We start from the raw sequence: 57,671 nt of genomic DNA, 5'->3' as shown, positions 1-57,671 counted from the left end.
TAACGCGCTCACGAATTGCGCGACACGGGTATGCCGCGCCTGCGGAGAGTAGCCGGTCTGTGTAGCAGCAATCTATCTGACGCTGCGAATACGTTACGAAAGACACGGTAGAAAAAATCCTCTGCCGTTCCCCTGCTTCGCAGCGGTCACATGTCAGCAATCTGCGCCAGACCCTCAAGGGAAAGGGGAGATTCACAAGAGGGTGGAAACCGCAGGTGTCTCCCCTCTTGTGCGCCTGCCGCGCAGGCAAGAACCATTCGCCTCGAAGGCGAAAAACCATCGTTTATCAAAAGATTATAGAATATATAAAGGAGTCCTAACCTTGACCATCGAAGAAATCCTCAAGCTGCGGCAGGAAGCCGGCGGCTTAAACAAACTGATGCACATGCACGTTGTGACGCTCGACAAGGACGGCGGCGCAACCGTAGAGCTTGACCTGACCCCCGAGCTGCTCAATCCGCTCGGCATGGCGCACGGCGGCACGATCTTCACGCTGTGCGACATTGCGGCAGGCTCTGCGGCGGCGTCTCAGGGCACGGTGGCCGTCACGCTCGACAGCACCATCCACTACTACCGTCCGGGCCGCTGCGGCAAAAAGCTGACCGCTGTGGCGTACGAGCGCAAGCGCGGCCGCAAGGTGTCGGTCTACATGGTCGAGGTGCACGACGACGAGGGCAAGCATATTGCCGACGCGACCTTCACCATGTTCTACACCGGCGCTACGCTGGATGACATGAAATATTGAGCGGGGTAAGCAAGGCCATCGTGCAGCCGCTGCTGGACTGGTATGACGCCGGTCACCGCGACCTGCCGTGGCGGTCTGAGCCTACTCCCTACCGCGTCTGGGTGAGCGAGATCATGCTGCAGCAGACGCGCGTGGAGGCCGTGCGCGGCTACTTTTCCCGCTGGATGAACGCGCTGCCCGATATTCCCGCTCTCGCGGCGGCGGACGAGGCCGTTTACACCAAGCTCTGGGAGGGGCTCGGCTACTACAGCCGCGTGCGCAACCTGCACCGTGCAGCGGTCCTGCTGTGCGAGGAATACGGCGGCGAACTGCCTGCCGATTACGACAGGCTGCTTTCCCTGCCCGGTGTCGGCGAGTACACGGCAGGCGCGGTGGCGTCTATCGCGTTCGGACTGCCCGTTCCGGCGGTGGACGGCAATGTTCTGCGTGTGGCGGCGCGGCTGGATAACGATTTCACGCCGATCACGGACGCAAAATTCAAAAAGCAGACGCGCGAACGGTTCGCCGCACTCATGCCGTCCGACCGTTCCGGCGATCTCAACCAGTCGCTGATGGAACTCGGTGCAACGGTCTGTCTGCCGAACGGCGCACCGCGCTGTGACGACTGCCCGATTCAGCATCTCTGCGAGGGCTTTCACCGCGGAAACGCGGCTGTGCTGCCGCTCCGAGCCGCAAAAAAGGCGCGGAGAGTGGAAAACCGCACCGTGCTTGTTGTACGCTGCGGTCAGCTTGTCGGTCTGCGGCAGAGACCCAAAAAGGGTCTGCTCGCCGGTCTGTGGGAGCTGCCGTCGCTCGATGGCCATCTCTCGCCGGACGAGCTGCGCGCGGCGCTCACCGAAATGGACTGGAGCGTGCGAAAGCTGCTCTCTCTGCGGCCTGCCAAGCATATTTTCACCCATGTGGAGTGGCACATGAACGGCGTGTATGTCGAACTGGACGCACCTGCACCCGCTCTCACCTTTGTCACACCTGCCGAGCTGCGCGACGCTTATGCGCTGCCGAGCGCGTTCCGCAGCTTTGTTTCCGTACTGGAGGACTGATCCATGCAACTGCAAACTATCATTCATACCATTCCGCCGCTGTACGACAGCGAGTCGCGCGTGCTGCTGCTCGGCTCGATTCCAAGCCCGAAGTCCCGCGAGGTCGGGTTCTTTTACGGTCACCCGCAGAACCGGTTCTGGCGCGTGCTGGCGGCTGTGCTTGGCGAGGAGGTGCCGGTCTCCATCGAGGACAAGCGCGCGATGTGCCTGCGGCATCATGTGGCGCTGTGGGACACCATCGCCAAATGCGATATTGCGGGCGCATCCGACACGTCTATCCGCAACGCCGAGCCGAACGACATCGGCAAACTGCTCCGCGAGAGCAAAATTACGCGCATTTTTGCCACCGGCGGCAAGTCGGCGCAGCTGTACCGCAAACTCATCGAGCCGAAAACCGGCGTGCCCATCACGCAGCTGCCCTCCACCAGTCCGGCGAACGCCGCATGGTCGCTCGAACGGCTGATCGAGGCGTACCGCGTTATTCTTTGATTCGAGGTGTATTTTTTACGAGTAAAGAGTTATTTCCCAATGCTGCACTCAAAAAGCTGATTTTGCCGCTCGTTATCGAGCAGGTGCTCGCTATCACGGTCGGTCTGGCCGACACGATGATGGTCTCCTCGGTCGGTGAAGCGGCGGTTTCCGGCGTATCGCTGGTCGATATGCTCAACGTACTCATCATCAACATCTTTTCTGCGCTTGCGACCGGCGGCGCGGTCGTGGTCGCGCAGCTGCTCGGCGCGAGAAAGAACGACCGTGCATGCGACGCCTCCAAGCAGCTGTACTTAGTCGTCACGGTCATTGCGCTGATCATCTCGGCGCTCGTCATGCTGTTCCGCGCACCGCTGCTGCGGCTGCTGTTCGGCACGATCGAGGATGACGTCATGCAGAGTGCGCTCACCTACCTGACGGTCAGCGTGTTCTCCTACCCTGTTCTCGCGATTTACAACGCCGGTGCGGCGCTGTTCCGCGCACAGGGCAACTCGCGTATCTCCATGCTGATTGCGGGGCTGATCAACATCGTCAACCTCATCGGCAACTCGCTGTTCATTTTCGTGTTCAAGTGGGGCGTCGGAGGCGCAGCGCTTTCGTCCGTGCTGTCGCGCGGCACGGCGGCTGTCGCTATCACGATTCTGCTGCTGAACCCCGAGCGCACGGTCTCTCTGCGGCGCGGACAGCGGTTTCGACCGGATAAAGAGCTGATCCGCCGCATTCTGCAGATCGGTGTGCCGAACGGTCTGGAAAACAGCCTGTTTCAGCTTGGCCGCGTGCTCGTCGTGAGCATGATCTCGCTGTTCGGCACGACCCAGATTACCGCGAATGCGCTTGCGAATAATCTGGATGCCGTAGCCGTCATTCCGGGTCAGGCGATGAGTCTGGCGATGATTACGGTTATCGGGCAGTGCATCGGCTCGGGCGACGAGCCGCAGACGCGCCGCATGGCGAAAAAGCTGATGGTCATCACCTACGCCGTTACCGCGAGCACCTGCCTTGTCACGATCGCGTGCACGCCGCTCATTCTCAAGATTTACAGCGTGTCCGCAGAAGCGCTTGCGCTCGGCATGACGCTGATTATGATTCACAACGGCTGCGCGATCTTCCTGTGGCCGACCTCGTTCGCCATGCCGAATATCCTGCGTGCGGCGAACGACGTGCGGTATCCGATGGTGTGCTCGATTATCTCCATGCTGGGACTGCGGCTTGTCGCGGGATATATTCTCGCGGTGCACTTCGGCATGGGCGCAATCGGCATCTGGATTGCCATGATCGGTGACTGGCTGTGCCGGTCGATCTGCTTCTTCCTGCGGCTCAAAAGCGGGAAATGGCTGAGGTATGCGCCGGGATTACGGGTAGCCGCCGGACAAAAATAATGCACCGCCTTCTGTGCAAAATCCCTTTACAAGCCGTAAATATCTGTTACTATATAGATATCAGATGTAAAACTCCCCGAGGCGAAACTTACCGTTATAACTGAGGAGGAAAATACTATGACACCTAAACAGAGATGGTATTGCTTCTGGTTGATAATCGCGGTGTCTGTCCTTTTAACGGCGGACCTTGTATGGTTTGCAATTCATAACCCGCAGGCGTCGTGGAACACCTTGTTCAGCAATCTTTGGGATAGCCTTGTAAGCTTTGTCAGCGGATAACGGAATAACAGTGCCCCGGCTCTGTCGCTTGACAAAACCGGGGCACTGCGTTATAATTGTATCAACAACGATGGCTCTCTGGCAAGAGCGGTCGTTCCTAAAAAACTTGGTTAATTGAGGAAACGCCGCTCCTTTTCAGGGGCGGTTATCTTCTATGTTTCAGACATAGACTGATGATAGCAACGATCAGAAGACCGAACTGGAACAGATCGGAATAAGTGACCATGTCATCACCTCCCTTATGTTGGGAGGAACAACCTGTTTCACATCGTTGTTGACATTCTGAGTATAGCATATATTGCAATACCTTGTCAATCAACCGCCTTTTGCGGCGGTTTTTGTTTTATCTGCATACAAAAAGGCGAACCTTACGGTTCGCCTTTTGTCTTACGGTTTTTCGGTAATCAGGAGAAAATCCACTCCTGCTCCTGCTCCTCGCCGCAGTACTTCTGCAGCGTCTCGCGAACAGCGTGCGGGCCGCGGTTCATCTCGCCAAACATGCGGACAACGGTCTCGCCTACGCCGATCTCAAACAGGTTGACACCGAAGTAGTAGCGGTTTGCCAGCAGCGGATACAGCTGAGCCTCGCTTACGTCGTCACCCAGCTTCGGGTTGCCCATCAGTGCGCGGACATGCTCGATATTCGCGTCGGGGCTGAGGGTGAACTCGCTGCCGTTATCGTCCACGCCTTCCAGATAGCGCAGCCAGCCGGCCAGTACCAGCGGAATGTAAATCAGCTTGGTGGCACGGTGTGCGGGCAGCATGGAGTTATAGTAAGCGTACAGCGTAGTGCCGAAGCGCGGCGCAATCTTACGCGAGGTATCGGTTGCGGTACGCTGCGGGGAATCCTGCAGGAACGGGTTCGGATAACGTTCGCCGAGAACCTCGTGCAGGAATGCCTCCGGGTCGATAACGCCCGGGTCGGCTACCATCGGCATTGCCTCCTGCTCGCTCAGGCGCGTGATGAGGTTGACCAGCTCGGTGTCCTTCATCTCGTCGCTGATGCGGGTGTAGCCGAGCATGCAGCCAAATACGCCGAGGGCGGTATCCATCGGGTTCATGCAGGTGCTTACCTTCATCATCGCAGACTTCTCAACGATGTCGCGGCGGGTGATGATAACGCCGCACTGCTCGAGAGCCGGATGACCGTTCGGGAATGCGTTCTCGATGAGCAGGTAGTGCGGGCTTTCGGAGTTGACGTAAACAGCCGCGTGCGTGCCCTTTTCGGTTACGAACGGCTTTGCGTTCTCCAGACCGTCAGCCGCCAGCTTGTCTGCGATGCGGTTATCCGGATGCGGGGTAATCTTATCAATCATGGACAGCGGGAAGGTATTCTTCTTGAGCAGGAAGTAATACTCATCCTCGGTGATGAAGCCGCCACGCTGCCATGCGCGTGCCATGTGACGGACAGCACGCTCCAGACGGGTGCCGTTATCCGAGCAGTTATCCAGCGAAACGAGTGCCAGCGGAGACAGACCGGCGCGGCAGCGCTCGAGGCACAGTGCGGTCAGCTTGCCGAAGAAGGACTGGCAGCCTTCCGGACCGTTCTCGCGGTCGTGCTTGTAGTCCGGCAGGAACTCACGGGTGTCGTCCTGGATGATATAGCCCTTCTCGGTCAGCGTAAAGCTGATCATCTGCAGGCTCGGCGCCAGGAAAATGTCCTTCAGGCGCAGCATATCCTCGCTCAGCTTGAGGCTTTCGGTAACGGACGCAACCACTTCCTTGTTGATCGTGCCGTTGGAATACAAGGTGACAACCAGCGACAGATGATCGCAGGCGCGGTAGCAGCGGTCGATCAGCTCCTCATCGTAGCCGTCGCAGCAGATAATGCCGGTGTCGGACAGACCGGCGGTCAGCAGGCGCTGCGCCAGTACAGCCGGGAAGGCGCGGAACAGGTTGCCGGCGCCGAAATGCAGCCAAGTCGGTGCCTTGTGGGTGTTTTCGCGCACAGCGTCAATGTCGTACTGCGGCAGACGATAACCCTTCCATGCCACGTTATGTTTAATACTCTCTTTTGTAAGTTTCATAAAGAGGTCACTCCCTTTCAGCGAACGGACTGTACCGTTCTTCTCCAATCATATATAGTATAACAAAAAATCAGCCGTTTGCATAGGGAAAAACAGAATTATTCACAAAAAGCTGAAAGCATGCTGCCAATGTTTTCAAATAAAACAAAAACCGCCCAAAAAGGCGGCTGATTGACTTTATTCGGTGTTATATGCTATAATCCGTACGGACGTTGTTACATATTAGTGGTCAGGCCCGCTTTCCCCTGCGGATTTCGTATGGAGGGAGGTGGTGCTGATGTGGAAAAAGGCGTTTCAGCTTTTTGTATGTGCAGTGATTCTGCTGCTCATTTTATCCACAAAAGCGTGCTGACCACTCGGCGGCAACCAAGTGGTCAGCTAACTTTGTTTAGTTGAGAACTTGCGGGCCTGACTGCTGTGACAGCGTCCCTTGGCTTTATTATAGCATATCCCCCGGTTTTGTCAAGCGACAGAGCCGGGGGACTGTTATCAGGTGGAGACAGGTTTCTCTCCGCTCTTAATCAAGAGTTTTCCGCAGCGGTCTTTCCATTCGGCAGCGCGCCATAGATACGGTTGACCAGCTTCATGCCGAAGTAGACCAGCACGATCTCGATCGGCAGCAGAATAAGGTTTTTCGGTACGCGCGTAACGAGCAGCACGCTCATCGCCTTGCCGCCGGTGACGGTCAGCCACAGGGTGTTCAGGCAGATATTGCAGAACAGGTTGATGCAGGTCTTTGCGCCAATGGCACGCCATACGGTGATCTTGCGCGGATACAGCCACAGCCCCCAGATCAGACCGCCGACAACGGCCGTCAGCGTATAGCCCGGGAAATACGCACCCATGGACAGGTTGCCCGCAAAGTAGCCGAGCACGTCGGTGCACACGCCGGCCATCATGCCGACGACCGGGCCGAACAGCATGCCGATCGACGCATTGCACAGGAAGCCGAAGCCGATACGCAGGTTCGGCGGCAGCTTGATCGACAGACCGAGCAGATCCAGCGTGACGTTGATCGCAATGAGCAGCGCCGTGACCGCCAGACAGCGGGTGGACCTCAGCTCACGCAGCGAGCGGACAAAGATATTCGGAGTTTTAGACATAGAAAAAGACACCTCCTAATCAAATTCATCTGTTGCCACAGCGATTTAGGAAAGTGCCTAAACAGTTGCAGCAGCGGGATGCGACCACAATACCGCAAGGAAAAGGCTCCCTTTCGTCCGCCGAACAACTCCCCGTTTCAGCGGCACTTAACGCATTGTGCTCTACTCTGCTTTTTCTGTTATAATTGTACCACGGTTTGGGCGAGTGTCAATACAGAAAATCCGTGGTCTGTCGGCCTGGTTTTGGTGCATTCTGCGGAATCGGGTGAAATGGCAGACAATCTGTTAGACAAGGGTATTGGACAGCCTCCTCCCTGCTCCGACGAGCTTTCCGCAAAGTACAGAAAAAGAGCTTCAAACGTAAGTTTGAAGCTCTTTAACTTGGTGCGGATGGGGGGGCTTGAACCCCCACGTCCTTGCGAACACTAGCACCTGAAGCTAGCGCGTCTGCCATTCCGCCACATCCGCATATTTTGTTGTTGAAAGAAGGTGGTGCGAGTGACGGGACTTGAACCCGTACGTCGATCGACACACGCCCCTCAAACGTGCCTGTCTACCAGTTCCAGCACACTCGCATTGATCTCTCGCGGTGAACCGCTTGTCTCTCAGCGACAAGATATATTATAGCAGGGGTATCCCCCTTTGTCAACAAAAATTGCGAAAAAATTTGAGAAATTTTCAAACACCGTGAATTGTCGGTAAAATCGGTGAAATATCGAACTTTTTCGCGGCTTTTGCGGTGATTTACATGATAGAAAATTTGCCGCGCGGAGAAAAAATTTTGTTGATTGAGGAATTTTTTCAGGTGAGTTTGAATCCCGCCTGCCCTGCCGGCAGAGAAGGTGGGATTCCTTTTCTGCGGCAAGCAACCATTAAATATTTTAGAGGTTGTCGGCCTACGGGCACCCACGGCGGTTGAAACATGCCACTGGCATGTTTCTAAGAGCCGCCTTTCGAATCCCACCTTCGGTAAAAAATAAAGACCATCCGGATGGATGGTCTTTATTTTGGCGGAGAAGGTGGGATTCGAACCCACGTGGCGTGTTACCGCCAACTCGATTTCGAGTCGAGCTCGTTATGACCACTTCGATACTTCTCCGTATCGCGCCTGTCTTACAGGCGCTTATTTATTCTATCATGCAATGACGGAAAATACAAGTGCTTTTTCCGAAATCGTGATAATTTTTATTTCACAAGGAAGGCATCCGGCAGATAACGGCCTTCCTCATTCTGGGAAAGCGTAGTCGGACTGGTGATCTCGCGGCCGCGGTAGACCATAACGGAGGACGAACCGCCGTCCAGCATGGATGCCTGATACGCGCCATACTGCTCCATGATCTCGCCGCAGCGCTCGATCGAAATGCCGAACGAGTGCATCTGACGGCCGTCAATGACCATCATGATAACCGTGCCGTCCTTCGCCTGACCGATGGCCGTGCGCGGCTGCTGCTCGTTCAGGCCGGTGCCTGCGACCAGATTCTCGCCGTTGATGATGAGCGCCGGGTGGAACTCCACCGCGTCGCGCAGGCTGGAGGTATCGTTAAACGCACCGACCTGCAGATGATCCTCGTTGTCAAAGCCGATGATCTTCCAGCCGTCGCCTACTGCGTCCTGATACTTCTCTCCCCGGCTTTTCAGGAAGCCGTACACGGTGCCGCCTGTGCCGTTGCCGTCAAAATCGGCAAAGCCGGAGGCGTTGATACCCAGAATGGCGTCATAATCTCTCACCATATCGGATACGAACGAGCCGTAATCGCCAAGGCCCTCGCTCGTGCCGACAAAGATATTCTCGGGCTTTTTGCAGAGCGCGATCTTGCCCGCGTACTCCATGCCAAGCGTGTCCTCGCCGGTCTGCTCGACGATCAGGATGCCGTGCGCGGCGTTGATCGCCAACACCGTGTCGCCCTGCCTGGTCTTGAGGCCGGTGTCGTAATGCGTCTGGCTCGGCTCACCGATCAGATCGATGTTGATCTGGTCATAGCCGTTTTCCAGATACTCCGGATTATCCGCCAGAAAGCTCTCAAATCCGCTCTCGTTCAGCTCACTGAACATGGCATAGAATTTGTCCTTCGGCGTTTCGGCGGTGTCCTTCTCCTCCCATGCGCCGTCCCAGTTGCTGACGATGCCCTCCTGCTTCTGGTTCATCAGGTAGCGCTTGGTCATCACCTCGTTGATGATATCCTCCGGGATAAACCAGGTGGCCAGCCACTGGTGCGTCATGGTGCCCATTGCGGTTTCGATGTACCACTCACGCCAGCGAGTGACGAACGCGTTCGGTGTGTACAGCAGAAACGGATACACAACCGTGATGCCGATCAGAAAAAAGCAGGTCAGTCCCAGTGCGAAGCGGTGTTTTGCGCCGTTCATTCGTGTTGCTCCTTCTCTCTCAATCCGGGAACCGCGGGATACGGTTCAGGTTTGTCTCTATCGCTGAAGTTGCTTTCATAGCCAGAGTGCGCCGGATGAACGAGATTTTTTGTCAGCAGACAAGGCGTTTTTCCGCAGGAATCCTGACGGATTGCAAGGGAAAACAACGCAGTATGCTGGCAAAAAAGCCGTTCAGGCGGTGTGCAATGGTTATGACAGCAACTTCTTAACCCTTGCGGTTGCTGTTCGGGGTACGACGGCGTCTATGACGATGGTTCGTCGTCTTGCTCTGTGCCGTCTTGTTCTGCTGCTGTGCAGGCTTCTGCGCAGACTTGCTGCCGTGTCCTCTGCCCTTCTTCTCCTGCTGCGGAGCGGCCTTGCCGTCCGCTTTCGCGGCACGAGCGGCCAGTGCGGCCTCGACCTTCCTGCGGATGCGCGCGGCAGCCTCATCGCTGAGCGCATACGCGCGGCTCGGTGTGTGGGCATCTACGCGCGGCTCGTTCTTCTCGAAGCGGGCGTACGGGTCGTTCCGGCGGCCTCTGCGGCTCGAATCATTTCTGTCGTTTCGGTCGTTTCTGCCCTTGCGGGAGCGCGGCGCGGCTGCCTTCGCCTGCTGCTCGGTCTGCTTCTCGGCGGCCTTCTCGCGGCGGGACGGACGCTTGGCATTCGCTCTCGCCTGACGCGCCTTCTTCTTGGCTTCCTTTTCGCGGGCCACATCTGCGGCGACCTCCTCGGCGGTGGCGTTCTCGGAGACCGGCTTGCGGCGGGAGCGCTTGTTGGCGGTCTTGCGCTGACCGGACTCGCGCTTCTCCTCCTCCTTTTCCTCGTGCGGAATCTCACCGACAACCGGAATGCGCTTGCCGATCAGCTTTTCGATATCCTTGAGGTACGGACGCTCGGAGCGGTCGCAGAAGGAAATCGCGGTGCCCTCCTGACCGGCACGGCCGGTGCGGCCGATGCGGTGTACATAGGTTTCCGGAATGTTCGGCAGGTCAAAATTGATAACGAGCGGCAGGTCGTTGATGTCGATGCCGCGCGCGGCAATGTCGGTCGCAACCAGAACCGCGATCTTGCACTCCTTAAAGTCCGCGAGCGCACGCTGACGCTGATTCTGCGACTTGTCGCCGTGGATGGACTTGGTCTTGATGCCCGCACGGTTGAGGTCGCGCGCGACCCTGTCTGCGCCGTGCTTGGTGCGGGTGAACACCAGAACCTGGTGTACATTGCTTTGACGGATGATATCCGGCAGAAGTTCCCGCTTTTCCTGCTTTTCTACAAAATAAAGCTGCTGCTCGATCTTGTCCGCCGGTTTTGCGCTCGGCGTTACCGAGATATGCTCCGGCTCATGCAGCATTTTCTCTGCCAGATCAGCGATCTCCGCCGGAATGGTAGCCGAGAACAGCAGAGTCTGGCGCTTTTTCGGCAGGAACTTCACGATGCGCTTGACATCCGGGAAGAAGCCCATATCGAGCATGCGGTCGGCCTCGTCGAGCACGAAAAACTCTACCTTGTCCAGTTTTACGATCTTCTGGCCCATCAAATCCCACAGACGGCCCGGCGTGGCAATGAGAATGTCCACACCGCGTTCGATCGCCTCTACCTGCGGCACCTGCGATACGCCGCCGAAGATGACCGCCGCACTGCACGGCACGTAGCGCGCGTACTGGCACACGTTTTCGTAAATCTGCAGCGCAAGCTCGCGCGTCGGCGTGAGGATGAGCGCACGGATGGTGCCCTTTCTGCCCTCGCTCTTTGCCAGACGCTGGATGATCGGCACTGCGAACGCACAGGTCTTGCCCGTGCCGGTCTGGGCGCAACCCATCAGGTCGCGGCCCTCGAGCACCGGCGGTATCGCCTGCTGCTGAATGGGCGTCGGCTCGGAATAGCCGGCCTCCTTCAGTGCCTTGAGGATGTTTTTCTCCAACTTGAGTTCGTTAAATTTCATGGTAAATATTCGATTCCTTTTGCTATCTTTGGTATGCAGTCCGGCAAATCCCGCTTGCCTGCGGACTGGGTTCTATGCTATACTTATTGTAATTGTCTCTGAGACAATACGAATGTTATCAACCCACAGATCAACTATGAGGTGACCTATTTGTTAGAAATTATTCATCACGTTCTGCCGGAAGCATTTTTCGATGTGCTCAAGACCGTACCGCTGCTGCTGGTCGTGTACGCACTGCTGTACTACATTGAAAACCGGCTGACCAATACGCCGGAGCTGCTCTCGCGTGCGGCGCAGTTCGGTCCTGTGGTCGGCGCGCTCGCCGGCTCCATCCCCCAGTGCGGATTTTCCGCGGCAGCGTCCGCGCTGTTCTCGGCAGGCTTTCTTGCACCGGCAACGCTGGTTGCCGTGTTCCTTGCCACCTCGGATGAGGCGGTGCCCATCATGCTGGCAGGCGGCGCAAGCGTACAGCAGGTCGTGCTGCTGCTCGTGGTCAAGTTTGCGATCGCGGTGCTCGGCGGCTATATTCTGCGCTGCACCGTGTTCCGTAAGCACAAAGCCGGAACCGACGGTCCGCTTGAGATCGAGATGGGCGACTGCGGCTGTGAGACCTCGCCGGTGGCGAACATCCTGTCCCACACCATCAAGACCACCATCTTCCTGTTTGTCGTGCTGTTCGCGCTCAACATGGTCGTGCACGGCATCGGTGAGGAGCGTGTCGCTTCCCTCATGCTGACCAACAGCATCTTCCAGCCGCTGCTGTGCGCAGTGCTCGGTCTGATTCCGAGCTGTGCGATGAGCGTGCTGCTCAGCGAGCTGTTTGTCGGCGGCACGATCAGCTTCGGCGCTCTGGTTGCCGGTCTTTCCACCGGCGCAGGCTTCGGCTACATCGTTCTGCTCGAAGAGAAGGAAGGCCGTCATCGTGCCCTGCCGGTCATCGCGGCAACGTTTGCCACCGCCGTGATCGGCGGTACGCTAGTGCAGCTGCTTATCGGCTGAGAATGAAAAAATCTAAGGCAATGCCGCATAATTGAACAAGATCAATTTGTGAACAAATTGTGCGGTGTTACCCTAAGGATGTGTCAAAACGGCACATCCTTTTTTATGCCCTGCGGAGAAGGCAAGCCGTCAGCCCATCTCGTGCAGCAGCTCGAGTGCCTGATGCGCCCACATCATATCAATGCGCGAGAACTCGCCGCCCGGCGTGTACAGATAGGTTTCCACATCCGCGTGCAGGCGCTGATACGCCGCGCCCGGCATGGCGGCATACTGCTCCGCGCCGTCGGAAAGCACGGCCACGAAGCGGAAATCGCCCGTGCGCTCATCCAGCTCGTGGAAGAGCAGCTCGACAACATCGAGGTCGCGGTTAAGCTGTGCGAACAGCAGCAGCTTCATGATCTCGATGGTACGGTCGTCCAGACCGCGCTCGAGGATGTTGATCTTCTCACGGAAGGTGTTGAGGCTGTCGGTCACGCGCAGGGTGTAGCCCGCCAGCGGATCAAATTCCGCCTTGGGAACCTGACCGTCCTCGGTCCACAGCCATACCATAAACTGGTTTGCCATGTCATGGTACAGGCACGGGTGTACGGCGAGCACGGTTTCGCCGCAGTTTGGACATTTTACACGAAAGACAGACAGATCCTGTACCTTTGCCCGCAGCTCGGGATTTCGGTCGATATTGATATGGTCGATCACCTTGTGTTCGGTTTCCATATGACAGTGCGGACATTCGATCATCATAACAGTGGTTCCTCCCCTTGTGTTTGTCCAATTAAATTTTATTATAACACATTTCCCTATCTATAAGCAAGAGTTAAGCGCTGAGAGTGAAGAGCTTCTGCAAGGCTGGAGATAGGAGTGAGGCGGCAGGAGTGCGCCAAACCGAAAAAGCACCTGCGATATTGCAGGTGCTTTGCATTCAGGCTTCTTTGTAAATCGTGCCGATACTGCCGGCAACGGTAATATCCGACCCGTCTATTGTACCGAAGTATTTGTCATACCGGTTTGTGATCTCCTCGCCGGTTTTCGTGTAAAAACGGAAATTTCCCAGTATGATGCATTCATCGTCAATGTATTCGTCCGGCAGTGCATCGCCCAGCTCGGTGCAGAGCAGAAAGCACGGGTTTTCGCTGTCGCTTTGCAGCTCGCAAGCCTTTCCGTACCAGTCGAATGTCACCCTTGCGACCGGCTGGTCGAAGTTCAGGCCGTACAGCAGCAGGAAATTATGACCGCCGCAGCCGATGACTTCATAGCCGAATTTGTCATCAACGGAGTATGAACCAACCTCAATCGTCCAGTCGCCAACCCAGTTCGAAGAAGCGTGCAAGTCACCGAAAAAGCAGTCCCACTGTACGCCGTCCTTCATGCTCACATGACCTGCTTGCTGCGTGAACACATAGAACGCTCGATTGCCGATGACAATGCCGTCATATATCGTCCTGCCGTAGAACTCTGTCGGGTCCTGTTCCGCGAACGCCTGCACCTGCTGTGCAAGCTCTGTTTCATCCAGTCGGTACGGTTTTACCGCGTAACTCGATTCGCCCGCCGCCCACACACAGACTGCTGTCACAGCCGCCATCGCAAGGATTCGTTTTCCCAGTCCTTTCATAAAATGCACCTCCCTATCTTACCTCAAGTATAACAAATTTTTTCGGCGCAGAATATGGAAAAAGCGACAAAATGCAACGGCAGTTTTTATGGAAATACATGAAGAAGGTTACACGATAGCGTTAATTTTCCATTCTCCATTTCTGCAGAATCTGCAGAAGGTAAAAGAAAAGCACCGCAGAAAAATCTGCGGTGCTTTGGCATGACTGGTGCGTAAGCCGGGTTCTGTCGTGGACGGTCATCTATCTCGAATGCACGTTGCCGTGCATCTCAAGCCGCCAGTCGGGACGATCGGGCCAATCGTGGTCCCAGTCGGCGTTGCTGCGGATAGAGTTTACAGACCTCCCATGTTGCCATGGGACGTGGTGAGCTCTTACCTCGCCTTTCCACCCTTACCGTTCAAAAAACGGCGGTATATCTCTGTTGCACTATTCCTAAGGTCACCCTCGGCGGACGTTATCCGTTATCCTTGCCCTGTGCAGCCCGGACTTTCCTCATGCCCGAAGGCACGCGACCGTCTGCACCAGTCATAAATAGCATTATACCGTAAAAATCGCCTGCCGTCAAACCGGACTTGCAAAATCATGAAAAATCATGTATACTGTTCCTCGTACAAAGGCGGTGTTACGCATTTATGACAGCATTAGAACAATACCTCGGCGGCCTGTCGGATAAACGGGTCGGCGTAATCGGCGCGGGCGTGAGCAATATGCCGCTCATCCGTATGCTGCGCGCTGCAGGCGTGCGCGTTACCGTGCATGACAAAAAAGAACCCACCGAGCTTGGCGACGGCTATGCTACCCTCGCTACCCTCGGCGTAGACTTCGTTCTCGGCCCGCATTACCTTGATGCGCTCGATGAGGACGTTATCTTCCGTACTCCGGGTGTTCACCCGCGTTTTCTTGAGAAGGCACGTGCAAACGGCTCGGAGATCACCAGCGAGATGGAGCTTTTCTTCGCGGTCTGCCCGTGTCCGATCATCGGCATCACCGGCTCGGACGGCAAGACCACGACCACCACGCTCGTCAGCGAGATTTTGAAGCACGCGGGCTATACCGTGCATCTCGGCGGCAATATCGGCACGCCCCTGCTCCCCCGCGTGGACACGATGACCGAAAACGACCTTGCCGTTGTCGAGCTGTCCTCGTTCCAGCTGATGGGCATGAAGCACTCTCCGCACATTGCGGCGATCACCAATCTGACGCCCAATCATCTGGACTATCACAAGGATTTTGACGAGTATGTGCAGGCCAAGACGGCCATCTACCGCAATCAGGGCGAGAACGACAAGCTGATCCTCAATCTCGACGATGAGGTGACGCGCTCGCTCAAGGCATCCGGCAACCTGTTCTGCACCAGCAAAACGCAGGAGCTGGCCAACGGCGTGTTCCTCAAGGACGGCATGATCTACATCGCAGACGGCGGCGTGCGCCGTGAGCTGATGCCCGCATCCGATATCCGCATTCCGGGCGCGCACAACGTGTACAACATGATGATGGCGGCGGCTGTCGTGCAGGGTTATGCCTCTGACGACGATATCCGCGCTGTGGCGACCACGTTCGGCGGCGTTGAGCACCGCATCGAGTTCGTGCGCGAGAAGGACGGTGTGAAGTATTACAACGACTCCATCGCCTCCAGTCCAACGAGAACCATCGCAGGCCTGAATTCCTTCCAGCAGAAGGTCATCCTGATCGCAGGCGGCTACGACAAGCATATCCCGTATGACGTGCTCGGTCAGCCTATCTGCGACCATGTAAAGCTGCTGCTGCTCACCGGCGCTACTGCACCCAAGATTCGCGAGTGCGTGGAGAATATCGAGGGCGAGCATCCCCCGATTATCGAGGTGGAAAACCTCGAAACAGCCGTGCAGGAGGCCGCTGCCCACGCAGAAAGCGGCGATGTTGTTATCATGAGTCCAGCCAGCGCGTCGTTCGACCGCTTTAAGAATTTCATGGAACGCGGCAAGCTGTTTAAGGCGCTTGTGGAAGAGCTGTAAGGTTAAGCAGTATCATAAAAGGACTGATTCGAGAGAATCAGTCCTTTTTTCGTGCAATAATAGAGAATAATATTTGAGGGGGAGAACCAACGCAAACCACCACGCCGTTTCTCAATTCTCAACGATGTACTTCCGCGCCCAGACAAGTGCGGCGACCGCCGTGACCAGCTCCACCATCGGGAACGTCAGCCAGACGCCATCGACACCGAGCAGCCACGCGAGCGGGAACAAGATCGGCGGCACAGCAATCACGCCGCGCAGCAGCGAAATGGCAAAGCCCTGCACGGTCTTATCCGACGCGCTGAAAAACGCTGCCGTAACCATGTTCACGCCCGCGAACAAAAAGCCTGTGAAGTAGATCCGCAGGCCGCTCTCCGCATAAGCGGCAAGCTCCGGGTCATGCTCACTGTTGAACATCGCCGTCAGCGGCTCCGCGCCGAGGAAAACCGATACGCACAGCACGGCTGCAATCGCAAGCGCAGTACAGATGCCCCAGCGGAACAGCCGCCGCAGCTGTTCCCTGTCACCGAGACCCGAGCTGCGGCTGACCAGCGGCTGTATGCCGGTGCACAGTCCGGTAAAGACAGCGATTCCCACCAGAGCAAGATTTGCCACCACACCGTAAGCCGCCACGCCGGTATTGCCGCTGAGGCGCAGCAGCACCAGATTGAACAGCAGCAGCACCACGCCGGAGGCGATTTCACCGATGAGCGAGGACAGACCGGGCGCGCACAGGCTCGGCACACGGCTGACGCGCAGCGGCGTTTTGACGAGATGGAAGCCGCGGGACGGTCTCCGCAGGTGCGTCAGCAGCACCAGAATGCTGACAAACGGCGAAAAGCCGGTCGCAAGCGCCGCACCGAACATGCCCAGTCCGCACGGGAAAATGAAAATGTAATCGAACACGATGTTGAACAGACTGCCCGCGATCATGCCGCACATGGCAACGGTCGGCGCGCCGTCATTGCGCGTGAACGCCAGCAGCACGTTGTTCATCACAAAGAATGGCCCGAAGCACCACAGCATGCGCAGGTAGGTTGTCGTCATGCCGAGTGTCTGCGCGTCCGCGCCGAGCAGCCGCGCGATCGGCTGCGCAAAGCACAGTCCGCCGAGCAGGAACAGCACGCCGAGCAGCAGTCCGAACGCCGCCGCGTGCGTGAATACGCTGTCCGCCTGTCTCTGATCGTTCTGCGCCCGCGCGATCATGTACTGCGTTGCCGCGCCCACGCCGAGCATCAGGCCGATGCCGTTCATCAGGTTGTACGCCGGTATGGCGATGTTGAGCGCCGCCAATCCGAGCGATCCTGTGCCCTGTGCGACAAAAAATGTATCCGCGAGAATGTAGCACGAAATGCCGATCATCCCCAGGATGTTCATCGCGGCATAGTGCCCGAATTCGCGCAAAGCTCCCTGTTTGTGCAATTCCTTCTCCCCCTCAAAGTTTTTATATAAAAAGTGATCGACCCTTCCCGGAATACACCGAAAAGGGCCGATCTGCAATGCTATCGACGGAAAACATTGCTTATTTACGAAGCAGTTATAATATACCATTTCCCCATAGAAATGTCAAGTGGCTTATTCGGTCGGAAAAACACTTTTTTTGTCAAATGCTGCAAAGCAGTCCAGTCCGTGCCACATCAACCCCATCAAAAGCGATACGACCTGCTCGGTCGGCGTGTCCTGCGCTCTGGTCGCCCAGGTGGACAGCATGGATACCATGCCCGAAATGATATACGAAAACACAAGCAGCTTCCGCTGCTCGCTCATTTCCGGCATCATGTGCATATCCCAGCCGTCGAGGAAGGCTTCATACGTCATGGTCTGCAGCTTGCGTACAAAATACGGGTCTCCCTGCTCGCTGCACAGCACCTGAATCACCTTCATTATGCGCGGATTGTTCCGGATCTGTTCCAGAAAGTCGATAAAGAATCCCTTGATCTCCTGCAGCTCGCGGCACTCCCGTTCGTGCATCGGCGCATGCTCGCGCATGTGCTCGATGATCTCGTCCTCGGTCGTGCGAAGGATGTCGGTCACGTCCTTGAAATGCAGGTAGAAGGTCGAGCGGTTGATGTCCGCTCTCGCGCAGATATCCTTGACCGTGATAGAGACCAGCGGCTTCTCCAGAATCAGGTCAATCAGGGCTTCACGCAGCGCAGACCGCGTAAAGCGCACTCTGCGGTTGTTTTTGGCTTCGGGCATGAGCATTTTCCTCCTTGGTGCTCAGCAGGACGGTTTTCTGTGGATTGTTCTTATTTTATCAGCGTTGTGTCCGCAAGTCAACACCGTGTCGAAAATCAAATGTTACCAAAGTGTTAAAAAACCAGCAGGGAAACCTGCTGGTTTTCTTAGGCTGCAAGCGAAAGCACCTCATCCGTGCCGAAGATACGGTGCAGGTCGGAACGTCCCTGCTGCATTCGGTCATATACCGACCGGTTTACAACCGACGTATCCCCCTGCTCAAAATCCTGCATGGATTTCCGAATATCCAGCAGGCGGTAGCGTCCCTCGTTGGAGTCGCTTGCGTGCAGCATGAACATCGGCGCGTACTCCGCGCCGGAAACCGTCACCTGTCCGGTCTCGCCGCTTCTGGTGAGTGTCAGCGTGACAGCCGCCGTCAGGTTGGTGTACGGGTCAAACTGGTTGGAGATCAGGTTGCCGAGACAGTAGCACAGATAGCCTGTGCGGCCGTCCGGCAGCGTCCGCAGCTCCATCGGCTGCGGCACATGCGCGTGCCCGCCGAGCACCAATGTCGCGCCGTGCGCAAACAGGTAGTCCGCCAGCTGCTCCTGCTGCTCGGACGGCTCGGTGTGGTACTCGTTTCCCCAGTGTACATACACGGCGATCGCATCCGCACCGGACTGCCCCGCCTTGTCCAGATCCGACTGGATGAGGTCGTAATCCACCACACTGCAGTCGGTCATGTAGTCGGTCGTGTAGACGCTGACGCTGTACGGGTGCTCGCTGTCCACCGGCAGGCCGTTTGTGCTGAAGGTGTACGCCAGCATGGCCAGTTTGATGCCGCCCACGTCGATGATCTTCACCGCATCGCGCTCCTGCTGTGTGCGGTAAGTGCCGACATGCTCCAGACCGGCGGCGTCCAGCACATCCAGTGTGCGGACCAGACCGCTGTACCAGGTATCCATGCTGTGGTTGCTCGCCGTTGAGAGCAGGTTAAACCCGACCGTTTCCAGGCCGTAGGCCAGCGCATCCGGTGCGCAGAACTGCGGATAGCCCGAATACGGCGGACCGTTGAACGTGGTCTCCAGACAGGCCGTTGCGTAATCCGCAGCCTCGTAATACGGTCTTGCGTCCGCAAATAGGTGCGTAAAATCATACGCTTCGCCGTTCCACGCATCCGCGACAAGCGGCATGTGCGCCACAATATCGCCCGCCACGCACAGGGTCGCTGTGGTGTCCGGCTGCACCTCCGGCTCCTGCCGAACGGTCTCCTCCGGCTCCTGCAGGCGCGGTGCATCCTCCGGCAGATTCCGCCAGATCAGCACGCCCGCTCCCGCCAGCAGCACCACCAGCACGCCTGCCAGAATTTTGGTCCCGATGTGCTTCATGCTCATCCCTTCGGCGCCTTGCGCGAGGCCTCAAACGACTCCGCGCGCACGCGCATCACCTCGGTGACGGACAGAGCCGCGTCCGTGTACGTCCAGCCGCCCTTGCCGGTCTGGTGCTGCATGATAACGTCCAAGCCCTGCCGTTTCTCGTCATTGTCCTTTGCAAATTCCACCTTGCCGTACCCCACGATGGACGAGAACGCATAGCTGTACCGGCAGGCCAAGTCGCCCTCGCCGGTCAGACCCTCCTCGCAGTCCAGCTCAAAGCAGATACGCGGGTCCGCCCTCAGCGAATCAATCTTCTTGCCCTTCACGCCGCCGTGAAAGTAGAGCGTCAGCCCGTCCTCATCCCAGGTGTAGCCAAAGTTCATCGGAATGACGTACGGCCAGCCGTCCGTGCCGGTCATGGCGACGCGGCAGACCTTGCAGGCCTGCAGGATCGGCTCGATGTTCTCTCGGCCGGTGATTTCTCTGTCTTTTCTGCGCATATTGCTCACCTCAAGTTCATCATACCATATTCCTTCCGACAAAACAATAAGACCTGTGCATTTTTGGCACAGGTCCTATATTGTCTCGAAACTGCAGTCTTGCAGCAGTCTAAATCAGGTGTTGTGGTCGGAAACGTGGAATTTCTTCAGGTTGCCGATCTTCTGGGCGCGGATGTCCATTTCCTTGCAGACATCCTCCATGGTCACGCCGCACTCGTTCATCATTACCATCATGTGGTAGAATACGTCGTTGATCTCACCGACCAGCTCGGCCTTGTCGCCGTTCTTGGCTGCAATGATGGTCTCGGCGCACTCCTCGCCAACTTTCTTGAGAATCTTGTCAATGCCCTTCTCGAACAGATAGCAGGTGTATGAGCCTTCCTGCGGCTCGGCGCGGCGCTGCGCGATAACGGCTTCCATTTGCTCAAACGAATTCATAATGCTGCTCTCCTTTTACTTTTCTTCCGGCTTCTCCCACAGCGTGGTGAAAAAGCAGGTGCGGTGTCCGGTGTGGCAGACCGGACCCTTGGGCGTGCCGACATAGATGAGCGTGTCATCGTCGCAGTCGGACAGAATCCTGCTGACAAAGATAAAATTGCCCGAGGTCTCGCCCTTGTTCCACAGCTTCTGGCGCGAGCGCGAGAAAAACCATGCCGTTCCGGTGTCCATCGTCAGCTGCAGGGCCTCCTCGTTCGCGTAGCCGAGCATCAGGACTTCGCCGCTGCGCTCATCCTGGCAGATAATCGGCACCAGAGGAGCCTTTTTGAAAAATTTAGATAATTCCATTGTATTCACCTTTTAATTGAGAATGGAGAATGGAAAATGGAAAATGAATGTGCCGCGCAAAGCGCGGAATTTAATGCGGTGCTTCGCACCGTTCCTTAATTCTCAATTCTCCATTTTCAATTCTCAATTACTTCACCGTCTTACAGGAATGTTACGTTCCTGCAAATGTTCCTTCACCTCGCCCACGGTCAATTCCCGATAATGAAACAGACTGGCTGCCAATGCGGCATCGCAGCCGGTTTTCTCGAACACCTCGGAGAAATGCTCGAGCGAGCCGCAGCCGCCGGACGCGATGACCGGAATGCCGACCACCTCCACAACTGCCTTGGTCAGCTTTAGGTCAAAGCCGGACTTGGTGCCGTCCTTGTCCATCGAGGTCAGCAGGATCTCACCCGCGCCGCGCTCGTAAACCTCTTTCGCCCACGCGACCGCGTCCTTGCCGGTCGGGGTGCGGCCGCCCGCAACGTAAACCTCAAAGCCGGACGGCATTTCGGCGTTCGCGCGCGCGTCGATGGCAACGACCACGCACTGACTGCCGTACTTCTCCGCAGCGGCATTCACCAGATCGGGATTCTTGACCGCCGAGGAGTTGATGGAAATTTTATCTGCACCGGCGCGTAAAATCTCGCGGAAATCGTCCACGGTGCGGATGCCGCCGCCGACCGTGACCGGCACGAATACCTCACGGCAGGTGCGGCGCACAACGTCGGCAATGGTGTCGCGGTTGTCGCTCGTGGCGGTGATGTCGAGGAACACGATCTCGTCCGCGCCCTCCTGCGAGTAGAACTTCGCCAGCTCGACCGGGTCGCCTGCGTCGCGCAGCCCGACAAAGTTCACGCCCTTTACCACGCGCCCGTCCTTTACGTCCAGACAGGGGATGATGCGTTTTGCTAACACTTGTATGTTCACTCCGTTCACATTGGAATGGAGAATTGAGAATGGAAAATGAAAATGACGCTATCCTTGCGCGAGTTCCGTCCGCGCCGCCGAGATTTCTTGCAATACGGCAAGTATTGCAACAAACCGCGCCTCATCAGTACGTAAAATTTATTCACAAATCGCTCTTGTTCAATTATGCGGTATTTCCTTAATTCTGCCCTTTGGACGGCTCCGCAATTCTCCATTCTCCATTTTCAATTCTCAATTATTATTTTGCTTCGCTGATGGCTTTCTCGAGGTCGAGGGTGCCGGTATACACCGCCTTGCCTGCGATAGCACCGTCAATGCCGAGCTTTTTCAGGCCGGTGATATCCTCGAGGGTGGACACGCCGCCGGACGCGATGATCTCGCAGGAGACCGAGGCGCGCAGCGCCGCCAGCTGGTCAAAGTTCGGACCTGCGAGCATGCCGTCCTTGTCAATATCGGTGAAGATGATGTGGCGTACACCGATGGACTCCATGCGCTCTGCGAACGCGATGTAGTTCTCGCCGCTGTCACCCAGCCAGCCGTCCGTGCGGACGGTCTCGCTCTTGGCGTCGATGCCGACAACGATCTTGTCGCCGTACTTTTTTACAGCCTCGGCTACGAATTCCGGGTCGCGGACAGCCGCCGAGCCAATGATAACGCGCGAAACACCCAGTGCAAGCACGGTCTCCACATCCTGCATGGAGCGGATGCCGCCGCCAAGCTCCACGGTCGCGCCGGTCTCGCGGATGACCTGCTCCACCACGCCGTAGTTCGCGTGCGAGCCGTCCTTAGCGGCGTCAAGGTCAACCATGTGTACAAGGTCTGCACCGGCATCGAGGAACCGCTGTGCAGTCTCGACCGGGTTTTCTGCTACTTTATGTGCAGTGCCGTAGTCGCCTTTCTGCAGGCGCACGCACTGACCGTCTTTCAAATCAATCGCGGGGATAACTCTCATTTTCCCACCTCCGTCAGTTTTGCAAAGTTGCGAAGCATCGCAAGTCCCACTTCACCGCTCTTTTCCGGGTGAAACTGGCATCCGAACAGGTTCTCTCGCGCCACCATGGCAGGCACGCGCGTGCCGTAATCCGTCACGGCGGCAAGGTCGTTTTCGTCCGCCGGATGCGCCATGAAGCTGTGCACAAAATACACATAACTGCCGTTTTCCAGACCCTCGGTCATGGCATTCGGACGCAGAATGTCCAGCGCATTCCAGCCGATCTGCGGCAGCTTGAGCGCCGTTTCAATGCGCTCAATGCGTCCCGGCAGCAGACCCAGACCCTTGCACGGACGCACCTCGTCCGATTCCTCGAACAGCATCTGCATACCGAGGCAGATGCCGAGGAACGGCTTTTCCTTTGCAGCCTTCAGCACCGCCTCCGTCAAACCGGAGTGCTCCAAAGCCGCCATCGCATCCGGAAACGCGCCGACACCGGGCAGGATAACGCCCGCCGCGTTCTCGATCACGTCCGCCGAAGCCGCGATTTTATTTTCATAACCCAGGTAATCAAGCGTGTTGTGTACGCTCATCAGATTGCCTGCGCCATAATCTACGATTGCAATATAACTCATCGCTAATCCTTTCAAAAATTGAGAATTGAAAATGGAAAATTGAAAATTGCGGTATCGCGCAATGCGCGATTATTGAATTACCGCGCTTTGCGCGGACTCATTCATTCTCCATTCTCCATTCTCCATTTTCCATTCTCCATTACAGCAAACCGTTAGAGAACGCCCTTCGCGCTCAAAACGCCGCCGCCCGTCACGGTAACGGCCTGCTTGAGCGCGCGTGCAAGCGCCTTGAACAGCGCCTCTGTGATATGGTGTGCGTTCTCGCCGTACTCGCACTTGAGGTGCAGCGTCAGTCCGGCGTGTACCGCCAGCGCCCGCATGAACTCGACCGTCAGGCAGGTGTCGTACTGACCGCACATCGGCTGCGGCATGGGGGCATCGAACACGAGATACGGGCGTCCGGAAATATCCAGCGCGCAGAAGCCGAGCGCCTCATCCATCGGCACGAACGCCTGTCCGAAGCGCGCGATACCGGCCTTATCACCGACACATTCTGCCAGTGCCTGACCGAGCGCAATGCCGCAGTCCTCGACCGAATGGTGACCGTCCACCTCGAGGTCGCCCTTGCAGGTGAGCGTGAGGCCGAAGCCGGAATGCACGGCAAAGCTGTTGAGCATGTGGTCAAAAAAGCCGATGCCGGTGTCGATCTTGCGGTCGCCGCCCTCGAGCGTCAGCTTGAGCGAAATGTCGGTTTCCTTGGTCTTTCGTTTGATTTCAGCGGTTCTCATCGTTGTTTTCCTCCGCAAAGCGCACCGCGATGGAGTTTGCGTGCGCGTCCAAGTGCTCGCTCTGCGCGAGCGCGATAATATCCTGTGCATAGCTTTCGAGCGCGTCCCGCGTGTACTCGATAACGCTGGTTTTCTTCAAAAACGTGTCGGTGGACAGCGGCGAGAAGAAGCGTGCTGTGCCCGAGGTCGGCAGAACGTGACACGGGCCTGCCATGTAGTCACCGAGCGGCTCGGGCGCGTACTGACCGAGGAAGATCGCGCCTGCGTTGTGCAGGTACGGCAGCAGCTCACGCGGAGCGGCGGTTACGATCTCCAGATGCTCGGGAGCGACCACATCAGCCATCCTGCAGGCGTCCTTCAGGTCGTCAAACACGATGGCGCAGCCGTAATTTGCCACGCTCTCCTTGATGATGTCCCACCGCGGGAGCTGCTTTGCCTGCCGCTCCATCTCGCACGAAATCGCCTGCGCCTGCGCCATGGAATCGGTCAGCAGGACGGCGGAAGCCAGCTTGTCGTGCTCGGCCTGACTGAGCAGGTCGGCGGCAACGTAGGTCGGGTTGGCGGTGTGATCGGCAATAACCAGCACCTCGGACGGACCGGCGATCATGTCGATATCGACCGTGCCGAACGCCAGCTTCTTGGCTGCCGCAACAAAGGCGTTGCCCGGGCCGACGATCTTGTCCACCTGCGGGATAAAGCCCGCGCCGTAGGTCAGCGCGGCAATCGCCTGCGTGCCGCCGATGGCGATGACCGTGTCCACGCCCGCGATCTTTGCCGCCGCAAGCACTTCGTTGGACATGTTTTCGGTCGGCGGCGTGACCATGATAAGCTCACCGACACCGGCAACCTTGGCCGGAATGGCGTTCATCAGCACGCTCGACGGATACGCTGCCGTGCCGCCCGGCACATAAATGCCGACGCGCGAAAGCCCGCGCACGGTCTGACCGAGCGTTTCACCCTTGGAACGGTTCCACTCCCACGTTTTGACGAGCATCTGCTCGTGATAGTCGCGGATGTTCGCTGCCGCCTTTTCCAGCGCCGCGATCAGCTTGGGGTCGCAGGCGTTGTACGCATCGTCAAGCACCTTCGGCTCGACGATGTACGGCGCTTTGCCGTCAAACCGCTCGGCGTACTCCACGACCGCGTCCCAGCCGCGCTGCTGTACGTCCGCCATCACACCGCGGACAATCTGCTCAATATCGCCGCGCGCACCTGCCGCACGGGCCTTCATTTCGCGGATGACCTGCTGCTCTGCCTGTCCGTCCGCGAGGACTGTTTTCATAAACATTGTGGTATTCCCCTTTTGTGTCAACCGTTTTCGTCCACTGGCATTGGTATCAATATTCCGCAGGGCACCCCGCCCTATGGATATGATTTATGCTATATATGTATTGGCTTACTTCTCCAAGCCACTTTCCAGTTCTGCAATAACCTTCTGGATCGCTGCCTTCTTCATCTTCGCGCTGGCGAGGTTGACGATAACTCTTGCCGAGATGGGCGCTACATCCTCAACGACCTCGAGGCCGTTCTCCTTGAGCGTCGTGCCGGTCTCCACGATATCAACAATGCCGTCTGCCAGTTCGAGCAGCGGTGCCAGCTCGACCGAGCCTTCGATCTTGATGGTCTCAACGTCCATATTCTTCTTATTGAAAAAGGCCTTGGTGACCGCCGGATACTTGGTAGCGATAACCGGGGTCTTATAGCCGCCGTACACGTCCTTGCCCTTTTTGGTAGCGAGGGCAAAGCGGCATTTGCCGAAACCGAGGTCTACCATTTCGTAGAAGCTGCCGCCCTTTTCCATGATGGTATCCTTGCCGACCACGCCCATGTCGCACACGCCGTGCTCAACATAGGTGATTACATCCGCGGCCTTGGAAAGCACGATCTCCACGCCGCTGTCCGGCAGGGTGAAGATGAGCTTGCGTGTTCCGGCCTCCAGCTCGGAGATATCGTAGCCTGCGGCCTTGAGCAGCGCGAGCGTTTTCTTCTCCAGACGGCCCTTGGTGAGTGCGATACGCACGGTATCCCGGCGGGTTGCGACCTCGGGGCGGCTTGCGCCTGCAAGGCTGTCGGCAACGCTCTCCACGTCAATGCCGAAGCCGCCCGCGGGCATATCCTTGCCGAACTTGGCGCACAGCGCGTTGTAACGACCGCCTGCGAGAATCGCCGCGCCCGCACCGCCGATGTAGCCGCGGAACATGATGCCGGTGTAGTAATCCATCTCGTGGACAAGGCCGAGGTCGATCATGATGCGGTCGCCGTAGCCTGCCTCATCCAGTGCCTGATACAGTCGGCGCAGATAAGCGGTCGCGCCGAGCACGCGCACGTTGCCGGTGAGCGACTCGACCTCGTCGAGCACCTCAATGCCGCCGAACAGGTTCGGCATAGCGCTGAGCGCCTTTGCGGCGGGCTTGCCCTTAAACGGCTCGAGCGCGTCACCGAGCGCGGCAAACGACTTGTTTTCAATCAGGCGGCGGATGCCCTCGGCGGACTGTTCATCCGCACCAAGCTCATCCATCAGCGCCTTGTAGATCTCAGCGTGACCAAGCTCTACGCGGAAGTTGTCCGCGCCGGTCTTGCTGAGTGCGGCAAACGCAGCCGAGAGAATGTCCTTGTCGGCCTCCAGACCGTCCGCGCCGATAAATTCCGCGCCGACCTGCAGGAATTCGCCCTTGTGGCCGTGGTCGCCGGACACCGAACGGAACACCTTCTGGCTGTAATACAGGCGGACCGGCAGCGCCGCGTCATCCAGTCGGGTGGCTGCAATACGCGCGATCGGCGTGGTGTTATCCGGACGCGCCACGCAAATGCGGCCGGACTTGTCGATGATCTTCAGCATCTGATCCTGATCCAGCTCGGGGTTTGCCTGTGCAAATACATCAAAATACTCAACCGCCGGGGTGATGATCTCACTGTAGCCGCGCTCCTCCAGCGCGTCGCGCACAGCGTTTTCCGTCTGCCGCAGCGCACGGCACGAGGAAAATAACAGATCTCGGGTACCCTCCGGGGTGGAAATACGAAAACGGTTCATGGCTCCGCTGCTCCTTTATCACTTTATCATGATGAAATCATACCATAGTTCCCTATATACTGTCAAGACCCTTTTTAGAGAGCGGAGCCTACACAGTGGGCAGCCTTTTCCGCTTCGAACTCCCGTTTTCGAGTGAAAAAGAAAGAGTGAAGAGCGGAGATGAAGCAGAGGCGGCTTTTTTCTCTCCGCCCTCCCGCTTCCTCCCATCTCTTCACTCTCAACTCCTCACTCTACTCTCTTTTTATAGTTTTCCACGATCGGCACCAGCTTTTCCAGAAAGCTCTCCTCGCCGAGGGTATTGAGCTTGAAGAACACGGCCTGACTGCCGCCCGAAGTGATGGCGGAGAGAAACAGGTCGCGGTCGTTGCCGACCAGAGTGACATTCATGCTGACGCGGTTGCCGCCCATGTAGCTGTAACGCTCGAACACGCGCACCGCGCAGCGGACCGTGCCGTTTGTCCAATCCGAGCCGTTCTCGTAGGACGCAGACATGCTGCCGTTCAGCACGCCGTCCGTTACAAGCTCCAGCAGCTCGTCAAAATTTCCCGTCAGATGCTTTTCGTACTTTGCCATAAGAAACTCCTTTCGAAACTTCATGCTTACGGCGGACTGAAAGCAGTCGCCCTCTCTTAACTCTTAACTCTTAAAAGAGGGTCATCTGCGTTGTTTTCGGCATGGAGCCAAGCGCACCGATCTGCTCGAGCAGCTCGACGACCGCCTTGGACGCCTTCGGGCATCGGACGATCAGCTCTTCTGCCGAGAGGAACTTACCGTTCTTTCTCTCCTCCACGATGCTGAGCGCCGCCTGCTCACCGATGCCCGGCATGGACGTAAACGGCGGAATCAGTCCGGTTTCCGTCACGAGAAAGCGCGTTGCGTCCGATTTATAAACATCCATCGGCTCGAACGTAAATCCGCGCCTGTAAAACTCGTGGCAGACCTCCAAAGTCGTCATCATGTCCTTTTCCGCCGCTGAAATCGTCTTATCGCGCTCCTTTCCGCGCAGTTCGGACATTTTATCCAGACAAACCTTATCGCCCTTGATCATGCAGGACGCATCAAAACCTTTTGCCCGGATGGAAAAGTATGCCGAATAGAACGCAAGCGGACGGTGCACCTTGAACCACGCGATACGGAACGCCATCATAACATACGCGACCGCGTGCGCCTTCGGGAACATATACTTGATCTTCTTGCACGAGTCGATGTACCACTCGGGCACATGCTGCTCGTTCATGGCGGCTTCCATTTCCTCGGTCAGTCCCTTGCCCTTTCGGACGGACTCCATCGTCTTGAACGACAGCTTTGGCTTGACGCCCTGCAGGATCAGGTAGTTCATGATATCGTCTCGGCAGCAGATACAGCCGGACAGCGGAATGCCCTTGCGGACCAGCTCTGCGGCATTGCCGAGCCAAACATCCGTACCGTGCGACAGACCGGAAATGGATACCAGCTCCGCGAACGTGGACGGGTGCGTCTCCTTGACCATGCCGCGCACGAACTTGGTGCCGAACTCGGGCACCGCCACACAGCCGAGGTCACCGAGGATCGGGTCGGTATCCGGGTTTTCGCCCGTGTACTTAAGCGCCTTGCACGAGTGGAACAGACTCATGGTCTCCGGGTCATCAAGCGGAATCTCCTGCGCGTTCACGCCGGTGAGGTTCTCCAGATGCTTGATAATGGTCGGATCATCGTGTCCCAGCTCGTCCAGCTTCAAGAGGTTCGCGTCAATGGAGTGATACTCGAAGTGGGTGGTGATGATGTCGGAATCCGGGTCGTCCGCCGGATGCTGAATCGGACAGACGTCGTAAATCTCAATCTCCTTGGGCACAACGACAACGCCGCCCGGGTGCTGACCCGAGGTGCGGCGCACGCCCGTGCAGCCTGCGGCAAGGCGGTTTTCCTCCGCGCGGGAGCACTCAACGCCGCGCTCCTCCATGTACTTTTTGACGTAGCCGAACGCGGTTTTTTCGGCAACCGTGCCGATGGTGCCCGCTCGGAACACATGGTCGTGTCCGAAGATCTCGCCGGTGTACCAGTGAATGCGCGACTGATACTCGCCCGCAAAGTTCAGGTCGATATCCGGCACCTTGTCGCCCTCGAAGCCGAGGAAGGTCTCGAACGGAATGTTGAAGCCCTGTTTGGTGAGCGGCTTGCCGCATTTCGGGCAGATCTTATCGGGCAGATCGACACCGCACGAGTATTCCTCGTGCCACTCGAGATATTTGTCGTCCGGGCACAGATAGTGCGGGGCGAGCGAATTTACCTCGGTGATATCCGACATGAACGCCGCGAGCGACGAGCCAACCGAACCGCGCGAGCCGACCAGATAGCCGTCCGCAAGGGACTTGGTAACCAGCTTCTGCGCGATGATGTACATAACCGCATAGCCGTTGCCGATGATGGAGCCAAGCTCACGGTCAAGCCGCGCCTGCACCGGCTCGGGCAGCGGATCGCCGTAGATACGCTTGGCCTTTTCGTAGCACATGTTGCGCAGGTCGTCCTCACAGCCGTCGATGTGCGGCGGGTAGTTTTCCCTCGGCACCGGACGAATCACGTCACACATGTCGGCGATCATGTTGGTGTTCTTCACGACCACCTCATACGCCCGGTCCTCACCGAGATAGGAAAATTCCTTCAGCATTTCATCCGTGCTCTTAAAGTACAGCGGCGCCTGATTATCCGCATCGGAGAAGCCCTGACCCGCCATCAGGATACGGCGGAACGCCTCATCCTCGGGTTCGAGGAAGTGTACGTCACCGGTGGCGCAGCACGGTTTTCCCAATTCATCCGCCAGGCGGAGAATATCGCGGTTCCAGTCGCGCAGCTGCTCCTCGTCCTTCGCCATGCCCTTTGCGATCATGAAGTTGTTGTTGCCGATCGGCTGAATCTCCAGATAGTCGTAGAACGACGCCAGCCGCTTGATCTCCTCCCACGGCTCGCCCTTGGTCAATGCGCGGAATACCTCGCCCGCCTCACACGCGGAGCCGAAAATCAGTCCCTCACGGTGCCGGATGAGTTCGCTGCGCGGCATAATGGGGCGCTTGTTGTAATATTCCAGAAAGCTCTTGGAAATCAGCTGATACAGGTTGCGCAGTCCCGCCTGGTTCTTCACCAGAATGATAAAGTGATAGCGCGGCAGGTTTTTCAGCTTGTTCTTGCGGTCGGTCGTCGCCGCCAGCACCGGATTGATATCCGCAGTCGTAACCGCGTGCATCTCCTCCCTGAGCCTTTTCAGCAGCTTGACGTAAATGCGGCCGAGCACGGCGGCATCCTCGCTCGCGCGGTGGTGCTCGAACGGGCCGACCTGCAGCTCCTTCGCCAGAATGTTCAGCTTGAACTTGTGCATGTGCGGCAGCATCAGGCGGCTCATCTCGAGGGTATCAATGCTTGTAAACTCCCGCTCGATGCCCAGTCTCTGGCAGGCCGTCCGCAGGAAGCCCATATCGAAGCCTGCGTTGTGCGCCACGAGCGGGTACTGTCCCTCGCCGGCCCATGCGAGGAATTCCGGCACGGCTTTGTCGAGGTCGGGCGCGTCCGCTACCGTCTCGTCCGAAATGCCGGTCAGCTCGGTGATTTCCGCCGGAATCGGCTTGTGCGGGTTGACATAGGTCTGGAAGGAATCACGAATCTCGCCCTCCACAACGCGCACAGCGGCAATCTCGGTAATTTCCTCGCTCGCCGGATTGAGTCCGGTGGTCTCAAGGTCGAACACGATGAACGTGCCGTCGAGCGGCTCGGCGCTCCTGCCGCGCACGACCGAAATACTGTTCTCGTCGTTGATGTAGTACGCCTCGATGCCGTAGATGATCTTCATGTCACCGATGATGTCCTTCTGCTTGCCCTCCTGCGCGTGCAGCGCTTCGGGGAACGCCTGCGCCACACCGTGGTCGGTAATCGCCATCGCGCGGTGTCCCCACTTGGCGGCGCGGCACAGCAGAGACGCGGTGCTGCTCATGCCGTCCATCGCGCTCATGTTGGTGTGCAGGTGCAGCTCGACGCGCTTCATGCCCTCGTAGGTGTCCTTGCGCTCGGGCTTTTTCGCCTTGACGATGCCGGTCGGCTCGAGCACCATCTCCTTGGCAAAGGTGTCATACACCATCTTGCCCTGCACGGTGCAGTACAGACCCTTCTTGATTTTAGATGCCGTATCGCCCGCCTTGTCCGCCGCAAGGAACTTGGAAACGCGCACGGAATTGGTGCGGTCGGTCATGTCAAACGCAATCTTGACGTAATCCTTGCCGGTTTTCTTGCTGTGGATATCCTTGTTGTCGGTAAAGAACACCTCGCCCTGAATCGTCACCATATCATAGGCGGCAATCGCCTCGTTGACCGAAACAATGGGGTCCTGAATCAGCTTGCCGAAGATGAGGTCGTCCTCGCGCACCTTCTCGGCGCGCGGGCGCTGATAGCCGGTGTGCTGCTGCGGCGCCGGACGCGGCTTTTTCGGCTTGGGCGTTTCCGCTGCGGCTGCCGCCGCCTGCTCCACAGCCTTGTGCAGAATTTCCTCGCGGCTCTCCTCCTGCTCGGGTGCGGGTGCAAAATCCTGTGCGTCCGCGCGGACCGCGTGCACCGGACAGCTTCTCCCCAGCTCCCGCTGAATACGCGCCTCCAGATGCCGCAGTGCGTTTGCGAAATGCTTTTCGCTCACCTCGTCCATCGGGATTTGAAGCGCACCGTCTGCAAACGCCCACTTTCGGTGGTCGAGCAGACCCTTGGCTGACGGCATGCGGTACGCCATGTCGTCATACAGCGACTTGATGTACGCGTTCGACAGCTCACCCGGCATGTTGTAGCGCGGCTCGATCATCACGCGGTCAAGACCGTAGGTGTCCGCGATCTGCTTTTCCGCCTTGGCAATCACCTTGCGGCTGACAACCTCGTGCAGACCGAGTTCCACGACCATCACCGTGTTATTATCCCCAAATGCCAGAGAACGCACCTCGCCTGCGGCAAGGTGCTTCTCCTCATTTACACATTTGCAGTTTTGAAAAATATCAATCAGCTTTCCAGCCACGATTATTCTCCTTCATAATGTGCGATTTCGTCCATCAGTGCATCCACAAGCTGCTCCTGCGGCACCTTTTTGATGATCTCGCCGCGGCGGAAGATCAGACCGACGCCGTCGCCGCCCGCAATGCCGAGATCGGCTTCACGCGCTTCGCCGGGACCGTTTACCACGCAGCCCATAACAGCTACCTTCATCTTCTTGCCGCGAATGCTCTGGCAGCGCTGCTCGACCTCTTTGGCAATGTCGATGAGGTTGATGCGCGTGCGGCCGCAGGTCGGGCAGGAAACCACGTTGATGCCCTCTTCCGCTCTGCCGACAGCCTTGAGAATCGCCTTTGCCGCGTAGACCTCCTTGACCGGATCATCGGTCAGGCTCACACGAATGGTGTCGCCCACGCCGAGCGCCAGCAGACCGCCGATGCCGGCAGCCGACTTGATCGTGCCCATGTACTCGGTGCCCGCCTCGGTCACGCCGAGGTGCAGCGGATAGTCGGTCTTTTCGCTCGCCAGCAGGTAGGCCTGCATGGTGTTCGGCACCGAGGATGACTTGATGGAAATGCAGATGTCATCAAAATCGCAGTCGTTCAGCAGACCGACATGGTACAGCGCACTTTCCACCATTGCCTCAGGTGTCGGGCTGCCGAATTTCTCGAGAATGTGCTTCTCCACCGAGCCGGAGTTTACGCCGATGCGGATCGGCAGACGGCGTGCCTTTGCCGCCTTCACGACGGCCTGTACGCGGTCCGCGCCGCCGATGTTGCCCGGATTCAGGCGAATCTTGTCCACGCCGGACTCGATCGCCGCCAGCGCGAGACGGTAGTCAAAATGAATGTCCGCGACCACCGGCAGCGGCGAGCCGGCGCAGATTTCGCGCAGCGCCTCCGCCGCCTGCATATCCGGCACGGCACAGCGAACAATGTCGCAGCCCGCGTCCGCCAGTGCGCGAATCTGCGCCAGAGTAGCCTGCGCGTCGCGCGTATCCGTGTTGGTCATGGACTGTACCGCAATGGGAGCGCCGCCGCCAACCAATACGTCCCTTATCTTGATTTGCTTTGTTATTTTCATAGCTCTAACCTCTCACAAATGGAAAATGGAGAATGAAGAGTGGTATCGCGCTTTGCGCGGTGATTGCATAACGGCGCTATGCGCCGCACATTCATTTTCCATTTTCCATTCTCAATTCTCAATTACTGCGCATAAAAATGCGCAGTACGTCCTGCCCGGTCACATACACCATCAGCATAAACAGCAGCATGAGTCCTGCCGCGTGTACATAGCCCTCGTACTTGGGCGGCACGGGCTTGCGGCGGATGCCCTCGATGATGAGGAACACGAGCCGACCGCCGTCCAGTGCGGGCAGCGGCAGCAGGTTCATCACGCCGAGGTTGATCGAGATAAATGCCACAAGCTGGAAGAACGAAATCATGCTGTACTTGGCGGTATCCGCCATGACCTCGGCCACACCGACCGGACCGGAAAGCTGATCCACGCCGACCTGTCCGCTGACGAGCATGCCCACGCTCGACCAGACGAGCCGCGCGTAGTTGACGGCGGTGCGCACGCTCATGCTGAGGTGCATGCCAAGGCTGTCGGGCAGCTCCGCAAAGGTGATGCCGATGCGCTTGTTGCCGTTCGCATCGGTGACTGTCGCCTCCAGCTTGACGGACGGCAGCGTCACCTTTTCGCCGTTGCGGCGCACGGTAATTTCATGCGTGGTCGAACCGGTGCGCGCAAGCGCGGTATCGAAATCCGTCCGCACGAGGATGTGATAGCCGTCGATTTTCAGAATCTCGTCGCCTGCCTCCAGACCGCCGTCTGCGGCGGCGGTGCTCGCCGGATTGACCTCGCTGATGGTGGAGACGATATAGCCGCCGTTCGGTCCGTTCGGACGCATGACCGCCAGCACGATAAGGAATCCCACGAGGAAATTCATCAGCGCGCCCGCACACACAATGAGCATGCGCCGCGGCAGCTTCGCCTTACCGAAGGCGTGCTCATTTTCACTTTCACCGTCCTCGCCCTCCATAACGCACGCGCCGCCGAACGGCAGCAGCTTGAGACAGTACAGCGTGCCGTGGTACTCGCGCTTGAGGAGGGTCGGACCCATGCCGATCCAGAATTCGTTGACCTGCACACCACCGCGTTTTGCGGTGATGAAATGTCCGAACTCATGCACGATGACCAGCACACCGAAGGCGAGGATTGCCAGAATGATTTGCAGCAAAACGTAGCTCCTTTCGGTCAGCCGAGCACGATCTCGCGCGCGGCTTTGTCCGCCGCCAGAACGTCGTCCAGCGTGATGTCCTTCTTGTACGGAATGGTATCGAGTGCGTATGCAACGCGCTCTGCGATGTCGGTAAAACCGATCTTACCATTCAAAAACAGACCGACTGCGGCCTCATTTGCACCGTTGAGCACAGCGCCGCGGTCGCCCTTGAGGGAGGCGGCGTGCTTTGCCAGATTCAGCGCCGGAAACGCCTCATAGTCGGGTGCATAGAACGTCAGCTTTGCGACCTCCGCGAGCGACATGCGCGGTACCTTGCACGGCACACGCTGCGGCCATGTCAGCGCCAGCTGGATCGGCAGACGCATATCCGGCAGACCAAGCTGCGCGATTACCGCTCCGTCCGCAAACTCCACCGCCGAGTGCACGATGCTCTCACGGTGGACGACAATTTCGATGTCTTCCGGCGGCAGGTCATACAGCCACATGGCTTCGATCAGCTCCAGACCCTTGTTCATCATGGTCGCAGAGTCGATCGTGATCTTTGCCCCCATGCTCCAGTTCGGGTGTGCAAGCGCCTGCTCGCGCGTCATGCCGCGCATTTCCTCGAACTTTTTGCCGAAGAACGGACCGCCGGACGCGGTCAGCAGGATTTTATCGATCGGGTTGCCGTTTGCCGCCTGCACGCACTGGAAGATAGCCGAATGCTCAGAATCCACCGGCAGGATGCGCACGCCGTACTGCTTTGCGGCGCTCATCACCAGACCGCCCGCACACACGAGCGTCTCCTTGTTTGCCAGCGCAATGTCCTTGCCCGCCTTGATGGCCGCCATCGTCGGCAGCAGGCCGACCATGCCGACAACCGCCGTTACTACAATGTCCGCACCGCTCTCGGCGGCACAGGCGATCAGGCCGTCCATACCGGTCAGAACCTTAATATCCGTGTCCGCCAGCTTGATTTTCAGCGCCTTTGCTGCGTCTTCATCCATCGCGCAGACCATTTTCGGATGCAGGGCACGCGCCTGCTCCTCCAATAAGTTTATGCGCCGGTTGGTCGTCAATGCGACGACTTCGGCGTCGATCGAAGGCAGAATATCGACCGTTTGCGTGCCGATCGAACCCGTTGAACCTAAAATCGCAATCTTCTTCATTATTTTTCTCCTGTTAAACGATTTGGGATAATGGATAATTGAAAATGGAAAATTGAAAATTATGGTGCCGCGCAAAGCGCGATACCACGATTCCCCATTCTCCATTCTCAATTTTCAATTATCAAATGACTCTAAAGAGCAATTCCGCGAACGGTGCCACGAACAGCACGCTGTCGAAGCGGTCAAGCACTCCTCCGTGGCCCGGGAAAATATGTCCGTAATCCTTAATGCCGGTCTGGCGCTTGATGACCGAGAACGACAGGTCGCCGATCTCTCCGAGCACCGCGCCGACTGCACCGAGCACGACCGCCGACCAGAGCGGCATTTCAAGGTCAAGCGTCCGGTTCATAATCACAGCCGCGATCAGCACGAGGACGGCACCGCCGACCACGCCGCCGACGGCGCCCTCTACCGTCTTTTTCGGGCTGACGACCGGCGCCAGCTTATGCTTGCCGAACAGCATGCCCGAGAACAAAGCGCAGGTGTCCGCGCCCCAGGCAGCGAGCAGCGGCAGCAGCACGATAAACGCACCGTGGTGGTAGTTCATCTGGAAAATACGCAGCAGGCTGAGCAGCAGGTACGGCACGACAAGTCCTCCGAAAAACGCCCACGAGACCTGCGAAGCCTTCATCACATCGTGATATTTCAGTTCGATGGCGAACGAGCCGAACAGGAGCACCAGCACCAGTCCCTGCATCACGCTCTCGAGCTGCAGCGGCAGGATGCTGAAATGACCGACAGCCAGTCCCAGCGAGACGGCCATTGCGAGCAGCAGTTCCAAGTGGTTGCGCACCAGTTTTGTCGAGCCGAGCACCTCATAGGTGGCGAACACGCACAGCGCCGCCACGACAAGTTCCAGCACGATCGGCGGGAACACATACAGCGCCAGCAGCACAAAAATAAAGCCGAATACGCCAAACAATACTCTTGCTTTCATAGTTTTATCACCCTAATTGGATATTAAACGCCGCCAAAACGACGGTTTCTGTTGTTAAAATTGTCGATTGCCGCATCCAGATCGGTGGTTTTGAAGTCCGGCCACAGCACATCGGTGAAGTAATACTCCGAGTAGGCAGACTGCCACAGCAGGAAGTTGGACGTGCGGATCTCGCCCGAAGGACGGATGATGAGGTCGGGATCGGGCATGTGCGCGGTGTACAGGTGCGCGGAAATGGTGTCCTCGGTGATATCCTCGGGTGCCAGTTCGCCGTTTTTCACCCGCTGCGCGATGGCGCGGACGGCGTTTTTGATCTCGTCACGGCCGCCGTAGTTGATGCACAGCGAGGCTGTTGCCGCGTCCGGACCAAGCCGATCGGCAATCGCGTCCACCTCCGCGATCTGCGCGCGGATATCCTCCGGCAGAACGGTCAGATCGCCTAACACGCGCACGGCAACGCCGCGCTCGAACATGGTTTCCGCCGCCTCCTTCAGATAGGAGCGGAACAGGTTCATCAGCGCGTCCACCTCGTCCTGCGGACGCTTCCAGTTTTCGGTAGAGAATGCATAGACCGTGAAATACTGCACGCCGATGTCCTTGCAGTAAGTGGCAATGGTGCGGAACGTCTCCGCGCCGACCTTGTGACCGGCCTTGCGCGGCAGACCGCGTTTCTTGGCCCAGCGGCCGTTGCCGTCCATAATGACCGCAATATGACGCGGCACCGGACGGTTTTCGGGCGCGTTATCCTTCTTTTTTCGTGTGAACAGACCCAACCTGTTTCCTCCCTGTTTATCCCTCTTGCGGCAGATTTTCCTGCCAATTTCATGCAAAAGGGCGACGAATCCGCCGCCCCCAATGTCGCTTCGCTCCTCGACCGAAAACACGTTTTCGGTCGATCGGAACGTACCGAGCATACGCTCGGATACGTCCTGCGAGCACATCTGCGCGCCGCTTTGCGGCACACAGCTATGCTCCCTTGTGTAAAAAGCGAGATACATGCTCCCGCTTTTTACGGATTTTCTGCGAAAATCCGATTTCATGCCGCTGCAGGCAGCGGACTTCCCCCTGAATTAAACCTCTGCGAGTTCCTTAGACTTCTTGGAAACCATAGCGTCGATTTCCTTGACGTACTTATCGGTCAGCTTCTGCATCTTGTCCTCACCGTCGTGCAGCTCGTCCTCGGTGATCTCGCTCTTCTTCTGCGCTGCCTTGAACTTGTCCAGTGCATCACGGCGGATGTTGCGGAGCGCAACCTTTGCCTCCTCACCGGTCTTGGAAACGCCCTTGATAAGCTCCTTGCGGCGCTCCTCGGTCAGCGGCGGGAAGTTCAGACGGATCTGCTTGCCGTCGTTCTGCGGGTTGATGCCGAGGTCGGAGACCTGGATTGCCTTCTCGATGGCCTTGAGCACCGAGCCGTCCCACGGCTGGATTGCCAGCGTGCGCGGGTCGGGCGTAGAGATTGCCGCAACCTGATTCAGCGGGGTCGGTGCACCGTAATACTCAACGGTGATCTTATCGAGAACCGCCGGGTTTGCGCGGCCTGCGCGGACTGCTGCCAGCTCCTTGGAGAGCACGTCCAGCGTTTTCTGCATTTTTGCCTCGTGGGACTTGATCTGTTCCTTCATTATTTTACCTCCTCAACGATCGTGCCGATCTTTTCGCCGTTAACAGCGCGGTGAATATTTTCGGGGTCGGAAAGCGCGAATACCAGAATCGGGATATGGTTATCCATGGACAGCGAGGTTGCCGTGGAATCCATAACGCCGAGACCCTGATTGAGCACGTCCATGTAGCTCAGGTGGTCGTACTTCTTGGCATCCGGGTTGACAGCCGGATCGGAATCGTACACGCCGTCTACGTTCTTTGCCAGCAGGATAACGTCCGCACCGATCTCCGCCGCACGCAGAACCGCTGCGGTGTCGGTCGAGAAGAACGGGCAGCCGGTGCCGCAGCCGAAGATAACGACACGGCCCTTTTCCAGATGGCGGGTCGCGCGAGAACGGATGTACGGCTCAGCGATCTTGTTCATCTCGATAGCGGTCTGCACGCGAACATCCACGCCGCGCTGCTCCAGCGCATCCTGCAGAGCCAGTGCATTGATGGTGGTTGCCAGCATGCCCATGTGGTCCGCGCGGGTGCGCTCCATCTTGCCGCCGCCGTCCTTTACGCCGCGCCAGAAGTTGCCGCCGCCGACAACAATGCCGATCTCGCAGCCCTCTTCGTTGCATTTTTTGATCACATCGCATACCGGACCGATGACATCAAAGTTCAGGCCGAAATGCTTATCGCCCGCAAGGGCTTCGCCGCTGATCTTGATCAGTACGCGCTTATATTTCTGTGCTTCCATGCTCCACACTCCTTATTCTATTCCTGTTTATTATTCTACCCTATTTTCGGAGAATTTGCAACGATTTATATAGCGGCAAATGAATAAAAGGCGAAGCGGTTTGCGCCCTCCGGACGGTTGCAAGCCCCCCCTGAAAGGGAAGCTGGCGCAGCTTGCTGCGACTGAGGGGTTTCGGCACCGGTTTTTCGGGGCATCCGAACCGCGCAGGCGGTTCACCGCTTCCGGGCGAAGAGTTGCGCCGTAGACTGCGGCGGGGATTGCCGCTACGCGCGGCATAACAGTGCCGCGCAACTCGTTTTCCGGCACAAACCGGCTGCAATCGCAGGATTTGGATAATCTGCACAGGTAAAAATGTTGCGCGGCACGGGTATGCCGCGCCTGCGTAGACTAAACCGCATGTGTAGCAGAAAGGTATCTGACATTGCGTATAGGTAAAGAAATGGGCAGACACATTGGTCTGCCCTACGGAACGGTAACCCGACTGCCGTTCCCCTTTTTCATGCTTACGCAGTCTACCATCTGCACCCAAGCCCTTGCGGGAAAAGGGGTGATTCACAAGAGGGTGGAAAACCGCAGGTTGTCTACCCTCTTGTGCGCCCGCCGCGCGCAGCGGCAACATTCCCGCACGCCGCAGCGTGCGAAATCCTCTGCCGCGGGTACGGCAACCCCCTCCACCGTCGTTCGGCGGTTCCCCTCTCCTTTCAGGGGAGGCTTCCGGTCGGTGCAAACGGTTCTTAACGACATATATCCTTTGGGGAACGCAAAAAACCGAGGGCAAACGCCCCCGGTTTCGTGTTTTATTGCGCGATATGCGAAGAATTACTTCTTCAGAACAACCTCGCCGCCCAGACCGGTGTGTGCAGTGATGTACTCACGGCCCATCTTAGCGTACTCGAACGGATTAGCCTTAGCCGGATCCTGCTCTGCCTCTACCATGATCCAGCCGGTGTAGCCAGCCTTGTCAAGCAGATCGAATACAGCGTCGAACTCTACGCAGCCGTCCGGATCGCCCGGTACGGTGAAAGCGCCTGCGCGAACTGCATCCAGGAAGGACCAGTGCTCAGCGCGAGCCTTCTCAACCAGCGGCATGCGCATGTTCTTCAGATGAACGTGACCAACACGGTCAGCGAACTTCTCGAGCATCTTTACCGGATCCTCGCCAGCGAAGGTGAAGTGACCGGTATCGAAGCACAGGAATACATACTTCGGGTCGGTGTTCTCCATCAGGCGGGTAGTCTCCTCAACGGTCTGGCATACGGTGCCCATGTGATGATGGAAGCAGGTGCGGATGCCGTACTTCTCCATGGACAGCTTGCCCAGCTTGTTCAGGCCGGTGGTGAAGCGATCCCACTCCTCGTCGGTCAGAACGCGCTTCTTGTCGTCCAGAACCGGCGTATCGAGCTGACCCTGAATAGAACCGGACTGCTCGGATACGTTGATAGCGGTAGCGCCAACGTAGGACAGGTAATCCAGCTCCTTGATGAACTCAGCCTCTACCTCTTCGTACGGCTTGTCAACCAGGAAAGAGGAGAACCACTTGGAAGCGATGGTCAGGTTGCGGGCGTCCAGCATGTGCTTGAGGACGGTCTTGTCCTCCGGATACTTATGGCCTACTTCGCAGCCGTCGAAACCAGCGAGCTTCATCTCAGAGATGCACTGCTGGAAGGTGTTCTCGTCGCCGAGATCCCACATATCATCATTGGACCAGCCGATCGGGCAGATACCCAGTCTTACTTTCTTCGGATCTAACATAGTTATTCCCTCCATAATCTTCTCTCTGCGTCTGCGCAGAACAAACGCATTTTTGTTATTCTTATTGTACCCTTATGCACTGTAAATGTCAAACGCATTTTTTCACAAAGCCGAGTTGTGCAATCCGCTGTTTTTGTCATTCCGCGAACTTGTGCGTGTGCGTGCACGCACTTTTGCGCAAAAACCGCGCGAGATTGTTCCCGCGCGGTTGATTATGTCTTATCTGTAACTTTTCGTCTGCTGCGCTCAGATACGGGCCACACCGGAATCGCGGGCAGCCTGTGCAACGGCATCTGCTACCGAACGGATGACCTTTTTGTCGAACGCCATCGGCATGATATACTCCGCGTTCAGCTCCTCATCGGAAACGCAGGCGGCGATCGCCTTAGCCGCTGCCAGCTTCATCTCCTCGTTGATGTCGCTTGCACGAACATCAAGTGCGCCACGGAAAATGCCCGGGAACGCAAGCACGTTGTTGATCTGGTTCGGATAGTCCGAACGGCCGGTGCCGACAACGGCAGCGCCGCCCTTCTTTGCGTCCTCCGGCCAGATTTCGGGCACCGGATTTGCCATAGCGAATACCATCGGGTCCTTGGCCATGGTGGAGACCATCTCGGCAGTAAGCACCTGCGGAGCGGACATGCCGAAGAATACATCCGCACCCTTGACAGCATCGGCCAGCGTGCCTGTCATGTGCTCGCGGTTGGTGACCTTGGCCATCTCCTGCTGTGCCGGATTCAGACGCTCATCGCCCTCGCAGACGATGCCGAAGCGCTCAACCATCGTGATGTGCTTAACACCGAGGAACATCAGGAACTTGGTAACGGCGATAGCAGCCGCGCCGCAGCCGTTGACAACCATCTTGATCTCATCCACCTTGCGGCCGGTCAGGCGGCAGGCGTTGAGCAGAGCCGCACCGCAGCAGACAGCCGTGCCGTGCTGGTCATCGTGGAATACCGGAATGTCGCAGACCTCCTTGAGTCGGCGCTCGATCTCAAAGCAGCGCGGAGCCGCGATGTCCTCGAGGTTGATGCCGCCGAACGAGCCGGAGATCAGCTGAATGGTGCGGACGATCTCGTCCACATCCTTGGAAGCCACACAGAGCGGGAACGCATCCACGTCAGCGAACGCCTTGAACAGCGCACACTTGCCCTCCATAACCGGCATGCCGGCAATCGGACCGATATCGCCCAGACCGAGCACCGCGGTGCCGTCCGTGATGACCGCAACCAGATTGTGGCGGCGCGTGTACTTGTAGCTGAGAGACGGATCGTCCTTGATCTTGAGGCACGGCTCGGCAACACCCGGCGTGTACGCGATCGACAGATCGTCCTTACTGTTTACCTCACAGCGAGCCACGACCTCAATCTTGCCGCCCCATTTTTCGTGTGCCTGCAGTGCGCGTTCCTTAACGTCCATGTTCTGTTCCTCCGTTATCGTTCTTGTTCCGTTCGACGGAAAGAGTTTTCTATCTTACCTTATTATACAGAGTAGAAATGCGTTCGTAAAGGGGTAGTTTGTACAAAGAGCGGGAAGTAATTGAGAATGGAGGATGAAGGACGGAGAATGAACGTGATGACTTATCGTGTTTCCCAGTTTTTCATATTATCATAAAGGTACACCGTAGGGTGCGACAAGGTGAATTGCCCAAAGGGCAAAAGAAGGTGCCCTGGGGTACGACCTCGGCGCACCGCATCTAACGATTAGTACATGTTACCCCCGTAGGGGAGCACATTGTGCTCCCACACAACGTAAAATCGAACGGTTCTCGGGCGAACAATGTTCGCCCCTACGGTTAGGTCTGTGCAGACGGGTTACAGACGGTGCGCCGAGTCGTCGCACCCTACGATTTAGATTTTATGTGTAATGCAACAACATGAAGAAGGTTAAACTTCTCATGCTCTTCACTCTCAACTCTCCACTCTTCACTCTACTTGCAGCATTGTTTCGCCACCAGCTTCGGCAAGAGGAACATGGCCGCGCAGCCGGAGAACACCGCCGACACGACATCGGACAGCGGCTCAGAAAACATAACGGCTGTTGCCCCGAAAATCGACGGCAGGACGAACACGCTGACGAGGAAAATACCCTTGCGGAGCATGGAAAACGTCAGTCCCCATTTGACAAGGCCCATGCCGGTCATGCCGTCCACGAACGGGTACTGGATGGTCAGTCCGAGCACGCCGAGCGAGTAGGTGCGGATCATATACGCCGCCATGTCAATATACGCCGGGTCTTTGGTGAAGATTCTGACAAAAGCGCCCGAGACCGTCTGTGCGAGCAGGAACATGATGCCGCAGAACACGAGGCACAGCAGCACAATGCACCGAAACGCCTTCATGACGCGTTTTTCGTCGCACGCGCCGTAGTTATAGCCGAGAATGGACTGTGTGCCCGCCGTAATTCCGCCGAGCGGCATAGTGATGACGAGCATGAAGCTCTGCATGATGGCGGCACACGCGATGAGCATATCGCTGTCTGCGCCGCCGTATTTGCGCAGCATGACGTTGATGGAGATGAGCAGCACGTTATCCAGCGCGATGATGAGCGCAGGCGACAGACCGACCTGCACGATACGGCGCATCCAGCCGAAATTGACCGGCTGACGGGTAATGCGGACGGCGGCTCTGTCACTCATCAGAAAACGCAGGATGTACGCCGTCGAGCACGCCTGCGACAGCACGGTCGCAAGAGCGGCTCCGCGCACGCCCATGTCCAGCGCAAAAATGAACACCGGGTCAAGTGCGATATTTACGGCCGCTCCGAGCATAACCGACCGCATTGCGGTACCCGAAAATCCCTGACTCATTGTAATTTGATTGAGTCCGTAGCTCAGTAATGCGAACACCGTGCCGGAAACATAGGTCGTAAAGTACGCCTGCGCGTAGTCCCACAGGAGCTCGCTGCAGCCGAACGTGAACAGGATCTGCCGCTTGAAAATGAGCAGCGGCACGGTCGCCAGCACGCTCAGCGCCAGCAAAAGGTAGAAGCTGTTCGTGATGATCTGACGGGCACCGTCCATGTCGCGCCGCCCCATGCGGATGCTCATCAGCGGCCCGCCGCCGAAGCCGATGAGCGCACCGATGGCGGTAATCATGGTCACCACAGGCGCGCACACACCGACACCGGCCAGTGCCGCATCGCCCGCGCCTGCAATGTGGCCGACGTACATGCGATCGACCACGCTGTATAGAATATTGACAAACTGTGCCAGCATGGCCGGTATGGCAAGCTGCAGAACCAGCTTGCCGACTGGCGCTGTACCCAGCGGGCTGTCTGTTTGGGACATGGTTCTCTCCCCTTTCTGCTCCCTCTATTATAGTGAAATTCGCGGTTGGCGTAAAGAGAAAAATGCCCTGACGAGAGGTCAGGGCATTGCATGTTTTATTTAGGAATGCTGTCGTCATATACGAATGTTGCCGTAATGGCATCCGCATAGATGCAGTTTTTCAATTCTTCGCTGCTATCTGGTTCGATAAACGCATTGATATCTACCGTGTGCGTTGCTCCATCCGTGTTGAACACACGCACAACAAGCGGTATCTCTACATCGACTGCTAAATCGTCGATTGGCTTCTCCTGTCCCGCGACAGCCACTGTCAGGTTGTCCGTTGGCAGTTTGCTCAGCTCGGACGAATCTCCATACTGGGTCGAAGCGCCGCCACTCGGGAACGTCATCTCAATATCATACGCCGCATTGATTGTATCGGCATCATGCCGGAAAATGATTTTGCCGGTGCCGCTATTCAGACCCATACCATACGCACCGATAGGTTTGTCCATGTTCTGCCACGCATTGCCATCCCATGTGTAGCTGTTGAATGTTATTCCGTTGGCTTCTGTGTTATTGCCGGAAAAATGATACTCTACAACCACACCCGATTGTTTCTCTGTCGTAGCCTGCTCCACCGGCGTGATGGAAATCGTATTATCCGCCGGCTGTGTCTTTGCCTGTCCGCACCCGCTCAAAATCCCCACAAGAGCCAGTGCCAGTCCTGCTGCGTATCGTTTTTTCATGTGGTACACCTCCGTTTCAGCATTTACATTTCATAGCAGAAAATTACAGTGTACGCTTCCGCATACACACTTTTCTGTACGGCTTTGCTGTTTTCCGGTTCCGAAAACGCATCAATAGATACCGGAATGATCGTACCGTCCGTGCGGAACACACGCACGAGCAACGGAATTTCCGTGTCGACTGCCAAGCCATTGACAGGTTCCTCCCACGCAGCAACAGTTGCTGTCAATCCCTCCATCGGCAGACTGTTTCTCTCGGGCGAATCCATAACCTGTGTATATCCGCCAAGCGTTGGTGAATCTGCTCCAATCTTATAGTTCGCATTCGCTGTATCGCCGTCACGCTCGAATTTAATCGTTCCCTTGCCGCTGCCCAACGCCACCGAACGAAAACCAAACGTGGCATCCTCGTCTTTCTGCCATGCGCTGCCGTCCCATATATAACAGCCAAACAATACGCCCTCGGCTTCGCTCCTGTGGCCGGAAAAATTATACTCAATCAGTCTGCCGCTCTGGTCTGCGGTCGTTTCCTTCACCGGTGTAAGACTGATTGTGTTGTCTGCCTGCGTTTGTCCGCACCCGCTCAAAATCCCCACAAGAGCCAGTGCAAGTCCTGCTATGTACCGTTTTTTCATGTGGTACACCTCCTTTTATTGTTGTGCTTACAGTGTAGCAGATTTGGGTGATATTGTCTATTTCCAGACCATGCAAAATCTGCGTTTGCTTCTGTGCAATGTAACGACAAAAAAGCGTTCCGGCATACGTCGGAACGCTTTTCGATGCAATTTTACTTCGCGTATCTGCGGGAAAACTTAGCCGTTCTTGCGAGCGATAGCCTTCTTAGCAGCCTCTACGATGTGAGCAGCGGTCAGACCGTACTCCTCGCGCAGGAAGGACTCAGCGCCTACCTGGCCGAAGCGATCCTCAACGCCTACCATCTCCATCGGAACCGGGTTGTTCTTGATAACAACGTTAGCAACAGCAGAACCCAGACCAACCTTTACCTGATGGTTCTCAGCGGTTACGATAGCGCCGCACTCAGCAGCGGAATCGAGGATGAGCTGCTCGTCGAGCGGCTTCCAGGTGAACATATCGATAACCTTGGCAGAGATACCCTCAGCAGCCAGCTGCTCCTGAGCCTTCAGTGCCTCGTCTACCATGATGCCGGAAGCGATGATAGCTACGTCCTTGCCTTCCTTCAGGGTAACGCCCTTGCCGATCTCGAAGTCAGAGCCATCGCCGTAAACGGTGGTGAAGCCCTTACGGATCATACGCATGTAGGAGAACTTGCCGGATGCTGCCAGCTTCTTGGTCAGGCAGTTGATCTGAGCGAAGTCAACCGGGTCGATAACAACTGCTTCCGGTACGGACATGTACAGAGCGCAGTCCTCGAACGGCATGTGGGTACCGCCGTTGTATGCAGCGCATACGCCGGGGTCGGAACCGATAACGTGTACCGGCAGCTTAGCGTAAGCTGCGGACATGAATGCCTGGTCAAATGCACGGCGGGAAGCGAAGCAGCCGAAGGAGTGCATGAATACGGTGCGGCCGGTAGCAGCCAGACCTGCGGCAACGCCCATAGCGTTAGCCTCTGCGATACCTGCGTTTACGGTCTGCTCCGGGAAAGCCTTAGCCAGCTTGCCGGTATTGATGCAGTTCTCGAGGTCGCAGTCAACGTGCATAACCTTGCTGTCCTTCTCCATCAGGTCCAGCATAGCGGTAACAAAACCGTCACGGTTGTTACGAGAATCCTTCTCGTGCTTGCCAATCAAAGTAAAGCTCATGTTCAATACCCTCCCTTACTGTGCCTTGATCTCAGCGAGCTTCTTCTCAGCAGCAGCAATGGCTTCATCCCACTGCTCCTTAGTCGGCTGAGAGGAGTGCGCGCCAGTGCCTTCAGCAAAGGTGGCGCCCAGGCCCTTAACGGTGTTCAGGACGATGCAAGTCGGTACGCCCTTGGTGTCGTAAGCGAGCTGAACAGCGTCGTAGATCTGCTCTACGTCATTGCCGTCCTGCAGCTCGATAACGTTCCAGCCAAATGCGCTAAACTTAGCACCGATGCCCTTGCCGTGGCTCATAACCTTGTCAACAGCACCGTCGAGCTGGTACTTGTTGTCGTCTACGAAGCATACGAGGTTGTCCAGCTTGTAGTGAGCTGCGAACTGAGCAGCCTCCCAAACCTGGCCCTCATCGCACTCGCCGTCGCCAACGAATACGAATACATGGCTGTCGCGGCCGTCGAGCTTGTTGCCCAGAGCAGCACCGGTAGCGGTGGACATGCCCTGACCGAGAGAACCGGTCGTCAGGTCAACACCGGGGGTCTTGGTACGGTCGGTATGGGACGGGAAGTTGGTGTGCGGCTGATTGAGGGTATAAGCGTCCTCGATCGGGTAGAAACCCTTCAGACCGAGGGTAGCGTACATAGCCGGACCAGCGTGGCCCTTGGACAGTACGCACCAGTCACGATCTTCCCAATGCGGGTTCTTCGGATCAACCTTCATTACTTCGCCGTACAGAACTGCCAGCGCATCAATAACGGACATTGCACCCGGAACGTGGCCGAAGCCAAGCGAACCGACGGTCTTCAGGGTCTCCACACGGATTTCCTGAGCAAATACACGAAGCTCCTGCATCTTTTCTGCTTTCTGCATTGCATACACCTGCCTAATTCAAAATATAATTTTCTCTCCGCGGAACAGGTTCCAGCGTACAGCGGCACAATGCCACTGTTTTACGAATACAAGTGTATCACCAAACCGCCAAAATTTCAACCGAAATTCCTGCATTTGTTCGCAAAATTCCAATTTCATTCAAACGCCTTATGGAAAATATCTAATTTATTTCGAGTAAAATTAGGTAATTTGTTGGTTATCTGCTGGTTATATGTATTTATTTTGTTGGTAAACCTCTTGCAAAACGGTAAAAATATATTTTCAAAAGGGGTATCCCGCCCTATTTTCGCTGTTTGTCTGCGTATCCCTCTCCCCGCAGACGGGTTACCGCTCCTCTCCCCGCTCACTGCCAGAAATTATTTTTGAAAGGCGGTTTTACGGATTTTGCTTACTTTCTGCCGTTCTTCACCGCGAATTATCATGTATTTCCGACCTTTTTCGCCAAATCCATGTCATATTCCCATTCTTCGGAGCAGTGGACATTTGGTTACAAATTTGATAAACTAAAGAAAACATTGTGGATACATTCGGATACTACTGGGCGGATATTATTATGTGGGAGCTGTGAATATGAAAGTCAGCCGTCTCAATTCGATAGAGCAATATGTCATCTCGCGCGAGACCGTCAGCATTGACGAGCTGTGCGAGGTTTTTGGCGTGTCCAAGAATACCATCCGCCGCGACCTGAACGAGCTTGAGCAGCGCGGCCACATCACCAAGGTATACGGCGGCGTGACCGCTACGGTTCCCTCCGGTGCCGTGCCGACGCCCATCCGTTCGGGCCTCAACCAGATCGACAAGTCTCTCATCGGCCGTCTGGCCGCCGAGGAGGTCGCGGATGGCGATACTATTTTTATCGACTCCGGCACGACCACCCTGTGTCTGCTGCGGTTTCTTGTGGCAAAAAAGCGGATTACGATCATTACCCACTCGCTCGGCGCGCTGAGCGAGGCCTCCAAGTACGATAACCTTAATATTATCTCGCTCGGCGGCATTTACAGCCCGACTACAGATTCGTTTGTCGGCCTGTCCGCGATCGAAGCGCTGTCCACCATGCGTATCAACAAGGCGTTCATGGGCGCGACCGGCGTGTCGCTGACTGCAGGCATGACCAACACCACCTTCCTCGAAGCCGAGATCAAGCGTGCCGTTGTTCACCGCGCGGATAACATCTACGGCATGGTCGATTCGTCCAAGATCGGCAAGGAAGCGATTGTCACGTTCTGCCACCTCAAGGACCTGACCGCGTTCATCACCGACTGCGAACCGCCGAAGGAGTACGTTGATCTGTGCAATGCAGAAAACGTAAAACTGAGATATGAGTAACATAACGGGAGCAAATCACACGATTTGCTCCCGTTTTCATTTATTCAGGAACCAGACACCGGCATTGAGATACGCCGCGTATATCAGCCAGGCCAAGTACGGCACAAGCAGCCATCCCGCCTGTCTGTCAATACGGTAAAACGCCCTTGCGGTGACAAGCACAAGTGCCAGCAGCAGAATCAGCCACCAGAACGCCGTTCCGTACAGTCCAACGCGGAAAAACAGCAGCGGCCACACGAAATTCACTGCAAGCTGCGTGTAATACAGCGCGAGCGCGTTGCTTCGCTCCGGCGAACCGGACTGCCGCACGCGCAGACTCGCCCAGCCCATGAGCACATACAGTATCGTCCACGCAATGGGGAATATCCATGCCGGCGGTGCAAGCGGCGGCTGCACCAGCGCCGCATACTGCGACATACTCCCCATCGTCAGCCAGGCCGCAAGTCCACCGACCGCCAGAGGCAGTGTAAAGCTGAAAATCTTCATTCTCCGTCCCTCCCGTTCCTATTTATATGGAGCGAGAGGGATTTTATTCATTTACAGCTCTCTTTTCCGGTAAATGCCCACACCAATGCGCCAGCACACTGCATACACGATGGTCCCGACGATCACCAGTCCGCCGAAGAACGCCGTAAGCTGTCCGACCGACCAGCTGTCCATGCCGCCGACAGCCTGCACAAGTTTATTGAACGCCGGATGCTTTTTGACGACGGTCAGCAGGATGATCGGCACCCACACCACGCCAATGAGGAAATACCGACCGCGCTCCGGACCAAACCGTAAAACGAGTACAATTTCAATACCCATCAGCGTCAGGCCGGCCGCCTCACAGGCCAGCATGCCCATCATATCCTCTGCCATTGCATCACCGCCGAAGGCATTCATGCCTGCAATGCATATCATGCCCAGTGCCACAACCGTCAGATTGACCAGCAGGCTGATCGCAAATTTGCTGCTCACCACATCGCGCCGAGAGACCGGAAGCGACAGACTCAGCTTATCCCATCCGTAGGCATAATCGCTGCTCATGAGCGTTGCGGGCACCATAAGCGACAGCATACACAGCATAGCCGGCACAAACGACAGCCCTTTTCCGGAGACGATCGAGACCAGCGCAATTACAATTATTGCGATCATTATTGCCTTCATCGACCGGCGCAGATTCATCCAGTCCGCATACAGCATTGCTTTCATCTTGCATCCTCCCCTCTCGTCAGGAATAGCATGATCTGTTCGATGTTGACCGGCTCAACCGACCAGTTCTCCGGTACGCCGTCACGTCTTACCAAGGCTTCACAGCCGAACGCGCCCACGCGCTTTGCCCGCACGGCAGACGGGTCAAGGGCGTTCAGCTGATCGGCGGTGCAGCGCAGTATACCGCAGGTGTCGAGCAGCTCGTCGCGCGGCTCGCTCAGCAGCACCTCGCCCTTGTGGATGAAGGTGATCTCGTCCGCGATTTTGTCCAAATCGCTCGTGATATGACTGGACAACAGAATCGCGTGATTTTCGTCCTGCATGAAGTCGTACAGCAGATCGAGAACTTCATCCCGCACGACCGGATCAAGGCCGCTCGTCGGCTCATCAAGCAGCAGCAGTTCCGCGCCATGCGACAGCGCCGCCGCGATATTCAGCTTGGTTTTCATGCCCTTGGAGTAGTCCTTGATGGCCTTTTCTCGGTCAATGCCGAATTTTTCGATGTACGACGCAAACTGCTCCGCATTCCAGTTTTTGTACGCTCTGCCGAGCAGCGTGCTCACCTGTACGGCGCTCATCGCGCTCGGGAAACCGCCGTCCTCGAGCACCACGCCAATCTTCTCACGAACGGACGGGTTCGAGCCGTGTCCCCCCAGCACGGTAATCTCGCCGCTGTCCGGCCGGATGAGGTCGAGCACCGCCTTGATGGTCGTTGTCTTTCCGGCACCGTTTTCTCCTATTAACCCCATTACCGTGCCTCTCGGCAGGGTAAATCCCACATTGCGGAGCGCAAAGCCGCCGTATTTCTTGCAGACGCCGTGCAGCTCCAGTGCATTCTCTCTCATAATCCTTCCTCCTCAAACAGTGTCCGTGCCAGCTCTGCAAACTCGTCCGCAGACAGTCCGGCCAGTCTTGCCGCCTGCACAGCGTCCGTCAGGTGGTCTTCCACCGTGCGAAGCTGCGCTTCCCGCAGACGTTCGCTGCTGACCGGTGCAACAAAGCTGCCGCGTCCGGTCTGGCTGGTGATAAGGCCCTCGCGCTCAAGCTCCTCATACGCACGCTTAGTCGTGATAACGCTGATGCGCAGCTCCTTCGCCAGCAAGCGCATAGACGGCAGCGCCTCCCCCGGCTGCAGCTCTCCGCCGAGGATTTTCGCCTTGATCTGGCGTGTGATCTGCTCGTAGATCGGCGTGCTGTCCATGTTGGATACTATGATGTCCATGCCGTCCCTCCCTCTTTTATTGTATATACTCATTATATACAATATGAGCAATATGTCAAGGGATAGATTTCCACCAGACGCGATTTTTCACAAACGAAGCGGTTTGAGAGATGGCGGTTTTTCACACGCTCAACGCAAAGCACAATTCCCGCTGAAAAATTTTATAGTATTTTTATACAAACTGCCGAACATTTTTTCTTGCATTTTGACGAAAAGCACGCTATACTGTAATTGTTCAAAGAAAGTGCTTAAAAACAGCACAAACGCTGTAAAACACAGCTTTACTAATTGACTATCTCTCTTTTTCCTTTCTTTTTTACTCTTTTCTTCTTTGTGATCGGATCACACCTCCCGATCACAGCAAAGCAGGCTCGGTTTATCCGAGCCTGTTTTGTTTTTGTCTGAAATTTTATTTCCCGTGTTGCAAACGGAGAATTGAAAACAGAAAATAAATGATGAATATAATGGTAAACCTCGTGAAAACGGCACCCGTTCTACATACTCCGTAGGGTTGAGTGCCCTCAGAGGGTGAATTGCCCAAAATGCAAGAGAGACCACTCCGGAGCGCCCGCCATTTGTCAATTCATTTGCAAACACCTAACCGTAAAGGCACCAAAAACACCGTTAACCGGGCGCGTTCGGTCGTGCTATGGGCGCACACTGTACTCCCATACGGTACACCCTGCACAAACCAGAAAGAAACTGCGTTCATTTTCCATTCTCAATTACACACAAAAAGAACCCGAAACCAAGGCTTAACAGTCGTAAGGAACTATAAGTCTTGCGGTTGGGGCAGAGGACGGTGTGACCGTGAAGGTCACGCCGTTTTTCTGCGTCCAAGGGTAGATTCTGCGATCATGGGTTCTGCCAGCACGGGGATCTCCACCTCGTCAACGAAATTAAAGATGATCTCCACCTTCTGTCTGCGCTTGCCGCCAGACTTATCCGGTGCGTGAATGACGATCTTCCTGATATACTCGTTGACAATCGTCTGCGTCAGCTCCGTGACATCCACATACTTTTTCGTCAGCGCAATGAAAGCGTCCAGATCATCGCCCATTGCCTGCCGCTGCTCGACCCATTCTTCCGTTGTTTCAATTTCGAGCTTTAACCGTTCCTGCTCCGCTTCATAATCAGCCGTCATTTTCTTATACCTCTCCTTGCCGATCTCACCGAGAGCGTAATCCTCATAGAGCCGGGACATGACCACATCAAGATTGGCAAGGCGTTTTCTTGCCTGCTCCACGCGCTTCTGATCTTCCCGGATGTCTCGTTCCCGATCGGCGCGGCGGTAATGCTGCCACTCCTCCTGAAAGCCCTCCACATCGCTGCGGATATACGCATTGACCGCCTGAATCCGTTCCTGTACCAGTTCCCGCAGTACATCTTCCCGGATATAGTGGGCAGAACAGGTGCCTCGACCGCTTTTGTAGCTGGAGCATACATAGTGGTCTTGCTTGCCGTCAAAGCCCTTGCAGGTGGCGAAATAAAGCTTGCTGCCGCAGCCTGCACAGTAGACCAGTCCTGCGAATAATCCCTGCCGTTCCGCTTTCACGGGACGGCGTTTGTTTTTGCGCAGCTCCTGCACTCTGTCCCATTGTGCCTGAGACGCGATAGCTTCCTGCGTGTCCGGCACGATGAACATATCCTCCGGATTGTTGGGAATCCTCTTTTTCAGCTTGTAGGACTTGGAGTAGGTCTTGAAATTGCAGGTACATCCGGTGTATTCCTGCCGTTCCAGAATCCCGACGATGGATTGATTGCTCCAGCCATACGGGTTCTTGGGCATCGGCTTTCCCTTACGGCTGGCATACAGCGCCTTGGTCGTGAGAACCTGATCCCTTTCAAGAATCCGCGAAATCTGCTCCGGGCCTTTGCCGTCAATGCAGAGGTCAAAGATGCGCTTGACAATCGGGGCGGCATCCTCATCCAGAATCCACTTGTCCTTGTCATTTGGGTCACAGCGGTAGCCATAGGGCGGTTTGCCCAGATGCTTGCCGCTGGTGCCGCGCTGACGCAGGCTGGTACGGACTTTCTTGGAGGTATCTCTTGGATACCACTCGTTAAATAAGTTGCGGATTGCGGCAAAGCCCTCACCGTCCCCGCGCTGGCTGTCCACGCCGTCGTTGACGGCAATGAAGCGCACATCGTAGCTGGGGAAGATGATGTCGGTGTACTGGCCTACAGTCAGGTAATCACGACCAAAGCGAGATAGGTCTTTGCAAAGCCAGCAGCCTACCAATCCCTGCTTTACCAGTTCAAAGCCCTCCTGTACGCCGGGGCGCTGAAAGTTCGTGCCGGTATAGCCGTCGTCAACCAGCACTTTCAGGTTCGTGTAGCCATGATCTCGTGCGTATCTGGTTAAAAGCTCGCGTTGATTCTGCATCGAATTCGACTCGCCATCCTGCGAATCCTCGTTGCTGAGGCGGCAGTAGAGTATCGTAATTTTTTGCTGATCCGTCATAACGTCCTCCTTCACGTTCGGGTCAGCCGACAGAATCGGTGTGCCTGGAATTATATTACCATAGTTTTGTGTCACTGTCATTGACAAGCCACCTCCCGGTCAGAAAAAATAAGCCGTTTTACCTTGGCGGTAAGCGGCTCGGTTCCGTCACAGACGGTTTCAATGGTGTACCACGTGTTTCCAATCTTGCGCTCCACGGTTTTGCAGAAGGGGCTTCGCCTGTTCCAATAGGCCTCGCACTCCTGCAAAAAGGACTCCGGCGGGTCAAAGATCGGATCAAAGTAGCTTTCATGGTCAAAGACCTTGCAAAGCTCAAAGACCAAATCGTCTTTCCCCTCCATCACGTCACGGTTGATTTTGTCAATGCTGATAATTTTTCCATATACGATTCCTTTCTCATAATTCTATTTCGTTTTTGCGGCTGCGCAGTTGTGTCTGCTGCCGCTCCTGCTCCAACCGCTCACGCTCTTTGCACCATGCGGTGATGGGTAGCTTGCCATCCTTGAAATACGGTTTCAGCTTGCGTTCCGCCATATAAAACGTCCGCAGCGTATCATCATGCTCCGACTGGTATTTTTGTCTGGATTTTTCAAAACGGATGCTTCCCAGCTTATCCGCAACCGGTTTTCCATCGACATAATACTGTGCCATGCGCAGCAGCTCGTCCAGTTCCTTGATGCAGGATTGCTTTTCCCCGGCAGACGCTTTCATTGCGCTGATGCTGTTCTGCATGGAATGCAGCGCGGCATCCAGATCATCGGTGGTAAAAGCTGCTTCTCCTGCAAAAAGCGGAATGCATCCGCATACCGCTGTAAGTTGGCTGTCTTGGCCTTTGTGCTGTATGCGCCTTTATTGCGGTTATTGTAATAGGTCATCAGCAGATCGTTCAGCATAGGCGGCTGCGGCTTGGAGAGTTCTTCCTTAACCGCTTTCAGCCATTCCAGCAAAGAGGCGATTTTATTTTTTGCTTTCCGCAGCATGGCGTTGGTTTTGCGAACCCAGCGGTTGAAGTCGACCTTGTCGGTACGGATGCCCTTCACTTCCATTGCGCGGACAGACGGCCCCTCATGGACGGTAGGAATCTGTTCAATGCCTTGACGGGCATAGCTGCGGTGGTCGATCCGGCAATCCAAACCTTTCTCCACAAACTTCGCGTTGCACAGATCAGCCCACGCCTGCCGCCAATACTCCAAGGTTTCGGGACTGCCCCAGTCGGTGGTCGGCACAGCGTTGAACATATAGTTGCCCGCCTCATCCAGAATACGCTCACCATGCTCGTCCAACACATATTCCCGCCGCTGCTTATTTCCCCACTTGCCGTCCGGCTCAATGGGGCGAATGGGACACATAACATGAAAGTGGGGATTGGAAATGCCGCCATTCTCCTTGTTGGGAGAGTGAACGGCAAAATCCACTACCATGCCCCGACTCACAAAATCGTCCAACAAAAATTGCCTTGCCAGAGCGATGTTCTCCTGCATGGAAAACTCGTTCTGCAAGGCAATATCAAAGCTGTAGGCAAGCTGCGCTTTCTTTCCGCGCTCGGCTTTTTCCACGGCGTTCCAGAGCGTTTCACGGTCTGCGTATTCCGGCGGGGCGTGGGATGGCAGCAGGATTTCCGAACAGATCACACCGCCCTTACGGGAGTAGTCGCTGTCCTCGCCGTAATACTCGCTGTGCAGCTTTTCTCCGGCACGGTAGGCGGCAGACGCCACGGCGGATTGTCCCGCGCTGCGTTTGATCTGCGTCACATGAAAATGGAATAACGTGATACTCAGCCCCCCTCTTTCTGTTCAGACCGGTTGTGTTCGTTGACCGCTGCCATGAGCAGACCTTTGACCACCGGCAGGTCAAAAACCTTTTCGGCCAAGGCATAAAACTCAGCACGTGTCAACAGCTTCGTCAGCGGAGCAATGCTTTCCATATCCGCGCTGCGGACGATCAGGTTGTGTGCGCGTTTGGTTCGGCAGGCGAGACCAGCCCCTTGTACGGAACAAAGTGACGCAAAACAGCCCGGACACGCAACTGTCCGGGTGATAGGCTCCGCAGGACGCACATACAGGGCTTGACCATGTATAGAAGTGCGCCCTTCGTCCCGGTGGGACTTTCGGGATGTTCCCGGATCGTCAGTTTTTCTTTCGCTGCCAGACGATTTCATACCTCAGCGCGTCGGCAAGCTGAACAGCCTCTGTGTAGCGTAGGGACTCCCGCTGGAGCTTGTTGGACAGGTTGGATACGCTGTCAGACCAGCCGTGCTCGTCGTGCAGCAGATCGACCACCTCCTGCATGGTCATTCCCTGACGGACGATGTACGACTTGATTTCGTTTCTCAGATTGGATTTCATCAATTTTTACCTCCATAATTTCGTGTAGCGGTTTTTCGTATCGGTAATTTTGGTATGCTTGTAGGTGAAAAATCTGCCGTGCCGCAAATCCGCTCAGATTTCCGCCCGTGATGCCCTGTTCGCAGCAGCACCCTATCGGCTTCATCGTTCTGGGCGAGGTCATGCGGAACGGTGGGATATACCACATCCCAGTGCAATGGCTTCACACTACGATAAACCACCGGACGGTGCATTGCGTTCGGCTTACAGTGAAAAATTCCATGAATTTCACAAGGATTGACTGCAATGTGCCTTTTTTGACATCCTACCAGCACTCTGTACATAGCGGAATTACGGCATTTTGCTGTGTACATACGTACCAATGGCGCAGGGCAGGTAGCATTTCACGGCATGGGCAGCTTTGTTCACGAGTGGGTGCGCGTCAGAAAATCGCTGAACGAGCGCTGCCTGATAGGTGTCAGCCCGTTTTCATCGCACCAGATTCCGTAAATGGCATACAGCTCCTTGGAGGTGACAGACATATCCGCCTTCAGCCGAATATAGCCGGTGGATTCCATAAAGTCGATGGCATTGTTGACGTCACGCTTGACGTACTCCCGATTGTTCAGCGTCCGGGGACTTTCCGTGAATCGGAAGCTGTTTGCCGCAAGCCGCTGCAAGCCCTCAAACGCCCAGAGAAAAATGCCCTCGACCTCTCGCTTCATCTTCTCGGCAATATCAGGATCGTCCACACGATTGGCAGGCTTCTCTTTTGTGGTCAGGATCAGTTGGCGGCGGTAAAAGCCGTTGCTGCGGTCGTAGAGGGATTGCAGATCGCCATTGGAGAATGCCAGCAGCCGGGCATACATCCACCCCTGATAGCTCTGGACGCTTTTGCGTTCCAGATCCATCTTATCCTGTGCGGTAACGATGGATTTGACATAGTTGGTCTGCTTCAGAGCCTCCATTTTCATATCGTCATCCACAAGAAGATGAATGTGCTCCAGATCGGCGCGGGCAAACCGGTTGTCGGAGATTTTTGCAATCCTGCCGTCCTTCATATTGCAGCCAAACAGCCGCGCCAGCACGGGACCGATTTGCGATCTTCCTTCGCCGCCCTCGCCCTTGAGGATCATCATGCGCTGCCCCTTGGTGCTGGGAACGAGGCAATAGCCGATATATTCCTGAAAGGTGGGAATGTCCTCTGGGTAAAGCAGGTCGGAGAGAAAACGCAGCCAGACAACCGGCTCCTCCGCCTGCGGATTGTAAGCAATGGGAAACCGGCTGCGCACGATTTCAGAACGTCCTGCGAGAAAGCTGCCATCGATGCGGAGCGTCCCGTTCTGCACATGAATCTCATCCGGCTTCGTCGGGAAACTCTCTGCATGAGCCGCCAACTTCATGATCTCCACGATATTGGAAATGGTGTGCGGAATGTTTTTTGCGGCACAGCACTCCAGTTCGGCATAGATTTTCTCTTTCAGCAGCAGCGGGTCTGTCAGCCGCCCATCCGGTGTGAAAAATGCGTTGTCCGTATAGATGAGCTTGTTCTTTGACAAAAACTCCCGGCAAAAAGCCGCCTCATTGACGTCCTTGCCATCGAACCATGCTGGGAAATCAAGCTCTGCATACTTCTTGTTCACGCGGCGTCCCTCCCATTGACTGTTTCCTTGAGCTTGTCCAGCCGACCATCTGCAAGCAGATAACGAACTACCTCGGCGCGTTCATAGGAATCACCCGCGCACAGAATATCCAAGTAATACTCCACCTCATCCAGCTTGTGGCAGGCTTCTGCAAATCGTTCATCCGGTACTTCTGCCGGTAATTGCGGCGCACAGTTTGCCTTCCAGTCCCGCAGCACACGGGCATAATCGGACAGAACAGAATAGCACAGCCGCTCATTTTCTCTGAGCTGCTGTGCTTCTGTTCGGATGCGCTTTGTGTGGAGCGCCGCTGCGCTGGGCGGCTTGTCCGGTGTGA

At 56.4% G+C, this 57,671-nt stretch carries 53 protein-coding genes, 3 tRNA genes, 1 other RNA gene, 1 pseudogene and 1 riboswitch (1 of these 59 only partly in view); of the genes and pseudogenes, 7 read left to right on the top strand and 51 right to left on the bottom strand.

Going from position 1 to position 57,671, the window contains the following annotated elements; all coding sequences use genetic code 11:
* Positions 1-322 precede the first annotated feature (322 nt).
* Genes DW724_RS01615 through DW724_RS01600 form a run of 4 tightly spaced genes read left to right on the top strand, consistent with a single transcriptional unit; the run spans position 323 to position 3,653 of the window.
* Positions 323-745, top strand: coding sequence for a PaaI family thioesterase (locus DW724_RS01615; protein WP_110436509.1), 423 nt, complete (start codon positions 323-325; stop codon positions 743-745).
* Positions 742-1,785: an A/G-specific adenine glycosylase gene (locus DW724_RS01610; protein WP_202183496.1), complete on the top strand. Its 1,044-nt coding sequence runs from the start codon at positions 742-744 to the stop codon at positions 1,783-1,785. Before DW724_RS01615 ends, DW724_RS01610 begins: the two co-directional genes overlap by 4 nt.
* A gap of 3 nt (positions 1,786-1,788) precedes the next feature.
* Positions 1,789-2,274, top strand: a complete 486-nt coding sequence (locus DW724_RS01605) for a DNA-deoxyinosine glycosylase (RefSeq protein WP_118760436.1) — start codon at positions 1,789-1,791, stop codon at positions 2,272-2,274.
* The gene (locus DW724_RS01600) at positions 2,271-3,653 is read left to right on the top strand and encodes an MATE family efflux transporter (protein WP_243105669.1); all 1,383 of its coding nucleotides are present in this window, start codon (positions 2,271-2,273) and stop codon (positions 3,651-3,653) included. The genes DW724_RS01605 and DW724_RS01600 overlap by 4 nt, the downstream gene beginning before the upstream one ends.
* 424 nt (positions 3,654-4,077) lie before the next feature.
* Here DW724_RS01600 and DW724_RS16345 read toward each other — a convergent pair whose 3' ends face one another.
* The 8 genes from DW724_RS16345 to DW724_RS01565 form a co-directional block, all read right to left on the bottom strand.
* Positions 4,078-4,158, bottom strand: coding sequence for a putative holin-like toxin (locus DW724_RS16345; protein WP_407926634.1), 81 nt, complete (start codon positions 4,156-4,158; stop codon positions 4,078-4,080).
* Between the two features lie 178 nt (positions 4,159-4,336).
* Positions 4,337-5,959: a mannitol dehydrogenase family protein gene (locus DW724_RS01595; RefSeq protein ID WP_118285339.1), complete on the bottom strand. Its 1,623-nt coding sequence runs from the start codon at positions 5,957-5,959 to the stop codon at positions 4,337-4,339.
* A 521-nt stretch (positions 5,960-6,480) separates the two neighbouring features.
* Positions 6,481-7,062: a folate family ECF transporter S component gene (locus DW724_RS01590; protein WP_118285340.1), complete on the bottom strand. Its 582-nt coding sequence runs from the start codon at positions 7,060-7,062 to the stop codon at positions 6,481-6,483.
* A gap of 69 nt (positions 7,063-7,131) precedes the next feature.
* Positions 7,132-7,234: riboswitch (THF riboswitch) on the bottom strand.
* 210 nt (positions 7,235-7,444) lie between these two features.
* Positions 7,445-7,530 (bottom strand) — tRNA-Leu (locus DW724_RS01585).
* Positions 7,531-7,552: 22 nt separating this feature from the next.
* Positions 7,553-7,637: transfer RNA gene (locus tag DW724_RS01580), tRNA-Leu, on the bottom strand.
* Positions 7,638-8,070: 433 nt separating this feature from the next.
* A tRNA-Ser gene (locus DW724_RS01575) sits at positions 8,071-8,161 on the bottom strand.
* An 86-nt stretch (positions 8,162-8,247) separates the two neighbouring features.
* Complete coding sequence (locus DW724_RS01570) at positions 8,248-9,429, bottom strand: phosphodiester glycosidase family protein (RefSeq protein WP_118760434.1); 1,182 nt, start codon at positions 9,427-9,429, stop codon at positions 8,248-8,250.
* Between the two features lie 226 nt (positions 9,430-9,655).
* A complete protein-coding gene (locus DW724_RS01565) occupies positions 9,656-11,374 on the bottom strand; it encodes a DEAD/DEAH box helicase (RefSeq protein WP_118760433.1) in 1,719 nt (572 codons plus the stop codon).
* A 150-nt stretch (positions 11,375-11,524) separates the two neighbouring features.
* Here DW724_RS01565 and DW724_RS01560 point away from each other — a divergent pair, with 150 nt between their 5' ends.
* Entirely contained in the window at positions 11,525-12,373 is an 849-nt protein-coding gene (locus DW724_RS01560) for a putative manganese transporter (RefSeq protein WP_118760432.1), read from the top strand.
* A gap of 129 nt (positions 12,374-12,502) precedes the next feature.
* On the opposite strand, the gene DW724_RS01555 is transcribed toward DW724_RS01560, so the two are convergent.
* From DW724_RS01555 to rnpB, 3 genes are all read right to left on the bottom strand, one after another.
* On the bottom strand, positions 12,503-13,114 hold the full coding sequence (locus tag DW724_RS01555) for a CpXC domain-containing protein (protein ID WP_118760431.1): 612 nt from the start codon (positions 13,112-13,114) through the stop codon (positions 12,503-12,505).
* Between the two features lie 178 nt (positions 13,115-13,292).
* A complete protein-coding gene (locus tag DW724_RS01550) occupies positions 13,293-13,982 on the bottom strand; it encodes a hypothetical protein (protein WP_117751667.1) in 690 nt (229 codons plus the stop codon).
* A gap of 198 nt (positions 13,983-14,180) precedes the next feature.
* Positions 14,181-14,511: RNase P RNA component class A (rnpB, locus tag DW724_RS01545), an RNA gene on the bottom strand.
* A gap of 104 nt (positions 14,512-14,615) precedes the next feature.
* Between rnpB and murD the strand changes: the two genes are divergently transcribed.
* Positions 14,616-15,977 carry a UDP-N-acetylmuramoyl-L-alanine--D-glutamate ligase gene (murD, locus tag DW724_RS01540; RefSeq protein ID WP_117491109.1) on the top strand — a complete coding sequence of 454 codons (1,362 nt, stop codon included), beginning with the start codon at positions 14,616-14,618 and terminating at the stop codon, positions 15,975-15,977.
* A 111-nt stretch (positions 15,978-16,088) separates the two neighbouring features.
* On the opposite strand, the gene DW724_RS01535 is transcribed toward murD, so the two are convergent.
* From DW724_RS01535 to DW724_RS01400, 28 genes are all read right to left on the bottom strand, one after another.
* Positions 16,089-17,399, bottom strand: a complete 1,311-nt coding sequence (locus DW724_RS01535; protein ID WP_202183495.1) for an MATE family efflux transporter — start codon at positions 17,397-17,399, stop codon at positions 16,089-16,091.
* Between the two features lie 153 nt (positions 17,400-17,552).
* The gene (locus DW724_RS01530; protein WP_158580180.1) at positions 17,553-18,176 is read right to left on the bottom strand and encodes a TetR/AcrR family transcriptional regulator; all 624 of its coding nucleotides are present in this window, start codon (positions 18,174-18,176) and stop codon (positions 17,553-17,555) included.
* 146 nt (positions 18,177-18,322) lie between these two features.
* Entirely contained in the window at positions 18,323-19,543 is a 1,221-nt protein-coding gene (locus DW724_RS01525) for a CapA family protein (protein WP_147358620.1), read from the bottom strand.
* A 2-nt stretch (positions 19,544-19,545) separates the two neighbouring features.
* Positions 19,546-20,031: a pyridoxamine 5'-phosphate oxidase family protein gene (locus tag DW724_RS01520; RefSeq protein WP_118360443.1), complete on the bottom strand. Its 486-nt coding sequence runs from the start codon at positions 20,029-20,031 to the stop codon at positions 19,546-19,548.
* A 114-nt stretch (positions 20,032-20,145) separates the two neighbouring features.
* Complete coding sequence (gene hisE / locus DW724_RS01515; protein ID WP_110436493.1) at positions 20,146-20,469, bottom strand: phosphoribosyl-ATP diphosphatase; 324 nt, start codon at positions 20,467-20,469, stop codon at positions 20,146-20,148.
* Positions 20,470-20,484: 15 nt separating this feature from the next.
* Positions 20,485-20,817: a phosphoribosyl-AMP cyclohydrolase gene (hisI, locus tag DW724_RS01510; protein ID WP_117491101.1), complete on the bottom strand. Its 333-nt coding sequence runs from the start codon at positions 20,815-20,817 to the stop codon at positions 20,485-20,487.
* Positions 20,818-20,949: 132 nt separating this feature from the next.
* On the bottom strand, positions 20,950-21,714 hold the full coding sequence (gene hisF, locus DW724_RS01505; RefSeq protein WP_117751662.1) for an imidazole glycerol phosphate synthase subunit HisF: 765 nt from the start codon (positions 21,712-21,714) through the stop codon (positions 20,950-20,952).
* Positions 21,715-21,964: 250 nt separating this feature from the next.
* Complete coding sequence (gene hisA / locus DW724_RS01500; RefSeq protein WP_118760428.1) at positions 21,965-22,678, bottom strand: 1-(5-phosphoribosyl)-5-[(5-phosphoribosylamino)methylideneamino]imidazole-4-carboxamide isomerase; 714 nt, start codon at positions 22,676-22,678, stop codon at positions 21,965-21,967.
* Positions 22,675-23,292 carry an imidazole glycerol phosphate synthase subunit HisH gene (hisH, locus tag DW724_RS01495; protein ID WP_118760427.1) on the bottom strand — a complete coding sequence of 206 codons (618 nt, stop codon included), beginning with the start codon at positions 23,290-23,292 and terminating at the stop codon, positions 22,675-22,677. The genes hisA and hisH overlap by 4 nt, the downstream gene beginning before the upstream one ends.
* 152 nt (positions 23,293-23,444) lie before the next feature.
* Positions 23,445-24,020: an imidazoleglycerol-phosphate dehydratase HisB gene (gene hisB, locus DW724_RS01490; protein WP_118646247.1), complete on the bottom strand. Its 576-nt coding sequence runs from the start codon at positions 24,018-24,020 to the stop codon at positions 23,445-23,447.
* A complete protein-coding gene (hisD, locus tag DW724_RS01485) occupies positions 24,007-25,308 on the bottom strand; it encodes a histidinol dehydrogenase (protein ID WP_118760426.1) in 1,302 nt (433 codons plus the stop codon). Before hisD ends, hisB begins: the two co-directional genes overlap by 14 nt.
* A gap of 108 nt (positions 25,309-25,416) precedes the next feature.
* Positions 25,417-27,051 carry an ATP phosphoribosyltransferase regulatory subunit gene (gene hisZ, locus DW724_RS16340; RefSeq protein WP_118760425.1) on the bottom strand — a complete coding sequence of 545 codons (1,635 nt, stop codon included), beginning with the start codon at positions 27,049-27,051 and terminating at the stop codon, positions 25,417-25,419.
* 225 nt (positions 27,052-27,276) lie between these two features.
* The gene (locus DW724_RS01475; protein WP_118760424.1) at positions 27,277-27,624 is read right to left on the bottom strand and encodes a DUF6054 family protein; all 348 of its coding nucleotides are present in this window, start codon (positions 27,622-27,624) and stop codon (positions 27,277-27,279) included.
* Between the two features lie 70 nt (positions 27,625-27,694).
* Entirely contained in the window at positions 27,695-32,068 is a 4,374-nt protein-coding gene (locus DW724_RS01470) for a PolC-type DNA polymerase III (protein WP_243105668.1), read from the bottom strand.
* 2 nt (positions 32,069-32,070) lie between these two features.
* The gene (ispG, locus tag DW724_RS01465; protein ID WP_118760423.1) at positions 32,071-33,126 is read right to left on the bottom strand and encodes a flavodoxin-dependent (E)-4-hydroxy-3-methylbut-2-enyl-diphosphate synthase; all 1,056 of its coding nucleotides are present in this window, start codon (positions 33,124-33,126) and stop codon (positions 32,071-32,073) included.
* A gap of 118 nt (positions 33,127-33,244) precedes the next feature.
* Entirely contained in the window at positions 33,245-34,285 is a 1,041-nt protein-coding gene (gene rseP, locus DW724_RS01460; protein WP_158580179.1) for an RIP metalloprotease RseP, read from the bottom strand.
* Positions 34,286-34,302: 17 nt separating this feature from the next.
* Positions 34,303-35,439, bottom strand: a complete 1,137-nt coding sequence (locus DW724_RS01455; protein ID WP_442861250.1) for a 1-deoxy-D-xylulose-5-phosphate reductoisomerase — start codon at positions 35,437-35,439, stop codon at positions 34,303-34,305.
* 118 nt (positions 35,440-35,557) lie between these two features.
* On the bottom strand, positions 35,558-36,373 hold the full coding sequence (locus DW724_RS01450; RefSeq protein ID WP_118760420.1) for a phosphatidate cytidylyltransferase: 816 nt from the start codon (positions 36,371-36,373) through the stop codon (positions 35,558-35,560).
* Between the two features lie 23 nt (positions 36,374-36,396).
* Entirely contained in the window at positions 36,397-37,071 is a 675-nt protein-coding gene (uppS, locus tag DW724_RS01445) for a polyprenyl diphosphate synthase (protein ID WP_243105684.1), read from the bottom strand.
* 372 nt (positions 37,072-37,443) lie between these two features.
* Positions 37,444-37,998: a ribosome recycling factor gene (gene frr / locus DW724_RS01440; protein WP_118760419.1), complete on the bottom strand. Its 555-nt coding sequence runs from the start codon at positions 37,996-37,998 to the stop codon at positions 37,444-37,446.
* Positions 37,998-38,720: a UMP kinase gene (pyrH, locus tag DW724_RS01435; protein WP_110436479.1), complete on the bottom strand. Its 723-nt coding sequence runs from the start codon at positions 38,718-38,720 to the stop codon at positions 37,998-38,000. The genes frr and pyrH overlap by 1 nt, the downstream gene beginning before the upstream one ends.
* Before the next feature lie 819 nt (positions 38,721-39,539).
* Positions 39,540-40,472 (bottom strand): myo-inosose-2 dehydratase, encoded by a 933-nt coding sequence (gene iolE / locus DW724_RS01430; protein WP_110436478.1) that lies wholly within the window; start codon positions 40,470-40,472, stop codon positions 39,540-39,542.
* A gap of 246 nt (positions 40,473-40,718) precedes the next feature.
* A complete protein-coding gene (locus DW724_RS01425) occupies positions 40,719-41,891 on the bottom strand; it encodes an NAD(P)-dependent malic enzyme (RefSeq protein WP_110436477.1) in 1,173 nt (390 codons plus the stop codon).
* Positions 41,892-42,402: 511 nt separating this feature from the next.
* The gene (locus DW724_RS01420) at positions 42,403-43,761 is read right to left on the bottom strand and encodes an MATE family efflux transporter (protein WP_118760418.1); all 1,359 of its coding nucleotides are present in this window, start codon (positions 43,759-43,761) and stop codon (positions 42,403-42,405) included.
* A 95-nt stretch (positions 43,762-43,856) separates the two neighbouring features.
* Positions 43,857-44,489 (bottom strand): hypothetical protein, encoded by a 633-nt coding sequence (locus DW724_RS01415; RefSeq protein WP_118760417.1) that lies wholly within the window; start codon positions 44,487-44,489, stop codon positions 43,857-43,859.
* Between the two features lie 23 nt (positions 44,490-44,512).
* Complete coding sequence (locus DW724_RS01410) at positions 44,513-45,124, bottom strand: hypothetical protein (protein ID WP_118760416.1); 612 nt, start codon at positions 45,122-45,124, stop codon at positions 44,513-44,515.
* A gap of 177 nt (positions 45,125-45,301) precedes the next feature.
* Positions 45,302-46,273, bottom strand: coding sequence for a transketolase family protein (locus DW724_RS01405; RefSeq protein WP_118760415.1), 972 nt, complete (start codon positions 46,271-46,273; stop codon positions 45,302-45,304).
* A gap of 15 nt (positions 46,274-46,288) precedes the next feature.
* Positions 46,289-47,140, bottom strand: a complete 852-nt coding sequence (locus tag DW724_RS01400) for a transketolase (protein ID WP_118760414.1) — start codon at positions 47,138-47,140, stop codon at positions 46,289-46,291.
* A 591-nt stretch (positions 47,141-47,731) separates the two neighbouring features.
* On the opposite strand from DW724_RS01400, the gene DW724_RS01395 reads away from it, so the two are divergent.
* A complete protein-coding gene (locus DW724_RS01395; protein WP_117491063.1) occupies positions 47,732-48,487 on the top strand; it encodes a DeoR/GlpR family DNA-binding transcription regulator in 756 nt (251 codons plus the stop codon).
* A 36-nt stretch (positions 48,488-48,523) separates the two neighbouring features.
* Here the strand turns inward: DW724_RS01395 and DW724_RS01390 are convergent, their stop codons facing one another.
* The 12 genes and pseudogenes from DW724_RS01390 to DW724_RS01335 form a co-directional block, all read right to left on the bottom strand.
* On the bottom strand, positions 48,524-48,973 hold the full coding sequence (locus tag DW724_RS01390; protein WP_118760413.1) for a TspO/MBR family protein: 450 nt from the start codon (positions 48,971-48,973) through the stop codon (positions 48,524-48,526).
* A 51-nt stretch (positions 48,974-49,024) separates the two neighbouring features.
* On the bottom strand, positions 49,025-49,681 hold the full coding sequence (locus DW724_RS01385; protein WP_118760412.1) for an ABC-2 transporter permease: 657 nt from the start codon (positions 49,679-49,681) through the stop codon (positions 49,025-49,027).
* The gene (locus tag DW724_RS01380) at positions 49,678-50,526 is read right to left on the bottom strand and encodes an ABC transporter ATP-binding protein (RefSeq protein WP_118760411.1); all 849 of its coding nucleotides are present in this window, start codon (positions 50,524-50,526) and stop codon (positions 49,678-49,680) included. The genes DW724_RS01385 and DW724_RS01380 overlap by 4 nt, the downstream gene beginning before the upstream one ends.
* Positions 50,523-50,903 (bottom strand): GntR family transcriptional regulator, encoded by a 381-nt coding sequence (locus DW724_RS01375; RefSeq protein ID WP_110436467.1) that lies wholly within the window; start codon positions 50,901-50,903, stop codon positions 50,523-50,525. The genes DW724_RS01380 and DW724_RS01375 overlap by 4 nt, the downstream gene beginning before the upstream one ends.
* Before the next feature lie 817 nt (positions 50,904-51,720).
* Entirely contained in the window at positions 51,721-53,448 is a 1,728-nt protein-coding gene (locus DW724_RS01370; RefSeq protein WP_118760410.1) for a recombinase family protein, read from the bottom strand.
* The gene (locus DW724_RS01365; RefSeq protein WP_243105667.1) at positions 53,445-53,690 is read right to left on the bottom strand and encodes a hypothetical protein; all 246 of its coding nucleotides are present in this window, start codon (positions 53,688-53,690) and stop codon (positions 53,445-53,447) included. Before DW724_RS01365 ends, DW724_RS01370 begins: the two co-directional genes overlap by 4 nt.
* Positions 53,691-53,763: 73 nt before the next feature.
* Positions 53,764-54,099, bottom strand: coding sequence for a hypothetical protein (locus DW724_RS15930; RefSeq protein ID WP_243105666.1), 336 nt, complete (start codon positions 54,097-54,099; stop codon positions 53,764-53,766).
* Positions 54,100-54,178: 79 nt separating this feature from the next.
* Positions 54,179-55,139, bottom strand: a pseudogene (gene mobQ, locus DW724_RS01360) (MobQ family relaxase); the annotation flags it as partial.
* Positions 55,140-55,141: 2 nt separating this feature from the next.
* Entirely contained in the window at positions 55,142-55,525 is a 384-nt protein-coding gene (locus tag DW724_RS16205) for a DUF3847 domain-containing protein (RefSeq protein WP_256372129.1), read from the bottom strand.
* Positions 55,494-55,712, bottom strand: a complete 219-nt coding sequence (locus tag DW724_RS01350) for a DUF6471 domain-containing protein (protein WP_118760408.1) — start codon at positions 55,710-55,712, stop codon at positions 55,494-55,496. The genes DW724_RS16205 and DW724_RS01350 overlap by 32 nt, the downstream gene beginning before the upstream one ends.
* 404 nt (positions 55,713-56,116) lie before the next feature.
* On the bottom strand, positions 56,117-57,334 hold the full coding sequence (locus DW724_RS01340; RefSeq protein WP_118760407.1) for a DNA primase family protein: 1,218 nt from the start codon (positions 57,332-57,334) through the stop codon (positions 56,117-56,119).
* A protein-coding gene (locus tag DW724_RS01335; protein ID WP_118760406.1) for a CHC2 zinc finger domain-containing protein crosses the window boundary here: on the bottom strand, positions 57,331-57,671 show its 3' portion. Its footprint extends 253 nt past the window's final position; only the last 341 of its 594 coding nucleotides appear in the window; the start codon falls outside the window, past its right edge — the gene reads right to left on this strand; the stop codon is at positions 57,331-57,333. Before DW724_RS01335 ends, DW724_RS01340 begins: the two co-directional genes overlap by 4 nt.

Source organism: Butyricicoccus sp. AM27-36 (assembly GCF_003480945.1).
GTDB classification, from domain to species: domain Bacteria; phylum Bacillota; class Clostridia; order Oscillospirales; family Butyricicoccaceae; genus Agathobaculum; species Agathobaculum butyriciproducens.
This window is presented reverse-complemented; position numbering and strand designations above follow the sequence as displayed.

Excerpts from the sequence above, each read along its gene's own strand:
- DW724_RS01605 (WP_118760436.1), top strand. The coding sequence starts at position 1,789 with ATGCAACTGCAAACTATCATTCATACCATTCCGCCGCTGTACGACAGC.
- DW724_RS16345 (WP_407926634.1), bottom strand. The coding sequence starts at position 4,158 with ATGGTCACTTATTCCGATCTGTTCCAGTTCGGTCTTCTGATCGTTGCT.
- DW724_RS01595 (WP_118285339.1), bottom strand. The coding sequence starts at position 5,959 with ATGAAACTTACAAAAGAGAGTATTAAACATAACGTGGCATGGAAGGGT.
- DW724_RS01590 (WP_118285340.1), bottom strand. The coding sequence starts at position 7,062 with ATGTCTAAAACTCCGAATATCTTTGTCCGCTCGCTGCGTGAGCTGAGG.
- DW724_RS01570 (WP_118760434.1), bottom strand. The coding sequence starts at position 9,429 with ATGAACGGCGCAAAACACCGCTTCGCACTGGGACTGACCTGCTTTTTT.
- DW724_RS01565 (WP_118760433.1), bottom strand. The coding sequence starts at position 11,374 with ATGAAATTTAACGAACTCAAGTTGGAGAAAAACATCCTCAAGGCACTG.
- DW724_RS01555 (WP_118760431.1), bottom strand. The coding sequence starts at position 13,114 with ATGATGATCGAATGTCCGCACTGTCATATGGAAACCGAACACAAGGTG.
- DW724_RS01550 (WP_117751667.1), bottom strand. The coding sequence starts at position 13,982 with ATGAAAGGACTGGGAAAACGAATCCTTGCGATGGCGGCTGTGACAGCA.
- murD (WP_117491109.1), top strand. The coding sequence starts at position 14,616 with ATGACAGCATTAGAACAATACCTCGGCGGCCTGTCGGATAAACGGGTC.
- DW724_RS01530 (WP_158580180.1), bottom strand. The coding sequence starts at position 18,176 with ATGCCCGAAGCCAAAAACAACCGCAGAGTGCGCTTTACGCGGTCTGCG.
- DW724_RS01525 (WP_147358620.1), bottom strand. The coding sequence starts at position 19,543 with ATGAAGCACATCGGGACCAAAATTCTGGCAGGCGTGCTGGTGGTGCTG.
- DW724_RS01520 (WP_118360443.1), bottom strand. The coding sequence starts at position 20,031 with ATGCGCAGAAAAGACAGAGAAATCACCGGCCGAGAGAACATCGAGCCG.
- hisE (WP_110436493.1), bottom strand. The coding sequence starts at position 20,469 with ATGAATTCGTTTGAGCAAATGGAAGCCGTTATCGCGCAGCGCCGCGCC.
- hisI (WP_117491101.1), bottom strand. The coding sequence starts at position 20,817 with ATGGAATTATCTAAATTTTTCAAAAAGGCTCCTCTGGTGCCGATTATC.
- hisA (WP_118760428.1), bottom strand. The coding sequence starts at position 22,678 with ATGAGAGTTATCCCCGCGATTGATTTGAAAGACGGTCAGTGCGTGCGC.
- hisH (WP_118760427.1), bottom strand. The coding sequence starts at position 23,292 with ATGAGTTATATTGCAATCGTAGATTATGGCGCAGGCAATCTGATGAGC.
- hisB (WP_118646247.1), bottom strand. The coding sequence starts at position 24,020 with ATGAGAACCGCTGAAATCAAACGAAAGACCAAGGAAACCGACATTTCG.
- hisD (WP_118760426.1), bottom strand. The coding sequence starts at position 25,308 with ATGTTTATGAAAACAGTCCTCGCGGACGGACAGGCAGAGCAGCAGGTC.
- hisZ (WP_118760425.1), bottom strand. The coding sequence starts at position 27,051 with ATGAACCGTTTTCGTATTTCCACCCCGGAGGGTACCCGAGATCTGTTA.
- DW724_RS01475 (WP_118760424.1), bottom strand. The coding sequence starts at position 27,624 with ATGGCAAAGTACGAAAAGCATCTGACGGGAAATTTTGACGAGCTGCTG.
- ispG (WP_118760423.1), bottom strand. The coding sequence starts at position 33,126 with ATGAAAATAACAAAGCAAATCAAGATAAGGGACGTATTGGTTGGCGGC.
- DW724_RS01450 (WP_118760420.1), bottom strand. The coding sequence starts at position 36,373 with ATGAAAGCAAGAGTATTGTTTGGCGTATTCGGCTTTATTTTTGTGCTG.
- uppS (WP_243105684.1), bottom strand. The coding sequence starts at position 37,071 with ATGGACGGCAACGGCCGCTGGGCCAAGAAACGCGGTCTGCCGCGCAAG.
- frr (WP_118760419.1), bottom strand. The coding sequence starts at position 37,998 with ATGAAGGAACAGATCAAGTCCCACGAGGCAAAAATGCAGAAAACGCTG.
- pyrH (WP_110436479.1), bottom strand. The coding sequence starts at position 38,720 with ATGGAAGCACAGAAATATAAGCGCGTACTGATCAAGATCAGCGGCGAA.
- iolE (WP_110436478.1), bottom strand. The coding sequence starts at position 40,472 with ATGTTAGATCCGAAGAAAGTAAGACTGGGTATCTGCCCGATCGGCTGG.
- DW724_RS01425 (WP_110436477.1), bottom strand. The coding sequence starts at position 41,891 with ATGGACGTTAAGGAACGCGCACTGCAGGCACACGAAAAATGGGGCGGC.
- DW724_RS01420 (WP_118760418.1), bottom strand. The coding sequence starts at position 43,761 with ATGTCCCAAACAGACAGCCCGCTGGGTACAGCGCCAGTCGGCAAGCTG.
- DW724_RS01415 (WP_118760417.1), bottom strand. The coding sequence starts at position 44,489 with ATGAAAAAACGATACGCAGCAGGACTGGCACTGGCTCTTGTGGGGATT.
- DW724_RS01410 (WP_118760416.1), bottom strand. The coding sequence starts at position 45,124 with ATGAAAAAACGGTACATAGCAGGACTTGCACTGGCTCTTGTGGGGATT.
- DW724_RS01405 (WP_118760415.1), bottom strand. The coding sequence starts at position 46,273 with ATGAGCTTTACTTTGATTGGCAAGCACGAGAAGGATTCTCGTAACAAC.
- DW724_RS01400 (WP_118760414.1), bottom strand. The coding sequence starts at position 47,140 with ATGCAGAAAGCAGAAAAGATGCAGGAGCTTCGTGTATTTGCTCAGGAA.
- DW724_RS01395 (WP_117491063.1), top strand. The coding sequence starts at position 47,732 with ATGAAAGTCAGCCGTCTCAATTCGATAGAGCAATATGTCATCTCGCGC.
- DW724_RS01390 (WP_118760413.1), bottom strand. The coding sequence starts at position 48,973 with ATGAAGATTTTCAGCTTTACACTGCCTCTGGCGGTCGGTGGACTTGCG.
- DW724_RS01385 (WP_118760412.1), bottom strand. The coding sequence starts at position 49,681 with ATGAAAGCAATGCTGTATGCGGACTGGATGAATCTGCGCCGGTCGATG.
- DW724_RS01380 (WP_118760411.1), bottom strand. The coding sequence starts at position 50,526 with ATGAGAGAGAATGCACTGGAGCTGCACGGCGTCTGCAAGAAATACGGC.
- DW724_RS01375 (WP_110436467.1), bottom strand. The coding sequence starts at position 50,903 with ATGGACATCATAGTATCCAACATGGACAGCACGCCGATCTACGAGCAG.
- DW724_RS01370 (WP_118760410.1), bottom strand. The coding sequence starts at position 53,448 with ATGACAGTGACACAAAACTATGGTAATATAATTCCAGGCACACCGATT.
- DW724_RS15930 (WP_243105666.1), bottom strand. The coding sequence starts at position 54,099 with ATGCAGAACAGCATCAGCGCAATGAAAGCGTCTGCCGGGGAAAAGCAA.
- DW724_RS16205 (WP_256372129.1), bottom strand. The coding sequence starts at position 55,525 with ATGAAATCGTCTGGCAGCGAAAGAAAAACTGACGATCCGGGAACATCC.
- DW724_RS01350 (WP_118760408.1), bottom strand. The coding sequence starts at position 55,712 with ATGAAATCCAATCTGAGAAACGAAATCAAGTCGTACATCGTCCGTCAG.